Annotated in this window: 56 protein-coding genes and 2 tRNA genes (2 of these 58 only partly in view); 25 read left to right on the top strand and 33 right to left on the bottom strand. The window is 54.0% G+C overall.

Going from position 1 to position 56,548, the window contains the following annotated elements:
- The 8 genes from pnp to B3511_RS19060 form a co-directional block, all read right to left on the bottom strand.
- Positions 1–1,757: the 5' portion of a polyribonucleotide nucleotidyltransferase gene (pnp, locus tag B3511_RS19095; RefSeq protein WP_040073898.1), read on the bottom strand. It extends 379 nt beyond the left edge of the window; the window shows 1,757 of its 2,136 coding nt (coding positions 1–1,757); it begins with the start codon at positions 1,755–1,757; the stop codon falls past the left edge of the window.
- Positions 1,758–1,998: 241 nt separating this feature from the next.
- Complete coding sequence (gene rpsO / locus B3511_RS19090; protein WP_032614416.1) at positions 1,999–2,268, bottom strand: 30S ribosomal protein S15; 270 nt, start codon at positions 2,266–2,268, stop codon at positions 1,999–2,001.
- Between the two features lie 152 nt (positions 2,269–2,420).
- Positions 2,421–3,365 carry a tRNA pseudouridine(55) synthase TruB gene (truB, locus tag B3511_RS19085; protein WP_233800495.1) on the bottom strand — a complete coding sequence of 315 codons (945 nt, stop codon included), beginning with the start codon at positions 3,363–3,365 and terminating at the stop codon, positions 2,421–2,423.
- The gene (rbfA, locus tag B3511_RS19080) at positions 3,365–3,766 is read right to left on the bottom strand and encodes a 30S ribosome-binding factor RbfA (protein WP_040073896.1); all 402 of its coding nucleotides are present in this window, start codon (positions 3,764–3,766) and stop codon (positions 3,365–3,367) included. The genes truB and rbfA overlap by 1 nt, the downstream gene beginning before the upstream one ends.
- 146 nt (positions 3,767–3,912) lie before the next feature.
- A complete protein-coding gene (gene infB, locus B3511_RS19075; protein ID WP_207292468.1) occupies positions 3,913–6,603 on the bottom strand; it encodes a translation initiation factor IF-2 in 2,691 nt (896 codons plus the stop codon).
- A 24-nt stretch (positions 6,604–6,627) separates the two neighbouring features.
- The gene (gene nusA / locus B3511_RS19070) at positions 6,628–8,130 is read right to left on the bottom strand and encodes a transcription termination factor NusA (RefSeq protein WP_040073894.1); all 1,503 of its coding nucleotides are present in this window, start codon (positions 8,128–8,130) and stop codon (positions 6,628–6,630) included.
- 28 nt (positions 8,131–8,158) lie between these two features.
- Positions 8,159–8,611 carry a ribosome maturation factor RimP gene (rimP, locus tag B3511_RS19065; protein ID WP_040078388.1) on the bottom strand — a complete coding sequence of 151 codons (453 nt, stop codon included), beginning with the start codon at positions 8,609–8,611 and terminating at the stop codon, positions 8,159–8,161.
- 207 nt (positions 8,612–8,818) lie between these two features.
- Positions 8,819–8,895, bottom strand: a tRNA-Met gene (locus B3511_RS19060).
- A gap of 286 nt (positions 8,896–9,181) precedes the next feature.
- On the opposite strand from B3511_RS19060, the gene argG reads away from it, so the two are divergent.
- A complete protein-coding gene (gene argG / locus B3511_RS19055; protein ID WP_286790070.1) occupies positions 9,182–10,534 on the top strand; it encodes an argininosuccinate synthase in 1,353 nt (450 codons plus the stop codon).
- Positions 10,535–10,687: 153 nt separating this feature from the next.
- On the opposite strand, the gene B3511_RS19050 is transcribed toward argG, so the two are convergent.
- The 6 genes from B3511_RS19050 to rlmE form a co-directional block, all read right to left on the bottom strand.
- Positions 10,688–10,774 (bottom strand) — tRNA-Leu (locus B3511_RS19050).
- A 9-nt stretch (positions 10,775–10,783) separates the two neighbouring features.
- A complete protein-coding gene (gene secG, locus B3511_RS19045; protein WP_032614427.1) occupies positions 10,784–11,116 on the bottom strand; it encodes a preprotein translocase subunit SecG in 333 nt (110 codons plus the stop codon).
- A 224-nt stretch (positions 11,117–11,340) separates the two neighbouring features.
- Positions 11,341–12,678 (bottom strand): phosphoglucosamine mutase, encoded by a 1,338-nt coding sequence (gene glmM / locus B3511_RS19040; RefSeq protein WP_046885787.1) that lies wholly within the window; start codon positions 12,676–12,678, stop codon positions 11,341–11,343.
- Positions 12,671–13,519 carry a dihydropteroate synthase gene (folP, locus tag B3511_RS19035; RefSeq protein WP_046885786.1) on the bottom strand — a complete coding sequence of 283 codons (849 nt, stop codon included), beginning with the start codon at positions 13,517–13,519 and terminating at the stop codon, positions 12,671–12,673. The genes glmM and folP overlap by 8 nt, the downstream gene beginning before the upstream one ends.
- 100 nt (positions 13,520–13,619) lie before the next feature.
- The gene (gene ftsH, locus B3511_RS19030) at positions 13,620–15,554 is read right to left on the bottom strand and encodes an ATP-dependent zinc metalloprotease FtsH (RefSeq protein WP_046885785.1); all 1,935 of its coding nucleotides are present in this window, start codon (positions 15,552–15,554) and stop codon (positions 13,620–13,622) included.
- A gap of 102 nt (positions 15,555–15,656) precedes the next feature.
- Positions 15,657–16,283: a 23S rRNA (uridine(2552)-2'-O)-methyltransferase RlmE gene (rlmE, locus tag B3511_RS19025; protein WP_039031646.1), complete on the bottom strand. Its 627-nt coding sequence runs from the start codon at positions 16,281–16,283 to the stop codon at positions 15,657–15,659.
- 122 nt (positions 16,284–16,405) lie between these two features.
- Here rlmE and yhbY point away from each other — a divergent pair, with 122 nt between their 5' ends.
- Positions 16,406–16,699: a ribosome assembly RNA-binding protein YhbY gene (gene yhbY, locus B3511_RS19020; protein WP_040078387.1), complete on the top strand. Its 294-nt coding sequence runs from the start codon at positions 16,406–16,408 to the stop codon at positions 16,697–16,699.
- Between the two features lie 152 nt (positions 16,700–16,851).
- On the opposite strand, the gene greA is transcribed toward yhbY, so the two are convergent.
- Positions 16,852–17,328 (bottom strand): transcription elongation factor GreA, encoded by a 477-nt coding sequence (gene greA / locus B3511_RS19015; protein WP_046885784.1) that lies wholly within the window; start codon positions 17,326–17,328, stop codon positions 16,852–16,854.
- A 239-nt stretch (positions 17,329–17,567) separates the two neighbouring features.
- Here greA and dacB point away from each other — a divergent pair, with 239 nt between their 5' ends.
- The 3 genes from dacB to pmrB are packed head-to-tail and all read left to right on the top strand — an operon-like array spanning position 17,568 to position 20,706.
- Positions 17,568–19,001, top strand: a complete 1,434-nt coding sequence (gene dacB, locus B3511_RS19010) for a serine-type D-Ala-D-Ala carboxypeptidase (RefSeq protein WP_207292470.1) — start codon at positions 17,568–17,570, stop codon at positions 18,999–19,001.
- 2 nt (positions 19,002–19,003) lie between these two features.
- Positions 19,004–19,666, top strand: coding sequence for a two-component system response regulator PmrA (gene pmrA, locus B3511_RS19005; protein WP_046885782.1), 663 nt, complete (start codon positions 19,004–19,006; stop codon positions 19,664–19,666).
- Positions 19,663–20,706 carry a two-component system sensor histidine kinase PmrB gene (gene pmrB / locus B3511_RS19000; protein ID WP_040073886.1) on the top strand — a complete coding sequence of 348 codons (1,044 nt, stop codon included), beginning with the start codon at positions 19,663–19,665 and terminating at the stop codon, positions 20,704–20,706. Before pmrA ends, pmrB begins: the two co-directional genes overlap by 4 nt.
- A 35-nt stretch (positions 20,707–20,741) precedes the next feature.
- On the opposite strand, the gene cgtA is transcribed toward pmrB, so the two are convergent.
- The 4 genes from cgtA to rplU all read right to left on the bottom strand — a co-directional run bounded on the left by cgtA (position 20,742) and on the right by rplU (position 23,586).
- A complete protein-coding gene (gene cgtA, locus B3511_RS18995) occupies positions 20,742–21,920 on the bottom strand; it encodes an Obg family GTPase CgtA (protein WP_040073885.1) in 1,179 nt (392 codons plus the stop codon).
- A 15-nt stretch (positions 21,921–21,935) separates the two neighbouring features.
- A complete protein-coding gene (locus B3511_RS18990) occupies positions 21,936–22,901 on the bottom strand; it encodes a DMT family transporter (RefSeq protein WP_040073884.1) in 966 nt (321 codons plus the stop codon).
- A gap of 96 nt (positions 22,902–22,997) precedes the next feature.
- Entirely contained in the window at positions 22,998–23,255 is a 258-nt protein-coding gene (gene rpmA, locus B3511_RS18985) for a 50S ribosomal protein L27 (protein ID WP_007673187.1), read from the bottom strand.
- 19 nt (positions 23,256–23,274) lie between these two features.
- Positions 23,275–23,586, bottom strand: a complete 312-nt coding sequence (gene rplU, locus B3511_RS18980; protein WP_003025032.1) for a 50S ribosomal protein L21 — start codon at positions 23,584–23,586, stop codon at positions 23,275–23,277.
- Positions 23,587–23,842: 256 nt separating this feature from the next.
- Here rplU and ispB point away from each other — a divergent pair, with 256 nt between their 5' ends.
- Both ispB and sfsB read left to right on the top strand, forming a co-directional pair.
- Entirely contained in the window at positions 23,843–24,814 is a 972-nt protein-coding gene (ispB, locus tag B3511_RS18975; RefSeq protein ID WP_040073883.1) for an octaprenyl diphosphate synthase, read from the top strand.
- A gap of 228 nt (positions 24,815–25,042) precedes the next feature.
- The gene (gene sfsB / locus B3511_RS18970) at positions 25,043–25,330 is read left to right on the top strand and encodes a DNA-binding transcriptional regulator SfsB (protein ID WP_040073882.1); all 288 of its coding nucleotides are present in this window, start codon (positions 25,043–25,045) and stop codon (positions 25,328–25,330) included.
- A 60-nt stretch (positions 25,331–25,390) separates the two neighbouring features.
- On the opposite strand, the gene murA is transcribed toward sfsB, so the two are convergent.
- The 7 genes from murA to mlaF form a co-directional block, all read right to left on the bottom strand.
- Positions 25,391–26,650, bottom strand: a complete 1,260-nt coding sequence (gene murA, locus B3511_RS18965; protein ID WP_040073881.1) for a UDP-N-acetylglucosamine 1-carboxyvinyltransferase — start codon at positions 26,648–26,650, stop codon at positions 25,391–25,393.
- Between the two features lie 51 nt (positions 26,651–26,701).
- A complete protein-coding gene (gene ibaG, locus B3511_RS18960; protein ID WP_014071941.1) occupies positions 26,702–26,956 on the bottom strand; it encodes a BolA family iron metabolism protein IbaG in 255 nt (84 codons plus the stop codon).
- 126 nt (positions 26,957–27,082) lie between these two features.
- Positions 27,083–27,376: a lipid asymmetry maintenance protein MlaB gene (mlaB, locus tag B3511_RS18955; protein WP_040073880.1), complete on the bottom strand. Its 294-nt coding sequence runs from the start codon at positions 27,374–27,376 to the stop codon at positions 27,083–27,085.
- The gene (gene mlaC, locus B3511_RS18950; RefSeq protein ID WP_040073879.1) at positions 27,376–28,011 is read right to left on the bottom strand and encodes a phospholipid-binding protein MlaC; all 636 of its coding nucleotides are present in this window, start codon (positions 28,009–28,011) and stop codon (positions 27,376–27,378) included. The genes mlaB and mlaC overlap by 1 nt, the downstream gene beginning before the upstream one ends.
- Before the next feature lie 3 nt (positions 28,012–28,014).
- Positions 28,015–28,569 carry an outer membrane lipid asymmetry maintenance protein MlaD gene (mlaD, locus tag B3511_RS18945; RefSeq protein WP_040073878.1) on the bottom strand — a complete coding sequence of 185 codons (555 nt, stop codon included), beginning with the start codon at positions 28,567–28,569 and terminating at the stop codon, positions 28,015–28,017.
- 4 nt (positions 28,570–28,573) lie between these two features.
- Positions 28,574–29,356: a lipid asymmetry maintenance ABC transporter permease subunit MlaE gene (gene mlaE, locus B3511_RS18940; RefSeq protein WP_040073877.1), complete on the bottom strand. Its 783-nt coding sequence runs from the start codon at positions 29,354–29,356 to the stop codon at positions 28,574–28,576.
- Between the two features lie 7 nt (positions 29,357–29,363).
- Entirely contained in the window at positions 29,364–30,176 is an 813-nt protein-coding gene (gene mlaF, locus B3511_RS18935; RefSeq protein WP_040073876.1) for a phospholipid ABC transporter ATP-binding protein MlaF, read from the bottom strand.
- 227 nt (positions 30,177–30,403) lie between these two features.
- On the opposite strand from mlaF, the gene B3511_RS18930 reads away from it, so the two are divergent.
- From B3511_RS18930 to npr, 11 genes are all read left to right on the top strand, one after another.
- Complete coding sequence (locus tag B3511_RS18930) at positions 30,404–31,381, top strand: calcium/sodium antiporter (RefSeq protein WP_286790069.1); 978 nt, start codon at positions 30,404–30,406, stop codon at positions 31,379–31,381.
- 13 nt (positions 31,382–31,394) lie between these two features.
- Entirely contained in the window at positions 31,395–32,381 is a 987-nt protein-coding gene (kdsD, locus tag B3511_RS18925; RefSeq protein WP_046885778.1) for an arabinose-5-phosphate isomerase KdsD, read from the top strand.
- 14 nt (positions 32,382–32,395) lie between these two features.
- The gene (kdsC, locus tag B3511_RS18920; protein WP_040073873.1) at positions 32,396–32,962 is read left to right on the top strand and encodes a 3-deoxy-manno-octulosonate-8-phosphatase KdsC; all 567 of its coding nucleotides are present in this window, start codon (positions 32,396–32,398) and stop codon (positions 32,960–32,962) included.
- On the top strand, positions 32,959–33,534 hold the full coding sequence (lptC, locus tag B3511_RS18915; RefSeq protein ID WP_040073872.1) for an LPS export ABC transporter periplasmic protein LptC: 576 nt from the start codon (positions 32,959–32,961) through the stop codon (positions 33,532–33,534). Before kdsC ends, lptC begins: the two co-directional genes overlap by 4 nt.
- Positions 33,503–34,057 (top strand): lipopolysaccharide ABC transporter substrate-binding protein LptA, encoded by a 555-nt coding sequence (lptA, locus tag B3511_RS18910; protein ID WP_040073871.1) that lies wholly within the window; start codon positions 33,503–33,505, stop codon positions 34,055–34,057. Before lptC ends, lptA begins: the two co-directional genes overlap by 32 nt.
- A 6-nt stretch (positions 34,058–34,063) precedes the next feature.
- Positions 34,064–34,789: an LPS export ABC transporter ATP-binding protein gene (gene lptB, locus B3511_RS18905; protein ID WP_040073870.1), complete on the top strand. Its 726-nt coding sequence runs from the start codon at positions 34,064–34,066 to the stop codon at positions 34,787–34,789.
- Between the two features lie 48 nt (positions 34,790–34,837).
- Positions 34,838–36,271, top strand: a complete 1,434-nt coding sequence (gene rpoN, locus B3511_RS18900) for an RNA polymerase factor sigma-54 (protein ID WP_286790068.1) — start codon at positions 34,838–34,840, stop codon at positions 36,269–36,271.
- Positions 36,272–36,293: 22 nt separating this feature from the next.
- A complete protein-coding gene (gene hpf, locus B3511_RS18895; protein WP_010436063.1) occupies positions 36,294–36,581 on the top strand; it encodes a ribosome hibernation promoting factor in 288 nt (95 codons plus the stop codon).
- A gap of 82 nt (positions 36,582–36,663) precedes the next feature.
- Positions 36,664–37,155, top strand: coding sequence for a PTS IIA-like nitrogen regulatory protein PtsN (gene ptsN, locus B3511_RS18890; protein ID WP_040073868.1), 492 nt, complete (start codon positions 36,664–36,666; stop codon positions 37,153–37,155).
- 45 nt (positions 37,156–37,200) lie between these two features.
- The gene (rapZ, locus tag B3511_RS18885; RefSeq protein WP_040073867.1) at positions 37,201–38,055 is read left to right on the top strand and encodes an RNase adapter RapZ; all 855 of its coding nucleotides are present in this window, start codon (positions 37,201–37,203) and stop codon (positions 38,053–38,055) included.
- On the top strand, positions 38,052–38,324 hold the full coding sequence (gene npr / locus B3511_RS18880) for a PTS phosphocarrier protein NPr (RefSeq protein WP_040073866.1): 273 nt from the start codon (positions 38,052–38,054) through the stop codon (positions 38,322–38,324). The genes rapZ and npr overlap by 4 nt, the downstream gene beginning before the upstream one ends.
- Here the strand turns inward: npr and mtgA are convergent.
- The 5 genes from mtgA to lptF form a co-directional block, all read right to left on the bottom strand.
- Entirely contained in the window at positions 38,321–39,019 is a 699-nt protein-coding gene (gene mtgA / locus B3511_RS18875) for a monofunctional biosynthetic peptidoglycan transglycosylase (protein ID WP_414671884.1), read from the bottom strand. The two genes, npr and mtgA, sit on opposite strands and share 4 nt — an antisense overlap.
- A gap of 8 nt (positions 39,020–39,027) precedes the next feature.
- A complete protein-coding gene (gene elbB, locus B3511_RS18870; RefSeq protein ID WP_207293879.1) occupies positions 39,028–39,681 on the bottom strand; it encodes an isoprenoid biosynthesis glyoxalase ElbB in 654 nt (217 codons plus the stop codon).
- Positions 39,682–39,918: 237 nt separating this feature from the next.
- Entirely contained in the window at positions 39,919–42,252 is a 2,334-nt protein-coding gene (gene arcB / locus B3511_RS18865) for an aerobic respiration two-component sensor histidine kinase ArcB (protein ID WP_046885776.1), read from the bottom strand.
- Positions 42,253–42,387: 135 nt separating this feature from the next.
- On the bottom strand, positions 42,388–43,470 hold the full coding sequence (gene lptG, locus B3511_RS18860; RefSeq protein ID WP_046885775.1) for an LPS export ABC transporter permease LptG: 1,083 nt from the start codon (positions 43,468–43,470) through the stop codon (positions 42,388–42,390).
- The gene (gene lptF, locus B3511_RS18855; RefSeq protein ID WP_263616216.1) at positions 43,470–44,570 is read right to left on the bottom strand and encodes an LPS export ABC transporter permease LptF; all 1,101 of its coding nucleotides are present in this window, start codon (positions 44,568–44,570) and stop codon (positions 43,470–43,472) included. Before lptF ends, lptG begins: the two co-directional genes overlap by 1 nt.
- Positions 44,571–44,836: 266 nt before the next feature.
- Between lptF and pepA the strand changes: the two genes are divergently transcribed.
- The 5 genes from pepA to ahr all read left to right on the top strand — a co-directional run bounded on the left by pepA (position 44,837) and on the right by ahr (position 51,439).
- The gene (pepA, locus tag B3511_RS18850; protein ID WP_040073861.1) at positions 44,837–46,348 is read left to right on the top strand and encodes a leucyl aminopeptidase; all 1,512 of its coding nucleotides are present in this window, start codon (positions 44,837–44,839) and stop codon (positions 46,346–46,348) included.
- A 67-nt stretch (positions 46,349–46,415) separates the two neighbouring features.
- Positions 46,416–46,859, top strand: a complete 444-nt coding sequence (holC, locus tag B3511_RS18845; protein WP_040073860.1) for a DNA polymerase III subunit chi — start codon at positions 46,416–46,418, stop codon at positions 46,857–46,859.
- Positions 46,859–49,714 carry a valine--tRNA ligase gene (locus B3511_RS18840; protein ID WP_286790066.1) on the top strand — a complete coding sequence of 952 codons (2,856 nt, stop codon included), beginning with the start codon at positions 46,859–46,861 and terminating at the stop codon, positions 49,712–49,714. Before holC ends, B3511_RS18840 begins: the two co-directional genes overlap by 1 nt.
- Before the next feature lie 123 nt (positions 49,715–49,837).
- Positions 49,838–50,341: a GNAT family N-acetyltransferase gene (locus tag B3511_RS18835; RefSeq protein ID WP_046885773.1), complete on the top strand. Its 504-nt coding sequence runs from the start codon at positions 49,838–49,840 to the stop codon at positions 50,339–50,341.
- Positions 50,342–50,419: 78 nt separating this feature from the next.
- Positions 50,420–51,439, top strand: a complete 1,020-nt coding sequence (gene ahr / locus B3511_RS18830; protein WP_286790065.1) for an NADPH-dependent aldehyde reductase Ahr — start codon at positions 50,420–50,422, stop codon at positions 51,437–51,439.
- A gap of 46 nt (positions 51,440–51,485) precedes the next feature.
- On the opposite strand, the gene B3511_RS18825 is transcribed toward ahr, so the two are convergent.
- On the bottom strand, positions 51,486–53,123 hold the full coding sequence (locus B3511_RS18825; protein WP_286790064.1) for a glycerone kinase: 1,638 nt from the start codon (positions 53,121–53,123) through the stop codon (positions 51,486–51,488).
- 126 nt (positions 53,124–53,249) lie between these two features.
- On the opposite strand from B3511_RS18825, the gene B3511_RS18820 reads away from it, so the two are divergent.
- The gene (locus tag B3511_RS18820) at positions 53,250–54,752 is read left to right on the top strand and encodes a helicase HerA-like C-terminal domain-containing protein (RefSeq protein WP_286790063.1); all 1,503 of its coding nucleotides are present in this window, start codon (positions 53,250–53,252) and stop codon (positions 54,750–54,752) included.
- On the opposite strand, the gene B3511_RS18815 is transcribed toward B3511_RS18820, so the two are convergent.
- Positions 54,732–55,673, bottom strand: a complete 942-nt coding sequence (locus B3511_RS18815) for a TIGR01212 family radical SAM protein (RefSeq protein ID WP_212476783.1) — start codon at positions 55,671–55,673, stop codon at positions 54,732–54,734. The two genes, B3511_RS18820 and B3511_RS18815, sit on opposite strands and share 21 nt — an antisense overlap.
- Positions 55,674–56,360: 687 nt before the next feature.
- Between B3511_RS18815 and gltB the strand changes: the two genes are divergently transcribed.
- Positions 56,361–56,548 carry the beginning of a glutamate synthase large subunit gene (gene gltB / locus B3511_RS18810; RefSeq protein ID WP_286790062.1) on the top strand. The gene runs 4,273 nt beyond the window's last position, so only the first 188 of its 4,461 coding nucleotides appear in the window; its start codon is at positions 56,361–56,363; its stop codon lies beyond the right edge, outside the window.

The raw sequence follows: 56,548 nt of genomic DNA, 5'->3' as shown, positions 1-56,548 counted from the left end.
GTGGTGCCAGTCTCTTCGGTCAGAGCACGGATAACAGAACCGCCTTTACCGATAACGTCTTTGATCTTGTCCGGGCTGATCTTAATCGTGTGGATACGCGGAGCGAACTGAGAGATGTCGCCGCGCGGCGCGTTGATCGCCTGTTCCATCACGCCCAGGATGTGCAGACGCGCACCTTTAGCCTGGTTCAGCGCAACCTGCATGATCTCTTTGGTGATACCTTCAATTTTGATATCCATCTGCAGTGCAGAGATACCGTCGCGGGAACCCGCCACTTTGAAGTCCATATCGCCCAGGTGGTCTTCGTCGCCCAGGATGTCAGACAGAACAACGAAGTTGTCGCCTTCTTTCACCAGACCCATCGCAATACCCGCAACGGCGGCTTTGATTGGCACACCTGCGTCCATCAGCGCCAGGGATGCGCCACATACGGAAGCCATGGAGGAAGAACCGTTGGATTCGGTGATTTCAGAAACCACACGCACGGTGTACGGGAATTTGTCAGCTTCTGGCATAACCGCCAGCACGCCACGTTTCGCCAGACGACCGTGACCAATTTCACGACGCTTCGGCGAACCTACCATACCGGTCTCACCAACGGAGTACGGAGGGAAGTTGTAGTGGAACAGGAAGCTGTCAGTACGCTCGCCCATCAGTTCGTCGATGTTCTGCGCGTCACGTGCGGTACCCAGGGTCGCGGTAACCAGCGCCTGAGTTTCGCCACGGGTGAACAGTGCGGAACCGTGAGTACGTGGCAGAACGCCAGTACGTACATCCAGACCACGGATCATGTCTTTCTCACGGCCATCGATGCGCGGCTCGCCTGCCAGTACACGGCTACGAACAACGTTTTTCTCAATAGCGTGCAGGATTTCGCTCAGCTCGTTAGCATCCAGCGTTTCGTCTTCAGCCACCAGCGTCGCAACGGTTTCAGACTTGATCACGTCAACCTGAGCATAACGCTCTTGTTTGTCAGTGATACGGTAAGCATCGCTCAGGCGAGATTCTGCCAGAGCCGCTACGCGTGCGTTCAGCGCGTCGTTTGCCGCTTCTGGCTGCCAGTCCCAACGTGGTTTACCGGCTTCTTTCACCAGGTCGTTGATGTTCTGGATAACGATCTGCTGCTGGTCGTGGCCATATACCACAGCACCCAGCATCTGGTCTTCGCTCAGCAGTTCAGCTTCGGATTCAACCATCAGCACAGCCGCTTCAGTACCCGCAACTACCAGGTCCAGCTTACTCTCTTTCAGCTCTTCCTGAGTTGGGTTCAGTACATACTGGTCATTGATATAACCAACACGTGCAGCACCGATTGGGCCATTGAACGGAATACCAGACAGGGAGAGCGCAGCAGATGCGCCGATCATCGCAACGATGTCCGGGTTAACCTGTGGGTTAACAGAAACAACGGTGGCAATAACCTGTACTTCGTTAACGAAGCCTTCCGGGAACAGCGGGCGAACCGGGCGGTCAATCAGACGCGCGATCAGGGTTTCGCCTTCGCTTGGACGGCCTTCACGACGGAAGAAACCACCCGGGATTTTACCGGCAGCGTAGGTACGCTCCTGGTAGTTAACGGTCAGCGGGAAAAAGTCCTGACCTGGTTTAGCTTTTTTCTGGCCGACAACGGTCACGAATACAGCGGTGTCATCCATGCTTACCATTACGGCAGCAGTCGCCTGACGCGCCATCATGCCGGTTTCCAGCGTAACGGTGTGTTGACCGTACTGGAATTTACGAACGATCGGATTCAGCAAGATTCTGTCCTTTCTTAAATAAGTGTCCGCACACCCCTGGCGTGCTGACGATTTAACCGGATCTACTCTGCATCCTCGCGACTAATGACAACCGACGCCCTTATGGGTGAAGCCTCTCATTAGCCGCGCGAACCTCTGCAATGCAGATCATTTAAAGCAACAATACATTAGTTTCCAGTGAATTGCTGCGTCTGATTGAAAAAAGGGGCCATAAGGCCCCCTTTTCTGAAACTCGCAAGACTTAGCGACGCAGACCCAGACGCTCGATCAGCGCGGTGTAGCGTGCAACATCTTTACGTTTCAGGTAGTCGAGCAGTTTACGACGCTGAGAAACCATACGCAGCAGACCACGACGGCTGTGGTGATCTTTTTTGTGCTCTGCAAAGTGACCCTGCAGGTGGTTAATCTGTGCAGTCAGCAGTGCAACCTGAACTTCGGTAGAACCGCTGTCGTTAGCATCACGACCAAACTCAGAAACGATTTTAGCTTTAGCTTCAACGCTTAGAGACATTTTACAACTCCAAAGTATAAAGAATGAAAGGATGCCGATCTCTAATTCAGCTATCCCGAGTATAACGCCAGCCTATTGTTAAACAATTTGCGAGACGTTAAGCCGCAATATTCTACCCGCCTCCCCTGCTTATCGCAAGTTGAGGCGTGAGGTTATGCGGGATATTCGACCACCAGACGACGGGGTGCGACACGCCCTTCGTCATCCATTTCACCCATACCGATGAACTTACCTTCGTCACCTTCCGTGACGCGAACCAGGCCATCGGCCGGTGCGCCTGAGGTGCGAACAGGGTTGCCGTTTTTAAAGTAAACGGACGATGTTAACGGCAAATTCACGACCGGATAGTCCGCGGCCGGACTGTCCATAGGCATCAAAAGCGGGTCCAGCAGCTCGGCGGCAGAGAGACCCTGCTGTTCCGCCTGCTCCACCAGCGCACCAAGCTGCTCAAGCGTCACCATCCGCTCAGCGGGATAGTTGCTGACGGCAAGGCGACGCAGGTAGATGACGTGCGCGCCGCAACCCAGTTTTTCGCCCAGGTCGTCGATAATGGTGCGGATGTAAGTGCCCTTTGAACAGTGCACTTCCAGCTCCAGCTCGTCGCCTTCGTGGCGGATAAACAGCAGCTCGTAAACGGTGATCGGGCGAGCCTCACGCGGCACCTCGATACCCTGACGCGCATACTCGTAGAGTTTCTTGCCCTGGTATTTCAGCGCCGAATACATAGAGGGCACCTGCTGAGTCTCGCCACGGAAGCTCTCCAGCGCATCAGCAAGCTGATCTGCGCTAAAAGTGACAGGACGTTCTTCCACGACCTGACCATCAGCATCAGAGGTATCGGTACGCTGACCCAGCTTTGCGATGACGCGATAGCGCTTATCAGAATCCAGCAGATACTGAGAAAACTTTGTCGCTTCACCAAGACAGACTGGCAGCATGCCGGTCGCCAGGGGGTCCAGCGCACCGGTATGGCCGGCTCGGTTGGCGTTATATAGACGCTTTACCTTTTGCAGAACGTCGTTGCTGGATGCCCCTTGCGGTTTATCCAGTAACAGCACGCCATGCACGTCGCGACCGCGACGACGAGGACGACTCATCAGTCCTCCTTATTGTCGTCCGGGTTTACACGACGTTCGTCGTCGTGCTTAACCACGCTGGTCACCAGGTTGGACATGCGCATACCTTCTACCAGCGAGTTGTCATAGAAGAAGGTCAGCTCAGGCACGATACGCAGGCGCATTGCTTTGCCAAGCAGGGAACGGATGAAACCCGAAGCTTCCTGCAGCGCTTTAATGCCGTTTTTTACTGCCGCTTCGTCCTGATCGTTCAGGAAGGTCACGAACACTTTGGCATAGGCCAGGTCACGGGACATTTCAACGCCGGACACGGTGGTCATCATACCCACGCGTGGGTCTTTAATTTCGCGTTGCAGAATGAGCGCGATCTCTTTCTGCATTTCCTGCGCTACGCGCTGAGGGCGACCAAATTCTTTCGCCATAATAAATTCTCCAGACAAAAAAGGGGCTAAAAGCCCCTTTTGAAATTATTGCCGGGTGGCGCTTCGCTTACCCGGCCTACGCGAATTAATCATCTACGGATTTTGGTTTGCCGCCAACACAGTGGCGGCCCAAAAGTCGACGACGATTACGCGATGGTACGCTGAATTTCGATGATCTCGAACACTTCGATCATGTCGCCAACGCGAACATCGTTGTAGTTCTTCACGCCGATACCACATTCCATACCGTTACGGACTTCGTTAACGTCATCTTTGAAGCGGCGCAGAGATTCCAGCTCGCCTTCGTAGATAACCACGTTGTCACGCAGTACGCGGATTGGGTTGTGACGTTTGATGGTACCTTCAGTAACCATACAGCCCGCGATAGCACCAAACTTCGGTGATTTGAACACGTCACGGACTTCAGCCAGACCGATGATCTGCTGTTTCAGCTCAGGAGAGAGCATACCGCTCATCGCTGCTTTCACTTCGTCGATCAGATGATAGATGACGGAGTAGTAACGCAGATCCAGGCTTTCAGCATCGATAACTTTACGCGCGGACGCATCAGCACGAACGTTGAAGCCAACCAGGATAGCGTTGGAAGCAGCAGCCAGGGTCGCGTCGGTTTCGGTGATACCACCTACGCCAGAACCGATGATCTTCACTTTCACTTCGTCGGTAGACAGTTTCAGCAAGGAGTCGGAGATCGCTTCCACAGAACCCTGAACGTCGGCTTTCAGTACGATGTTCACTTCGTGAACTTCGCCTTCGGTCATGTTGGCGAACATGTTCTCGAGTTTAGATTTCTGCTGACGAGCCAGTTTAACTTCACGGAATTTGCCCTGACGATACAGCGCAACTTCACGTGCTTTCTTCTCGTCACGCACTACGGTCACTTCGTCACCCGCAGCCGGCACGCCGGACAGACCCAGGATTTCCACCGGAATGGACGGACCTGCTTCCATCACTTCCTGGCCCAGTTCGTCACGCATTGCACGAACACGGCCATACTCGAAGCCACACAGTACGATGTCACCTTTATTCAGGGTACCTTCGCGTACCAGTACGGTTGCAACCGGGCCACGACCTTTATCCAGGAAGGACTCGATAACCGCGCCGCTCGCCATACCTTTACGAACCGCTTTCAGCTCCAGAACTTCAGCCTGCAGCAGGATAGCGTTCAGCAGGTCGTCGATACCGGTACCCGCTTTTGCAGATACTGGGATGAACTGTGCTTCACCGCCCCACTCTTCCGGCATAACGCCGTACTGAGAGAGTTCGTTTTTAACACGGTCCATGTCAGCTTCTGGTTTGTCGATTTTGTTGACTGCAACAACCAGTGGCACCTGCGCCGCTTTCGCGTGCTGGATAGCTTCGATGGTCTGTGGCATCACGCCGTCGTCGGCTGCAACAACCAGTACCACGATATCCGTTGCCTGCGCACCACGAGCACGCATTGAGGTAAAGGCGGCGTGGCCCGGGGTATCCAGGAAGGTGATCATGCCGTTATCGGTTTCTACGTGGTAAGCACCGATGTGCTGGGTAATACCACCCGCTTCGCCGGAGGCAACCTTAGTAGAACGAATGTAGTCGAGCAGAGAGGTTTTACCGTGGTCAACGTGACCCATGATGGTCACAACCGGTGCACGCGGTTCAGCCGCAGCGCCAGTGTCACGGTCGCTCATTACTGCTTCTTCCAGCTCGTTTTCACGACGCAGGATAACTTTGTGGCCCATCTCTTCGGCAACCAGCTGTGCGGTTTCCTGATCGATAACCTGGTTGATGGTCGCCATCGCGCCCAGCTTCATCATCGCTTTGATGACCTGAGAGCCTTTCACGGCCATCTTGTTCGCCAGATCGCCAACGGTGATGGTTTCGCCAATGATAACGTCACGGTTAACGGCCTGCGCTGGCTTCTGGAAGCCCTGCTGCAGAGCGGAACCTTTACGCTTACCGCCTTTCCCACCGCGACCCGCTGCACGCGCTTCTTCGCGATCGGCTTTGGATTCAGCGTGCTTGTTGCCTTTCTTCTGAGGACGGGCAGTCTTAGACGCAGTGCGGGTACGGCCACGACCACCTTCAACTTCACGGTCGTTTTCGTCTTCTGCCTGGCGTGCATGCTGGGAAGTGGTTACGTGGTAATCGCTGGTGTCTTCAGTCTGTTCAGCGGTATTCACGCCGTTTTTCTCGTTTTCTTCTGCCATACGGCGCGCTTCTTCAGCAACACGACGTGCGTCTTCTTCCAGCTTACGGCGAGCTTCTTCTTCCGCTTTACGCTTCAGTTCAGCTGCTTCATTTTCACGACGGGCTTTTTCCGTCTGGGCTGTTTTGGTCATTTCGTCAGTCTGTTGATTGCTCACTTTGTCTTTTTCCGCAGCTTCACGCTTCGCTTTATCACTGGCGTCGCGTTTCGCTTTTTCTGCGGCCTCACGTTCAGCTTTTAATTCTGCTTCACGTTTGGCAGTTGCTTCTGCCTCACGCTGAGCTTGTTCTTCCGCTTCACGCTGTGCCTGCTCTTCCGCAGCAAGGCGCTCTGCCTCTTGCGGATCACGTTTTACAAAGGTGCGCGTCTTGCGGACTTCGATTTGTACCGATTTGCTTTTACCACCGGTACCAGGGATATTCAACGTACTGCGCGTTTTGCGCTGCAACGTTAACTTGTCAGGCGTAGAACCATGTTCACGGTTCAGGTGCGCTAACAAGGTTTGTTTCTCTTGCGCGGTTACCGAATCATCAGCGGACTTCGGGATCCCTGCATCAGCAAATTGCTGTACCAGGCGATCCACGGAGGTCTGAATCTCGGCAGCCAGCGTTTTTACAGTTACATCAGTCATGCTGTTCCTTCCTGCTACAGTTTATTACGCTTCGTCGCCAAACCAGCAAATATTACGTGCGGCCATGATGAGTTCGCCGGCTTTCTCGTCGGTTAAACCTTCGATATCGGCCAGGTCATCAACGCCTTGTTCAGCGAGATCTTCCAGCGTACAAACACCACGGGCAGCCAGCTTGAACGCAATCGCACGATCAAGACCTTCCAGATTCAGCAGGTCATCAGCCGGCTTCTTATCACCAAGGCTTTCTTCCTGAGCCAGTGCCAGGGTGGTCAGTGCGTTTTTAGCGCGTTCACGCAGGGCTTCAACGGTTGGCTCATCCAGACCGTCAATTTCCAGCAGCTCTTTCATTGGCACATAGGCCAGTTCTTCCAGCGTAGAGAAGCCTTCTTCAACCAGTACAGTGGCGAAATCTTCGTCAATGTCCAGGTACTTAGTGAAGGTATCGATCGCCGCGTGGGCTTCAGCCTGATGCTTAGCCTGCAGGTCATCAACGGTCATTACGTTGAGTTCCCAGCCGCTCAGCTGAGACGCCAGACGCACGTTTTGACCGTTACGGCCAATCGCCTGCGCCAGGTTACCCGCTTCAACAGCGATATCCATGGTGTGCTTATCTTCGTCCACAACAATGGAAGCTACGTCAGCCGGCGCCATCGCGTTGATCACGAATTGCGCCGGGTTGTCGTCCCACAGAACGATATCGATACGTTCGCCGCCCAGTTCGGTCGAGACCGCCTGCACGCGAGCACCACGCATACCTACGCATGCGCCAACCGGATCGATACGCTTGTCGTTGGTTTTTACCGCGATTTTCGCACGGGAACCAGGATCGCGAGCGGCCGCTTTGATTTCGATAACTTCTTCGCCGATTTCCGGCACTTCAATGCGGAACAGTTCAACCAGCATTTCTGGTTTAGAACGTGTCACGAACAGCTGGGCACCGCGTGCTTCTGGACGCACAGCGTAAAGTACGCCACGGATACGGTCACCCGGACGGAAGTTTTCACGCGGGAGCATGTCTTCACGCAGGATGACGGCTTCAGCGTTACCCGCCATGCCTTCAGATTTGATTTCCAGGGAAATGTTGTCGCGGTTAACTTTCTTCACCACGCCAGTAACGATTTCACCTTCCTGATCGCGGAACTGATCAACCACCATAGCGCGCTCGGCTTCACGTACTTTCTGCACGATAACCTGCTTCGCCGTCTGGGTGGTGATACGGTCGAAGGTCACAGATTCAATCTGATCTTCAACATACTCGCCAACATTCAGGCTTTCGTCTTCAAAACGTGCTGCTTCCAGCGTGATCTCTTTAGTCGGCTGAGTCACTTCTTCCACGATCACCCAACGGCGGAACGTGTCGAAGTCACCGCTTCTGCGATCGATTTCAACGCGAACATCGATCTCTTGCTCGTATTTTTTCTTGGTTGCTGTAGCCAGTGCACTTTCCAGCGCTTCGAAAATCTTCTCACGCGGCAGCGCTTTCTCATTGGAAACGGCTTCAACAACAGCCAAAATTTCTTTGTTCATCGCGGGCTTTTCACCTCAATCCAGACTGTTAAAAGTGGGGAACCAGGTTCGCCTTCTGGATATTACTCAGCGCGAACACTTCATCTTTGCCTTCGACTGTCACCGTGATCATTTCACCATCAACGGCTTTGATAACGCCCTGCCATTTACGGCGGTTCTGTACAGCCATACGCAGAACGAGAGCCACTTCTTCACCGGTAAAACGCACATAGTGCTCGGCCGTGAACATTGGACGATCGAGGCCAGGTGAGGAAACTTCCAGGTTGTATGCAACAGTAATCGGGTCTTCAACGTCAAGAACCGCACTCACCTGGTGGCTGACATCAGCACAATCGTCAACATTGATGCCATCTTCACTATCAATATAGATGCGCAGCGTCGATGTACGGCCGCGAACGAATTCGATGCCGACCAGTTCGTAGCCCAGTGCTTCGACCGGTGCTGTAATCATCTCTGTTAATTTTTGCTCTAATGTGGACAAGCCCACCCCCAAGACATAAAAAAAGGGCATAAAGCCCAGTTATTCTGTAGTCAGATAACAAAAAACCCCGATAAATCGGGGCTTTAGATAACTGAACCCTATAGCCGCAACTGCGGCCTGGAGCACTCTCCGAAAGAATTCTTTCAAATCCAGCTACGAAGGCTCTGAGTCTTCACAGTATATTTGAAAAAGAACTTAATGGGAAAGTGGTTGCGGGGGCCGGATTTGAACCGACGACCTTCGGGTTATGAGCCCGACGAGCTACCAGGCTGCTCCACCCCGCGCCTGAAACGTGGCAAATTCTACTCGTTTTGGGTAAAAAATGCAAATAATGCTGGGATTTGGTACCGAGGACGGGACGTAAAATCGGCGTTTAGTATATTGATAGTATGGGTTGGCTGTCAACCCTGTAACCGACAGTGGAAAGGCTAAGATATTTTTACAAAAAGTACACGAATGTCTTCCGGTCATCGTCAAAAGATGATTAAATGAAAACTCACTTATTTTGCATAAAAATGCAATTTAGGTGAAAAGGATAACTCATCAGTCAATCAAGCAGGGTTTTATTTTATGACGACGATTCTCAAGCATCTTCCGCAAGGACAACGTATTGGCATCGCTTTTTCGGGCGGCCTGGATACCAGCGCTGCACTGCTGTGGATGCGCCAAAAGGGAGCGGTTCCTTATGCATATACTGCGAACCTGGGTCAGCCGGATGAGGACGATTATGAAGCCATCCCGCGTCGCGCCATGGAGTATGGTGCAGAGAACGCCCGTCTGATTGACTGCCGTAAGCAACTGGTTGCTGAAGGTATCGCAGCCATTCAGTGTGGCGCGTTTCATAACACTACCGGCGGTCTGACTTACTTCAATACCACGCCTCTGGGTCGCGCCGTGACCGGTACTATGCTGGTTGCTGCGATGAAAGAAGATGGTGTGAACATCTGGGGTGACGGCAGCACCTATAAAGGCAACGACATTGAGCGTTTCTATCGCTATGGCCTGCTGACCAACGCTGAACTGCAGATCTACAAACCCTGGCTGGATACCGATTTCATCGATGAGCTGGGTGGTCGTCATGAAATGTCTGAATTTATGATTGCCTGCGGCTTCGATTATAAGATGTCCGTCGAGAAAGCTTACTCAACTGACTCCAACATGCTGGGTGCGACGCACGAAGCGAAAGACCTGGAGTACCTGAACTCCAGCGTGAAGATCGTTAACCCGATCATGGGCGTTAAGTTCTGGGACGAAAACGTCAAAATCCAGGCCGAAGAAGTGACAGTACGTTTCGAGCGCGGCCATCCGGTTGCCCTGAACGGCAAAACCTTCTCTGACGATGTCGAGCTGATGATGGAAGCGAACCGTATCGGCGGACGTCACGGTCTGGGCATGAGCGACCAGATTGAGAACCGTATTATCGAAGCGAAAAGCCGTGGCATCTATGAAGCTCCGGGGATGGCGCTGCTGCACATTGCCTATGAACGTCTGCTGACCGGTATTCACAACGAAGATACCATCGAGCAGTATCACTCTCATGGTCGTCAGTTAGGTAAACTTCTGTATCAGGGCCGCTGGTTCGACCCGCAGGCACTGATGTTGCGTGATGCGTTGCAGCGCTGGGTGGCAAGCGCCATCACGGGCGAAGTGACGCTGGAGCTGCGTCGCGGTAATGACTACTCCATCCTTAACACGGTCTCTGACAACCTGACCTACCAGGCAGAACGTCTGACCATGGAGAAAGGCGATTCAGTCTTCTCTCCGGACGATCGTATCGGCCAGCTGACTATGCGTAATCTGGATATCACCGATACCCGTGCCAAGCTGTTCACCTATACTGAGAACGGTCTGCTCTCGGTATCCGGTGGAAATGGTTTGCCGCAGGTTGAGAATCAGGATCAGGATCATAACGATAAGCCGTAATCGTTAATCCGAAAGACAAAAAGCGCCTGCCAGGCGCTTTTTTTTGCCCTTTAACGGGGCGTGTCGATAGTATCTAACCCATTATCGTCACTGTCAGGTGATAAAGGACAGACGAAAAAAAAGACGCTTTTCAGCGTCTTTCTTTCGGAATATTGGTACCGAGGATGGGACTCGAACCCACAAGCCCGTTAGGGCACTACCACCTCAAGGTAGCGTGTCTACCAATTCCACCACCTCGGTACGGAATACTTACTGCGGGATATCGCTGGTCGGCTTAGCCGGTGCAGCTGGCTGAGTCTGCTCGGATTTCGCCGGCGCGCTCAGGTTTTCCCACTCACTTCCCTTACTGGTCTTGTTGCTGTTGATATTGCCAAGCGCCAGGCTGATGATGAAAAACAGCGTCGCCAGAATCGCCGTTGCGCGGGTCATGAAGTTACCAGAACCACTTGAACCGAACAGCGTACCGGAAGCGCCTGCTCCGAAGGAGGCTCCCATGTCAGCGCCTTTACCTTGCTGCAGCATAATCAGCGCAACGAGTGCGATGGCCACAATAAGGAAAACAACCAAAAGAGCTTCGTACATAATCAACCTGTTCCTTGCGGATTTGCCGCATACCAATGCTTCGACCAATAAGCAGGAATTTCTCTTTCCCACTGAAGCGGGTGTGAATACTAACCAAAGCGAATGACCTTCGCAAGGGCAATTTCAGCGCATTGTATCAAGTGCGGAAAAAAACAGCAAAAGCCGCACATCTGCGCAATTTAAAGGCGGCAATCGCCGCCTTTTTAAACACTTAACCTGAATGATTATGCCGCTTTTACCGCATCGGCGATACGGTGAGCAAATTCAGTCACCTGAGCTTCGTCTTCACCCTCTACCATCACGCGGATCAGCGGTTCAGTACCAGATTTACGCAGCAATACACGGCCACGTGAGCCCAGCGCGGCTTCAACCTCAGCCATGACGGCTTTCACGTTCTCATTTTCCAGCGGATCGCCGCTACCTGCAGAGAAACGTACGTTGACCAAAATCTGCGGGAACATTTTCATGCCGCTGCAGAGGTCGTGCAGGGACATATGATTACGTACCATCGCCGCCACAACCTGCAGGCCCGCCACGATGCCATCGCCCGTGGTGGTTTTATCCAGCAGAATAACGTGACCGGAGTTTTCAGCCCCAATGCGCCACCCTTTCTCCTGCAGTTTTTCCAGTACATAGCGGTCGCCCACTTTTGCGCGGACAAACGGAATGCCGAGCTGTTTCAGCGCCAGTTCCAGACCCATGTTACTCATCAGCGTACCAACAGCACCGCCGCGCAGTTGTCCCTGGCGCAGCCCTTCACGCGCAATGATATACAAGATCTGGTCGCCATCGACCTTGTGACCCTCATGGTCGACCATGATGACGCGGTCGCCGTCGCCGTCCAGCGCAATCCCCAGATCGGCTTTTTCTGCCAGCACACGGGCCTGCAGTGCCCGGACGTCGGTTGCCCCAACGCCTTCGTTGATGTTCACGCCATCCGGTTCACAGCCGATAGTAATCACTTTCGCGCCCAGTTCGCGGAACACATTCGGTGCAATGTGGTAGGTCGCGCCGTTCGCACAGTCGACAACAATTTTGAGATGGCTAAGGCTCAGCTCGTTAGGGAAGGTACCTTTGCAGAATTCAATGTAGCGGCCCGCAGCATCCACAATGCGGCTCGCTTTACCCAGCTCAGCAGAATCTACGCAGGTAATCTCTTTTTCCATCTCCGCTTCAATGGCTTCCTCTACTTCATCTGGCAGTTTGGTACCGTCGATGGAGAAGAATTTGATGCCGTTGTCATAAAACGGGTTATGGGAAGCAGAGATAACAATACCCGCTTCCGCGCGGAAGGTGCGGGTGAGATAAGCCACTGCAGGGGTCGGCATCGGTCCTGTAAAGGAGGCAGAAAGCCCCGCAGCGGCCAGCCCAGCCTCTAATGCCGATTCCAGCATATAACCGGAGATACGCGTATCTTTGCCAATGATGATTTTGCGTGAGCCGTGACGCGCCAGCACTTTACCAGCTGCCCAGCCCAGCTTCAGGACAAAATCAGGGGTGATTGGTGCATCGCCTACGCGTCCACGGATGCCATCGGTACCAAAATATTTACGTTCACTCATAGCGTTTGTTTTCCTTCGCTGCCAGTGTAGCTTCCACTACACGCATGGCTTCAACAGTCTCTTTTACGTCATGGACGCGAATAATATGAGCTCCCTGCATCGCTGCAATAACGGCGCAAGCCAGGCTGCCGCTCAGGCGCTCGGAAGGGCCCACGTTCAGCAACTGTCCTATCATTGATTTTCTCGACATCCCAACCAGCAGCGGCAGGCCAAAATGGTGAAACTCAGATAAGCGCGCAAGAAGTTCGTAGTTATGGGAGAGATTCTTACCGAAACCGAATCCCGGGTCGAGTAGCAATTTCTCTTTTGGGATGCCTGCACGCTCACAGCGTGCGATATGCTCAATAAAGAAGCGATTAACATCGGCAAAGACATCTGCATACTTAGGCGCTTCCTGCATCGTTTTCGGCTGCCCCTGCATGTGCATCAGGCACACCGGTAGCCCGGTTTCTGCTGCCGCCTCAAGCGCGCCCGGCTCGGTCAGTGAGCGAATGTCATTGATAATGTGAGCACCTACTCTCGCCACTTCGCGAATCACTTCAGGCTTAGAGGTGTCGACGGAAATCCACACTTCAAAACGTTGAGCAATCGCCTCTACCACCGGAACGACGCGCGCTAACTCTTCGTCTACCGAAACATCCGCCGCCCCCGGGCGCGTGGACTCCCCGCCGACATCAATAATGGTGGCACCCGCGTTGATCATCAAATTCGCGTGTCTCACCGCCTCGATAAGCGTGTTGTGCGTCCCGCCGTCGGAGAAGGAGTCAGGGGTAACGTTCAGGATACCCATCACATGAGGATGTGAGAGTTCAAGATGCGAATCCTGGGCGAAAAGTTTCATGGCAAAAATCCCTGGTAACTATATGGTTTAGCGGAAAAGAAAAACCCCGGAGCAAGCTCCAGGGTTTTGAAGTTAAGACAAACGCATCAACAGCAGTGACTTATTTGTCGCCCAACTGTTCTGACATGGTGTTACCCGGGTTTGGCGTACGCGGTTCATCGACCGGACGCGGTGCACGCGGAGTGCCATTGTTGTCAGAATTGTTGGAAGCGCCTGGGTCTTCCCAGCCTGCTGGCGGACGCACATCACGGCGAGCCATCAGGTCGTCGATCTGCGGCGCATCGATGGTTTCATATTTCATGAGCGCATCTTTCATCGCATGCAGGATGTCCATATTGTCATTCAGGATTTGACGAGCACGAGCATAGTTACGCTCGATAAGCGATTTCACTTCCTGATCGATGATACGTGCTGTTTCATCGGACATATGTTTGGCTTTCGCTACAGAACGGCCCAGGAAAACCTCACCCTCTTCTTCCGCATACAGCAGAGGACCGAGTTTGTCAGAGAAGCCCCATTGGGTCACCATGTTACGCGCCAGGTTAGTCGCAACTTTAATGTCGTTGGACGCACCGGTAGAAACATGTTCCGCACCGTAGATGATCTCTTCTGCCAGACGACCACCGTAGAGGGTCGAAATCTGACTTTCCAGCTTCTGACGGCTGGCGCTGATCGCGTCGCCCTCTGGCAGGAAGAAGGTCACACCCAGCGCACGACCGCGCGGAATAATCGTCACTTTGTGTACCGGATCATGTTCCGGTACCAGACGACCAATAATGGCGTGGCCCGCTTCGTGATAAGCGGTGGACTCTTTCTGCGCTTCCGTCATCACCATGGAGCGACGTTCCGCACCCATCATGATTTTGTCTTTCGCTTTCTCGAACTCCACCATGGAAACCACGCGCTTGTTACCACGAGCCGCAAACAGAGCCGCTTCGTTCACCAGGTTAGCCAGATCAGCACCGGAGAAGCCCGGCGTACCGCGCGCAATGATTGCCGCATCGATATCTGGCGCCAGCGGAACGCGACGCATGTGTACTTTCAGAATCTGTTCACGACCACGCACATCCGGCAGACCGACCACAACCTGACGGTCGAAACGGCCTGGACGCAGCAGTGCTGGGTCAAGTACGTCCGGACGGTTAGTCGCCGCGATAACGATAATACCTTCGTTACCTTCGAAGCCATCCATCTCAACCAGCATCTGGTTAAGGGTCTGTTCACGTTCATCGTGACCACCGCCCAGGCCTGCGCCACGCTGGCGGCCTACGGCGTCGATTTCATCGATGAAGATGATGCACGGTGCCGCTTTCTTGGCCTGTTCGAACATGTCGCGCACACGAGATGCACCCACACCCACGAACATTTCCACGAAGTCGGAACCAGAAATGGTAAAGAACGGCACCTTCGCTTCACCCGCAATGGCTTTCGCCAGCAGGGTTTTACCGGTACCTGGAGGGCCGACCATCAGAACGCCTTTCGGGATCTTACCGCCCAGTTTCTGGAAACGGCTCGGCTCACGCAGATATTCAACCAGCTCACCCACCTCTTCTTTTGCTTCGTCACAACCTGCGACGTCGGCAAAAGTGGTTTTGATCTGGTCTTCCGTCAGCATGCGCGCCTTACTCTTACCGAACGACATGGCGCCTTTGCCACCGCCGCCCTGCATCTGGCGCATAAAGAAGATCCAGACGCCGATAAGCAGCAGCATCGGGAACCACGAAATGAAGATAGAAGCCAGCAGGCTTGGTTCTTCCGGCGGCTCACCGACCACCTTGACGTTTTTAGTCAGAAGGTTATCAAGCAGCTTAGGATCGTTCACCGGGATGTAAGTCGTGTAACGGTTACTATCTTTCTTGGTAACGTTGATCTCACGTCCGTTGATACGCGCTTCGCGAACCTGATCCTGGTTGACCTCTTGCAGGAAGGTAGAATAATCCACCTTGCGGCCATTAGACTCGCTGGGCCCAAAGCTCTGGAATACTGACATCAGCACAACGGCAATGACCAGCCAGAGTATTAGGTTTTTCGCCATGTCACTCAAGGGATTAACCTCTTATTACAACTGTGTTAAAAACAGCGTCAGGATACTCTGTATCCGATTTATTTCAAACTTTCGTCTGAAACTCACCGACTATCATTTTCGCCCGGTCGCTACAATATACACTTCACGTGAACGCGCACGAGAAGAGTCCGGCTTACGAACTTTGACCTTCGTAAACAGGGAGCGAATTTCCTTTAGATACTCCTCGAAACCTTCGCCCTGGAACACCTTCACTAAAAAACTACCACCTGGCGCCAATACATCACGACACATTTCTAACGCCAGTTCTACCAGATACATGGAGCGAGGAATATCCACCGCCGGTGTTCCGCACATATTTGGCGCCATATCAGACATGACAACCTGTACTTTACTGTCACCTACACGCTCAAGTAACGCTTTCAGCACTAATTCATCACGAAAGTCGCCCTGAAGGAAGTCAACACCAACGATAGGATCCATTGGTAAAAGATCGCATGCAATGATTCGGCCCGTTCCGCCGATTTGCGTCACCGCATACTGAGACCATCCGCCTGGTGCTGCACCGAGATCGACAATCGTCATTCCCGGTTTAAAAAGTTTGTCACTTTGCTGTATTTCATCAAGTTTAAACCAGGCACGGGAACGTAACCCCTTTTTCTGTGCCTGTTGAACATATTTATCGCTAAAGTGTTCCTGGAGCCAGCGGCTCGAGCTAGCAGAACGCTTTTTACCTGTCATTTAACATTCCGTCCTGGTTCATCGTCGCCAGTGGTGTAAATTTCCACATAGCAATTTGGCGATATATGGGAGATGGCGGTAGAATGAACCGTTTTCAATCCCAACGTAAGCAAAAATATACGATGAATCTGAGTACTAAACAAAAACAGCACCTTAAAGGTCTGGCACATCCGCTCAAGCCTGTAGTTATGCTTGGCAATAATGGTTTGACCGAAGGGGTACTGGCCGAGATTGAACAAGCGCTGGAGCACCACGAGCTGATCAAGGTGAAAATCGCCTCTGAAGACAGAGAGACCAAAAACTTGATCGTGGAAGCCATCGTGCGCGAAACCGGCGCCTGTAATGTACAGGTCATCGGTAAAACGCTGGTGCTCTACCGCCCATCTAAAGAGCGTAAAATCTCGCTGCCACGCTAAGATTATCCTGAATTGAACACAGTTTCTGTGTAAAACGAGGGGTTTTCCTTTAGCAGGTGAGCAAAATGCCATGCTCCTTGAGTTGATAAAAGGCCGCTATGCGGCCTTTTTCCTTTCTTTACAATGTATCAACATCTTGCGGGAGATGCGAATTACAGGTAATCAACCTTCGTAATTTCATACTCCACTTCGCCACCCGGGGTACGGATGGTGACCACATCGTCCTGCTCTTTACCGACCAGTCCACGCGCAATCGGCGAATTCACGGAGATCAGATTTTGCTTAAAATCAGCTTCGTCATCGCCCACGATGCGATAAGTCTGCTCTTCGTCCGTATCGAGATTAATCACTGTCACGGTTGAACCGAAAATCACGCGGCCGTTATTAGGCATTTTTGTGATATCAATCACCTGCGCGTTAGACAGTTTTGCTTCGATATCCTTGATGCGACCTTCACAGAAGCCCTGCTGTTCACGCGCGGCATGATACTCAGCATTCTCTTTCAGGTCGCCGTGCTCGCGGGCATCCGCGATGGCAGCGATGATTTCAGGGCGGCGAACAGATTTCAGGAAATCCAGTTCTTCACGCAGTTTTTCGGCACCACGTAAGGTCATCGGAATAGCTTGCATTTGTTATACCTCTTAAACATTCCTGTTGGGGGCAGCGTCACCTGCTCCGGCCCCTGCCACCCTGACGTTCAGCGGGGCAGAAGCAAAAGAAAACTGACCCGGAAACGAAGTTCCAGGTCAGCGGCAATTTTTCAGTTTGATACGTATTTTACCCTGAAGTTCACTATGGGTCATCGTTTACTTTGCAGGGCGTTGCGCCTTAGTATGACGGCTTCTTTCCAGCTTGTTAGCGCGAGATTATGCGATTTTCCAGATTTGTCATCGGATTGACCACCAGTATAGCGTTTACTGCCCAGGCTGCTAATGTCGATGAGTACGTTAACCAGCTCCCTGCCGGCGCCAACCTTGCCCTTATGGTGCAGAAGGTCGGTGCCCAGACTCCTGAGATAGAGTATCACAGCCAACAGATGGCGTTGCCCGCCAGTACCCAAAAGGTCATCACCGGGCTAGCGGCGCTACTGCAACTTGGCCCTGATTTTCGCTTTACCACTACGCTGGAAAGCAAGGGTAACATTGATGGCGGTGTACTAAAAGGTGACCTTACGGCGCGATTTGGCGGCGATCCTACGTTAAAGCGTCAGGATATTCGCAATATGGTTGCGGTGATGAAAAAAGCCGGGGTCCAGCGAATCGAAGGCAATGTACTGATAGATACCTCGATTTTTGCCAGTCATGATAAAGCCCCGGGTTGGCCCTGGAATGACATGACTCAGTGCTTCAGCGCCCCTCCTGCCGCCGCGATTGTTGATCGCAACTGTTTCTCTGTCTCGCTGTATAGCGCGCCTAAAGCCAATGACCTCGCGTTTATACGCGTCGCCTCTTATTACCCAGTCAATATGTTCAGCCAGGTGCGCACCTTAGCGAAAGGCTCCTCAGAAGCCCAGTATTGCGAACTGGACGTGGTGCCCGGTGATTTAAATCGCTTTACGCTTACAGGGTGTCTAACTCAGCGCGCCGATCCGCTGCCGCTGGCGTTTGCCATTCAGGACGGCGCCAGCTACGCCGGGGCCATTCTGAAAGATGAGCTGAAACAAGCGAACATAAGCTATTCCGGAACACTGCTGCGCCAGACGCTGACTAACGAACCGGGAACCGTCCTGGCCAGCAAACAGTCGGCGCCCCTGCATGATCTGCTGAAGATTATGCTGAAAAAGTCAGACAACATGATTGCCGATACCGTATTCCGCATGATTGGCCATGCCCGCTTCGGCGTGCCCGGCACCTGGCGCGCGGGCTCCGATGCGGTACGTCAGATTTTGCGTCAGCAGGCGGGTATCGATCTGGGTAATACCATTGCGGTGGATGGCTCAGGCCTGTCACGCCATAACCTCATCTCCCCCGCCACGATGATGCAGGTGCTTCAATACATTGCCCAGCACGACACTGAGCTAAACTTCATTTCAATGCTGCCGCTGGCAGGTTATGACGGTTCACTGCAATATCGCGCTGGCCTGCACGCGGCTGGTGTCGATGGCAAAGTCTCCGCCAAGACCGGTTCGCTGCAGGGGGTATATAACCTTGCCGGGTTTATTACCACCGCCAGCGGCCAACGCATGGCGTTTGTACAATATCTGTCAGGTTATGCTGTCGAGCCCGCGGATCAACGTAATCGCCGTATTCCACTGGTGCGCTTCGAAAGCCGCCTTTATAAAGACATCTATCAGAATAATTAACGATGAAACTGCTTATTGTTGAAGATGATATGTTGTTACAGGAAGGGCTGGCGCTAGCCCTTACTGCTGAGGGCTATACTCTTGACTGCGCGGCTACAGCGGCAGAAGCGGATGGCTTGATCCAGAGTGGTGAGTACAGCCTGGTGATCCTTGACCTTGGTCTGCCGGATAAAGACGGGGCAACGCTACTTAGCCAGTGGCGTCGTCGGGGCATCTCTAATCCCGTACTGATCCTCACCGCACGCGATGCGCTGGCGGATCGCATCAATGGGCTTGATTCAGGCGCTGATGACTACCTGGTTAAGCCTTTTGCCCTGGCAGAGCTGCAAGCTCGCGTTCGGGCGCTGATTCGTCGCTATCAGGGACACAGCGATAATTTGCTGAGCGATGGCGATCTCACCCTCAATTTGCAAACGCAGCAGGTATTGCAGCAGACGCTACCGGTTGAGGTGACGCCGAAGGAGTTTGCCCTGCTCACTCGCCTCATTATGCGCAGCGGGCAAACCGTGCACCGAGAAACCCTCCAGCAGGATATCTACTCCTGGCAGGATGATCCCGGATCTAACACTCTTGAAGTTCATATCCATAATTTGCGACGCAAACTCGGTAAAGATCGTATTAAAACCGTCCGCGGCGTCGGCTATCGACTGGAAAGCCAAAAATGAACAGTATGCGCCGTCGGCTGATGGTGTTGCTTGCTATTATTTTACTCTTTTTTCAACTCATTAGCGTCGTCTGGCTCTGGCATGAAAGCCGGGAGCAGATCGGCTTTTTAGTCAATGAAACCTTGTCAGCGAAATCGCGAAACCAGCACGTTGAGAAGGAGATCCATGAAGCGATCGCTTCTTTGCTGGTTCCCTCGCTGGTGATGATTGGCTTTACCCTGCTTTTCTCGTTCTGGGCAATCACCTGGATTACCCGTCCACTCAATCAGTTGCGTACCAGCCTGGCAAACCGTTCTGCCGACAATCTCACGCCGCTGCCAGTCTATTCCGACATGCTGGAGATCAGTGCCGTAACCCGCACGCTAAACCAGCTGCTGGCCCGTCTTGACCATACTCTGCAGCAGGAGCGCTTATTCACCGCTGACGCCGCACACGAGCTGCGAACGCCGCTGGCTGGCATTCGTCTGCATCTGGAGTTAATGGCGAAGTCTGGCACGCCTCAGGCGGAGCCATTGATTACACGTATTGACCAGTTGATGCACACGGTAGAGCAGCTTTTAATGCTGGCCCGTGCGGGACAGGCGATGGCGAGTGGTCACTATCAGACGCTGAACTGGAGCGACACGATATTCGCGCCTCTGGCGCTGGAACATGACGCTAAAGAGCACAGGCTTATCTGGCCTCCGCAAAGTTCTCTCGTGGCCGAGGGCGATGCCATCCTGCTGCGCCTGATGCTGCGTAATCTGCTGGAGAACGCCGTTCGTTACAGCCCTAAAGGCACCGTAATCGAGGTGAAATTAGAAGAGACGGAGGACGGGACGAAAGTCAGCGTACTTGATCAGGGGCCGGGTATAGATGAGGCACATCGACAGTCTATTACTGAGCCGTTCCGCCGTATTGATCAACGTTATGGCGGCAGTGGTCTGGGGCTGAGTATCGTTCAACGTATCCTGCAACTGCATCGCGGCACCCTGCATCTGGAGAATCGTCCTGAAGGCGGGCTAATAGTGAGCTGCTGGCTCCCTGCAAAACTAAGATAAAAAAAACCCCCTTGATAAGGGGGTCACAGACGGTCTTAACGTTTGTAGATGAATTCGACGCCTTCTTCATCATCTTCATCCCAGTCGTCATCCCAGTCTTCGTCATCTTCGATATCTTCTTGCTGCTCTTCGAGCTGCTGACGATGATAATCGTCCCACATGAACTCGACTTTCTCTGGCTGTTTCGCCTCTTCTGCCTGAGCGATCGGGTTCTCGATGATAAAGGTCATCACATCCCAGCAGAGATCCTTAACACCAACCTGGCTTGCCGCAGAAATCAGATAGTATTTATCTTCCCAGCCCATCGCGTCGGCAATCGCTTTCGCCTTCGCTTCGGCCTCGGCTTTGTCCATCAGGTCGATCTTGTTAAAGACCAGCCAGCGCGGTTTCGCCGCCAGCTTGTCGCTGTATTTTTCCAGCTCACCGATAATGATACGGGCGTTTTCAACCGGATCAGAACCGTCGATAGGATCGATATCGATCAGGTGCAGCAGGACACGGCAACGCTCGAGATGCTTCAGGAAGCGAATACCCAGACCCGCACCTTCGGCAGCACCTTCGATCAGGCCAGGAATATCAGCCACAACGAAGCTCTTTTCGTTATCCATACGAACCACACCCAGGCTTGGCACCAGCGTGGTAAACGGATAATCAGCTACTTTCGGCTTGGCAGCAGAGACGGCGCGGATAAAGGTCGATTTACCGGCGTTCGGCATACCCAGCATCCCCACGTCGGCCAGCAGCATCAGCTCCAGCTGTAGATCGCGCTTATCGCCTGGCGTCCCCATCGTTTTCTGACGAGGTGTACGGTTCACAGAGGATTTGAAGCGGGTGTTGCCCAGGCCGTGCCAGCCACCTTTAGCGACCATCAGGCGCTGACCATGCTTCGTCATGTCGCCCATGGTTTCGCCGGTGCCCTGATCGATGACGCGCGTCCCTACCGGCACTTTAATGCTTACGTCTTTACCGCGTTTACCGGTGCAATCACGGCTCTGGCCATTCTGGCCACGTTCCGCGCGGAAAGATTTCTCGAAACGGTAGTCGATCAGCGTGTTGAGGTTTTCATCCGCCTCCAGCCACACATCGCCGCCATCCCCGCCATCGCCGCCGTCCGGGCCGCCGCGTGGAATGTATTTTTCACGGCGGAAGCTTACGCAACCATTACCGCCATCACCTGCAACAACCAGGATCGTTGCTTCATCAACAAACTTCATTTTACTCTCCGTAACTCATTCGCCTGAGCGGGGCATGACTACAACCGCTTCATTTTTGCGCCAACGTCCCCAAAGACGATGACCAATGGCGGAATACATCGCGCCCGCAACCACGACAAACGCACCGAGATACCCCAGAAGGTTTAACATCGGTTTGACGAAGAAATCGGGCCAGGCCACTGATAACAAATCTGAAAATAATAGCGTAAACAGCGGGGTAAGCGTGATTAAAGCGCTCACCTGTGCTGCTTGCCAGCGCGCCATCGCCTCAGCGAGCGCACCATAACCCACTAACGTGTTCAGACCACAAAAGATCAGACACGCCAGTTGCCAGTCGCTCAACTGAGCAATGACGCCCGGCTTCGCAAGTGGCAGCAATGCAATAGTACATAAAGTGTACAGCAAAAAGAGGATCTGCTGTGACGCCAGACGCCGCAATAACACCTTTTGCGCGACGCCATAACTCACCCAGACCATCGCTGCACCTACCCCAAAAATCACACCCCAGGTGTAATCCGTCAGGCGGGTGAAAATCTCAACCAGACTGGTGTTAAAGAACATCACCAGCCCACACAACAGCATACATGCCCCAATAATTTGGGTGCCACGCATCTTCTCTTTGAGAATAAACACGCTGGCTACCATCATGCCCACAGGGGAAAGCTGACCAATCACCTGCGATGCCGTAGGGCTTAAATATTGCAGGGAAGAGCTGAACAGGATGAAGTTACCGAATAACCCCCCCGTCGCGATAGCCAGTAACACCAGCCAGCGCGGGCTACGGAAGAGCCGTAGTGGTGGGAGCTTGCCTCTTATCGCGAGGATCGCACCAAGGCCAATACTTGCCATCAGGAAGCGATAAAACACCACGGTGGGCGGCTCCATCACCTCCAGAACCTGCTTCATTGCGATTGGCAGTGCACCCCAGCACATTGCGGTAGTGAGCGCCAAAAGAATACCAATGCCGGCCTGCTGCTTCATGCCCGTTTTCCCTACAGAAAAAATTGCCGGGTTTCCAATGTAAAAAGCCCCGCAACAGGTTGCGGGGCTTTAATCCGTTACCGGACCGAGAAAACCTTACTCAGCAACGATGCTGATGTATTTACGGTTGTTCGGGCCTTTAACTTCAAATTTCACTTTACCGTCTGCTTTAGCAAACAGAGTGTGGTCACGACCGCAACCTACGTTGTTACCAGCGTGGAATTTGGTGCCACGCTGACGAACGATGATGCTACCCGCCAGTACAGTTTCGCCACCGAAACGCTTAACGCCCAGGCGTTTAGCTTCTGAATCGCGACCGTTACGTGTGGAGCCGCCAGCCTTTTTATGTGCCATTTAAATCTCTCCTCAGGTCTTAGGCGCTGATGCCAGTAATTTTCACATCAGTGAACCACTGACGGTGGCCCTGCTGCTTACGGTAGTGTTTACGACGACGAAACTTAACGATTTTAACTTTCTCGCCACGACCGTGTGCAACAACTTCAGCTTTGATAACGCCGCCATCAACGAAAGGAACGCCGATTTTGACTTCTTCACCGTTTGCGATCATCAGAACTTCTGCGAACTCAACAGATTCGCCAGTTGCGATGTCCAGCTTTTCCAGGCGAACGGTCTGACCTTCGCTTACTCGGTGTTGTTTACCACCACTTTGGAAAACCGCGTACATATAAACTCCGCTTCCGCGCACATCCTCGTATGATTCAGAGTGCGCTATAAATATTCACAATAGGGCGCGAATATTACGCAAAACGCGAGCCTTTGACAAGTGCTACCGTCAATACATGAAGAAAAAAAACACAACACGTACGGCAACGTTTATCTGAGGCGTTTTTTCAGTACAATCGGCGCTACTATTGATTAACCGAACCCTTTGTTAACCCATTTAAAATGGGGCCTACAGGACTAAAAGCCCGGCTTTTACGATGAATTTAGAAAAAATCAATGAGTTAACCGCGCAGGATATGGCGGGTGTGAATGCAGCAATCCTGGAACAGCTCAACTCTGATGTTCAGCTTATCAATCAGTTGGGTTACTACATCGTCAGCGGAGGCGGGAAACGCATCCGTCCAATGATCGCTGTGCTTGCCGCGCGCGCGGTGGGCTATCAGGAAAATGCGCACGTTACGATTGCAGCCCTGATCGAATTTATCCATACCGCAACGTTGCTCCACGACGATGTGGTAGATGAATCGGACATGCGCCGGGGTAAAGCCACCGCGAACGCCGCGTTTGGCAATGCCGCCAGCGTTCTGGTCGGCGATTTTATTTACACACGTGCGTTCCAGATGATGACGAGCCTGGGATCCTTAAAGATCCTGGAGGTGATGTCTAAAGCCGTTAACGTCATCGCCGAAGGTGAAGTGTTGCAGCTGATGAACGTCAACGATCCGGACATCACCGAAGAGAACTACATGCGCGTCATCTACAGCAAGACGGCGCGTCTGTTCGAAGCGGCGGCTCAGTGCTCGGGTATTCTTGGCGGCTGCTCTGAGGCGCAAGAAAAGGGTCTGCAAGACTACGGGCGTTACCTGGGTACGGCTTTCCAGCTGATTGACGATCTGCTCGACTACAGCGCCGATGGCGAAACGCTGGGTAAAAACGTGGGTGATGATCTGAACGAAGGCAAACCGACACTACCCTTGCTGCATGCCATGCGTAACGGTACGCCTGAACAAGCGAAGCAGATCCGTGATGCGATCGAACAGGGTAATGGCCGACACCTTCTGGAACCCGTGCTGGAAACAATGGCAGCTTGCGGCTCTCTGGAATGGACGCGTCAGCGCGCCGAAGAGGAAGCGGACAAAGCGATCGCTGCCCTTCAGGTTCTGCCTGAAAGCCCTTGGCGTGAGGCGCTTATTGGCCTGGCGCACATTGCGGTACAACGCGATCGTTGATCTGAATAAGAACTCTCGATTCGGAAAAAGAGAGTTCTTATAAGCTCCAATTTTATCCATAACGTTGTTAATGAATTCGCTTACAACCCGCATGAATAAAGGATTGGCATAATCTGAATGTCACTCCGCATGCCGCGAACTTTTTAGAACCGCTGTTCGAAGAAGGTATAGTAACAACGTCATTTAACTCGAAATGACGTGGACGCACCTGAACAGAGGGACAGCAACATGGATAAGAAATTTATCGACTGGCATCCGGCCGATATTATTGCCGCGCTGCGTAAAAAAGGAACTTCACTGGCTGCGGAGTCTCGCCGTAATGGTCTTAGCTCATCCACTTTAGCTAACGCGTTAACGCGCTCATGGCCGAAAGGTGAGTTGATCATTGCCACTGCACTGGGCACCGATCCCTGGGTGATATGGCCATCGCGTTATCACGATCCCATAACCCACGAATTTGTTGACAGAACGCGGTTGATGCGGCGGAAAAGAGAAGAGAGAAAGCGCCAGGAGTGACGCTTTTTTAGCAGGAATAGCAACCCCCCGGTCTTAAAGGCAGGGGGCTGCCAGGCACGATTACTCGCCCTTCACACGCTCGATATTGGCACCCAGCGCGCGCAGTTTATCTTCGATACGTTCGTAACCGCGATCGATGTGATAAATACGATCGACAATCGTTGTACCTTCGGCAATACAACCCGCCAGCACAAGGCTCGCTGACGCGCGCAGATCGGTCGCCATCACCTGTGCGCCAGACAGTGTTTCAACGCCATGGCAAATAACGGTATTGCTCTCAATCTCCGCGTGTGCGCCCATACGGATAAGTTCCGGTACGTGCATGAAGCGGTTCTCAAAGATGGTTTCAGTGATAAAGCCGGTTCCTTCCGCCACGAGGTTCAGCAGAGTGAACTGTGCCTGCATATCGGTCGGGAATGCCGGATGAGGCGCGGTACGGACGTTTACCGCTTTTGGACGGTTGCCGTGCATATCCAGGCTGATCCAGTCTTCACCGATCTCGATATCGGCCCCTGCGTCACGCAGTTTAGCCAGTACGGCATCCAGGGTATCAGGCTGTGCATTGCGGCAGACAATTTTGCCGCCTGAAATCGCGGCAGCAATCAGGAAAGTACCGGTTTCGATACGGTCAGGCAGTACGCGGTAGACGCCGCCACCCAGACGCTCAACGCCTTCGATGGTGATACGATCGGTACCCTGGCCGGTGATCTTCGCGCCAAGCGCGACCAGGAAGTTTGCGGTATCCACAATTTCCGGCTCGCGTGCGGCGTTCTCGATAACCGTGGTGCCTTCTGCCAGCGTGGCGGCAGACATAATGGTTACCGTGGCGCCAACGCTCACTTTGTCCATGACAATGTGCGCGCCTTTCAGACGGCCATTAACAGAGGCTTTTACGTAACCCTCTTCCAGTTTGATATCCGCGCCCAGTTTTTCCAGGCCGTAGATGTGCAGATCAACCGGACGCGCGCCGATAGCACAGCCGCCAGGCAGTGAGACCTGCCCCTGACCAAAACGCGCCACCAGTGGACCCAGGGCCCAGATAGAGGCACGCATGGTTTTCACCAGATCGTAAGGCGCAGAGAAGTTGTTCACGTTGCTGGCATCGATCCACACGGATCCGTTGCGCTCCACCTTCGTACCGAGCTGAGTCAGCAGCTTCATGGTGGTATCGATGTCTTTCAATTTTGGTACGTTCTGGATCTCTACCGGCTCTTCCGCAAGCAGTGCGGCGAAGAGGATTGGCAGCGCGGCGTTTTTGGCGCCGGAGATTGTCACTTCGCCCTGGAGACGCGTCGGCCCCTGTACACGAAATTTGTCCATTATTTGCTCTCTGTATGAATTCAACCGTGCTGCTGGCTAATCGCCCTCAGCTCAAAAACCGTTTAGTTTGCGATCGCGAGCCCACTCTTGTGGGGTAAACGCCTTAATCGACAGGGCATGGATACGATTATCCGCGATATATTCCATCAGCGGCGCATAAACAGCCTGCTGTTTCTTCACGCGGCTCATGCCGTCAAAAATCTCACCCACAGCAATAACCTGGAAGTGACTGCCATCGCCGGAGACGTGGGCTTCCTGAAGGGAGAGTGCATTCATCAGCACTGCCTGGATTTCATTATTTTCCATGGGTTCTATATCATCTGGTAGTGAAAACAAGCCCAACATCTTAGAGCAAAGTGGCGCTGTCTTAAACAAGCAAAAAGCCCCGACAATGAAACTGTCGAGGCTTTTGATAGTAACGTACTGAAAAAATTAGCGAGGCAAAACGTCTTGCGGCAGATTATAGAGCTGAGCCAACGTGATGACGTTATCGCTGATGCCTGCCAGAGAGACCTGTAGCCCCTGCTTCTTACCGGCAGCGACAAGATGTGCCAGCAGTGCGACGCCGGCCGTATCCACGCGAGAGATCCCGCCAAGATCGATGCAGGTCACCCCTTGCATCGCCTGGTCGCGCGCATCCCACAGAGGATTCAGATAATCCTGATCCAGCTCGCCTGATAGCAACAGCTTTTCGCCATCACGGATCCAGCTGAGTGGCTGCGTCATTATTTTTTCTCGTCCAGGGTAATTTTCTGGCGAGAGATGGATTGCAGCTGAGCGGTCAGGCCGTCAATACCTTTGGTACGCAGCAGGTCGCTCCACTCGTTCTGCTTGGTGGTAATCATGCTAACGCCTTCAGCGATCATGTCATAGGCCTGCCAGTTGCCCGTCTGGCTATTTTTACGCCACTGGAAATCCAGGCGTACCGGCGGACGGCCGTTCGGATCGATAATGGTTACGCGAATCGGCACGATAGTGGCATCACCCAGCGGCTGCTCAGGGGCGATCTGATAAGTCTGGCCGTGATACATCGCCAATGCCTGACCGTATGCCTGCTTCAGATATTCACGAAACGCAGCAAAGTAGGCGTCACGCTGCGCTGGGGTGGCGTCTTTGTAGTAGCGGCCCAGAACCAGCGCACCGGCATACTTAATCTGTACGTATGGCAGCAGTTCTTGATCGACGATATCACGCAGATAATCCGGGTTAGAGCGAATTTTAGGTTGTTCGTTTTTAAGGCGATCGAAGGTTTTCTTGGCCGCCTCATTCATCTGTTGGTAAGGGTTAGCCTGACCGGCCGCATTTGCCGCTGTGAGTGGGGCAATCATCAGCATGGCAACCATTAACAGTCGTTTAATCATGAATTACTTCTCCTGAGATGAATTCGTCGTGCCAGCAGGTGGCGTGACATCTGATTCTGCGGGCGCTTCAGCAGATTTGTTCTCGTCACCTCCCTTACTGTTGTAAAGGAACTGACCAATCATATCCTCAAGTACCATGGCTGACTTGGTATCCTGAATAACGCCGCCATCTTTAAGAATAGTCGTTCCCAGTTCAGGGTCTTCAAAACCGACATTCAGCGCCAGATATTGCTCGCCGAGCAGGCCAGAGGTACGAATAGAGAGCGAGCTGGTATCCGGAATGTGGTTATAGCGCTCTTCGATATCCAGCGCCACGCGAGGCAGATAGGTTTTCTCGTCCAGCGAGATATCCGCTACCCGCCCAATCACCACGCCGCCGATGCGCACCGGCGAACGTGCTTTCAGGCCGCCAATATTATCGAAGGTGGCATAAATTCGGTACGTAGGCTCGGTACGAACAGAGGTGATATCTGCCGCTCTCAGGCAGATAAACAAGGCCGCCAGCAGCGCCAGCAAAACAAAGATACCAACCCAAATTTCACTTTTTCTCGTTTGCATGAACTCAATTCCCAAACATCAGTGCGGTGAGCACAAAATCCAGACCCAATACGGCCAGCGACGAATGCACGACAGTACGTGTTGTTGCGCGGCTGATCCCTGCAGACGTCGGGATAGCATCGTAACCGTTAAATAAGGCAATCCAGGTAACGGTGATGGCAAACACAATGCTTTTTATCAGGCAGTTCACCAAATCCATTCGCAGATCGATAGCATCCTGCATAGCAGACCAGAAGAAGCCGGCATCGATGCCCTTCCACTGCACGCCCACCAGCGAACCACCCCAAATGCCCACCGCGACGAAGAGAATGGTCAGCAGCGGCAGAGAGATCACCCCAGCCCAGAAGCGCGGTGAAATCACCCGACGCAGAGGGTCGACCGCCATCATCTCCATACTGGAAAGCTGCTCGGTCGCGCGCATCAAACCAATCTCCGCCGTGAGCGCAGAACCCGCCCGCCCCGCAAAGAGCAGCGCGGCCACTACTGGCCCAAGTTCACGCAGCAATGAAAGCGACACCAGCATACCGAGGCTGGTTTCTGCACTATAGGTGGTCAGGACCAGATATCCCTGCAACCCCAGCACCATTCCGATGAACACTCCCGAAACGATGATGATAACCATCGACAGTACGCCAACATTATAGAGCTGACGTATCAGTAGCGGGGTGTGTTTACGGAACTCCGGTTTGCCGACCAGCGCATTGAATAACATCAATCCGGCACGCCCGAACGTCCTGACGGTTTTTATGCCGTGGTGTCCTAAAGCGGCCAACGCATTTAACAGCATGAGCGGCTTAACTCCCTATTCCTAATAAATCTTGATGATAATCATCCGCCGGATAACGGAACGGAACCGGCCCATCAGCAATACCGTAGAGGAACTGGCGCACGCGCGCGTCGTCGTTCTCCTTCAGGGACTGCGCACTGCCGTGAGCGACGATCTTTTTATCGGCCACGATATAGGCATAGTCAGCGATGCTCAGTACTTCCGGAACATCGTGCGACACCACAATACAGGTCACGCCGAGCGCACTGTTCAGTTCCGAGATCAGTTTAACCAGCACTCCCATGGTGATGGGATCCTGCCCGACAAAAGGTTCGTCGAACATAATCAGATCCGGTTCAAGGGCAATGGCACGGGCAAGCGCTGCCCTGCGCGCCATCCCGCCAGAGAGCTCAGAAGGCATTAACTTTGCCGCCCCACGTAGCCCCACGGCCTCGAGTTTCATCATTACCGTGCTTTTCAGCAGCGGCGCGGGCAGACGTGTGTGTTCACGCAGCGGATAAGCCACGTTATCGAAGACGTTAAGATCGGTAAAAAGCGCCCCCGACTGGAAAAGCATGCTCATGCGTTTACGCACGGTATAGAGGCGTGAACGTGACATGGCTGAAACGTTTTCGCCATCGAAAAGGATCTCGCCGCTGTCTGGGGGGATCTGGCCGCCGATCAGGCGCAGCAGCGTGGTTTTACCAATGCCAGAAGGCCCCATGATGGCGGTGATCTTGCCGCGCGGCACGGTCAGAGAAATATTGTCAAAAATGACCCGGTCGCTGCGCGTAAAACTTACGCCGCGAACATCGACTAAATTCGCCCCGTTCAGGCTCATGTATATTTCCTTTCTATTGCCGGCTCAGGATAAGCATGATGCTTGATTCAGCTCCAAACCCAGCATTTTTACAGAATATTTCACACTGAGGTAAGCGAAAGCTGGCATTTGTTTTACTTTTACGGCGCATAAAGTCAAAATTAAGAATTCGTTACGTCTACAGACTGTATGCAGCCAGAGATTTTCTCTCAGTGGACCGGCGAGTATACCTGAAGAAAGGACTTTTGATGCTTCTCGCAACAGCACTGTTAATAATTGGTTTACTTTTGGTCGTCTACAGTGCCGATCGTCTGGTGTTTTCAGCATCAATACTCTGTCGTCTCTTTGGCATTCCCCCTTTGATTATTGGCATGACGGTGGTCAGCGTTGGCACCTCCCTTCCTGAGATCATCGTGTCGGTCGCCGCTTCGATGCACGACCAGTTGGATCTCGCCGTCGGTACCGCCATTGGCTCCAATATCGTCAATATATTATTGATATTAGGGCTTGCCGCACTGTTGCACCCATTTCGCGTGCATTCTGATGTTCTGCGCCGCGAATTGCCGCTAATGTTGATCGTAAGTCTGTTGGCAGGCTGCGTATTGTACGACGGGCAGTTGACGATAAGCGATGGCATATTCCTGCTGGCGCTGGCGACGGTCTGGCTGCTTTACATTGTTAAGCTCGCCCGCGCCGCAGAAAAACAGGGCAATGATAGCCTGACCCGAGAACAGATGGCGGAGCTGCCGCGCGAAGGCACGCTGCCCGTGGCGCTACTCTGGCTGGGGATCGCTTTGATCATCATGCCCATGGCGACGCGGATGATCGTCGATAACGCCACGGTATTGGCAAACTACTTTGCCATGAGCGAGCTCACCATCGGCCTGACGGTTATCGCCATTGGTACCAGTCTGCCCGAGCTGGCAACCGCCATCGCGGGAGCGCGTAAAGGCGAGGACGATATCGCCATTGGTAACATTATCGGTTCGAACATTTTTAATATCGCGATTGTGCTCGGCCTGCCAGCGTTGCTCTCACCTGGCGTATTCAACCCGCTGGCGTTCTCGCGAGATTACGGGGTGATGGTGCTGGTCAGCGCCATCTTTGCCCTACTCTGCTGGCGCCGCAAACGGCAGATTGGTAAAGGCGCAGGTGCGCTACTGACCGCGGGTTTTATCGTATGGATGGCGATGCTGTACTGGCTCTCGCCTCTTCTCTCTGGGTAAACGGATACGGATTATGTCGCACATAGAATTGCAGCCGGACTTTGACTTTCAGAAAGCAGGAAAAGCGGTTCTGGAGATTGAACGTGAAGGTCTGGCGCAGTTAGACCAATACATTAATCAGGATTTTACGCTGGCGTGCGAAATGCTGTTTCGCTGTAGCGGCAAAGTCGTGGTAATGGGGATGGGTAAATCAGGTCATATCGGCCGCAAGATGGCGGCAACCTTTGCCAGCACCGGGACAACGGCCTTTTTCGTCCACCCAGGCGAAGCCGCTCACGGCGATCTCGGTATGGTCACACCGCAGGATGTGGTTATTGCCTTATCCAACTCAGGTGAATCTAACGAAATTCTGGCGCTGATCCCGGTCCTAAAGCGGCTGCAGGTTAAGCTTATCTGCGTTACCAGCCGCCCCGAGAGCAGCATGGCGCGCGCCGCAGATGTGCACCTGTGCGTGAAAGTCCCTAAAGAGGCCTGCCCGCTGGGTCTGGCTCCCACATCCAGCACCACCGCGGTACTGGTGATGGGCGACGCCCTTGCCGTCGCGCTGCTTGAGGCCCGCGGTTTTACGGCAGAAGATTTCGCCCTCTCCCACCCTGGCGGTGCGCTTGGACGCAAATTGCTGTTACGCGTCAACGACATCATGCATACTGGCGAGGAAATTCCGCACGTCAGTAAAGACGCTCCCTTACGTGATGCGTTACTGGAAATCACCCGTAAAAACCTGGGCATGACGGTCATCTGTGATGAGACGATGAAGATCGAAGGTATCTTCACCGACGGGGACCTGCGCCGGGTATTTGATATGGGCGTCGATGTACGTACGCTGGGTATCGCCGATGTGATGACCAGCGGCGGAATTCGCGTGCGTCCGGGGACGCTGGCGGTAGATGCGCTCAACCTGATGCAGTCCCGCCATATTACCGCGGTCATGGTTGCCGATGGCGACCAGTTGCTGGGTGTGGTACATATGCATGATCTTCTGCGCGCAGGCGTAGTGTAATGAAGGATAAGACAATGAGTAATGCGGGTGCTTCGCTTGCAACCTGTTACGGCCCGGTCAGTTCACAAATGATGGCGCAAGCGGAAAAGATTCGTTTGCTGATTCTGGACGTGGACGGCGTCCTCTCCGACGGCCTGATCTATATGGGCAATAACGGCGAGGAGCTTAAGGCCTTTAATGTGCGTGATGGCTACGGCATTCGCTGCGCACTGACTTCTGGCATAGAAGTTGCCATTATCACCGGCCGGAAGGCTAAACTAGTAGAAGACCGTTGCGACACGCTGGGCATCACCCATCTTTATCAGGGACAATCCGATAAGAGGGTCGCTTTCAGGGATTTGCTGGATAAACTGGCTATTGCCCCAGAAAACGTAGCCTATGTAGGCGACGATCTGATTGACTGGCCAGTAATGGCTGAAGTGGGGCTGAGCATTGCCGTTGCCGATGCGCATCCGCTTTTACTCCCCCGCGCTGACTATGTCACCCGGATCAACGGTGGCCGGGGCGCGGTTCGTGAGGTGTGCGATCTCCTGTTACTGGCGCAAGGCAAGCTTGATGAGGCCAAAGGGCAATCGATATGAGTAAAACCAGACGTTGGGTTATTATTCTGCTTTCGCTGTTGGCACTGGTACTGATTGGCGTGAATCTTGCCGATCGGGATGACACCGAGGCGCCGACGGTAAACACGAGCGATCCAACCTATAAAAGCGATCAAAGCAATACCGTGGTTTATAGCCCGGAAGGCGCACTGAATTATCGCCTTATCGCCCAGCACGTTGAATATTTCTCTGAGCAGGGTGATTCGTGGTTTACCCAGCCGGTGCTGACCACGTTTGACAAAGATAAAGTTCAGACATGGTCCATCAAATCAGATCGGGCAAAACTGACGAATGACCGTATGCTTTATCTTTATGGCCATGTGGAAGTGAATGCGCTGACTCCTGATGCGCAATTGCGCAAAATCACCACTGACAACGCACAGATCAACCTGGTCACCCAGGATGTCACATCCCAGGATCTGGTCACTTTATACGGCACAACATTTAATTCCAGCGGCCTCAGAATGCGCGGGAACTTACGCAGCAAGAACGCAGAGCTGATTGAAAAGGTTAGAACCTCCTATGAAATTCAAAACAAACAAACTCAGCCTTAATTTCGTCATCGCCAGCGCACTGCTGGCCGCCAGTCTGCCTGCGCTTGCTGTGACAGGTGATACCGAGCAGCCGATTCATATCGAGTCAGACACCCAGTCTCTTGATATGCAGGGCAATGTGGTGACGTTCACTGGCAATGTGGTGGTGACTCAGGGCACCATCAAAATCAATGCAGACAAAGTCGTCGTGACCCGTCCGGGTGGCGAAGATGGTAAAGAGATTATCGATGGTTACGGCAATCCGGCCACCTTCTACCAGATGCAGGACAATGGCAAACCGGTAAAAGGCCACGCGTCGCACATGCACTATGAGCTGGCAAAAGATTTTGTCGTGCTCACTGGCAACGCGTTCCTGGAGCAGCTGGACAGTAATATCACCGGCGACAAGATCACCTACCTGGTGAAAGAGCAGAAAATGCAGGCCTTCAGTGAAAAAGGCAAACGCGTCACCACCGTACTTGTTCCGTCGCAGCTGCAGGACAAAAACAGCAATCAGGCTCCGGCACAGAAAAAGAGTAACTAATTCGTTATGGCAACATTAACTGCAAAGAATCTTGCGAAGGCCTATAAGGGCCGCCGCGTCGTGGAAGATGTCAGTCTGACCGTAAACTCTGGTGAGATCGTCGGGCTTCTGGGGCCGAACGGTGCGGGTAAAACTACCACGTTCTACATGGTGGTCGGTATTGTGCCGCGCGATGCGGGCAACATCATTATCGATGATGAAGACATCAGTCTGCTGCCACTGCACGCTCGTGCCCGTCGTGGTATCGGCTATCTGCCGCAGGAAGCGTCCATCTTCCGTCGCCTGAGCGTCTTCGACAACCTGATGGCCGTCTTGCAGATCCGTGACGATCTTACCGCCGAGCAGCGTGAAGATCGCGCTAACGAGCTGATGGAAGAGTTCCACATTGAACATCTGCGTGACAGCCTCGGTCAGGCGCTCTCGGGCGGCGAACGTCGTCGCGTTGAGATTGCCCGAGCGCTGGCTGCCAACCCAAAATTCATTCTTCTTGATGAACCCTTTGCGGGCGTTGACCCCATTTCCGTAATTGATATCAAACGCATTATCGAGCATCTGCGCGACAGCGGCCTCGGTGTATTGATCACGGACCATAACGTGCGTGAAACGCTGGCCGTCTGCGAACGCGCATACATTGTGAGCCAGGGGCATCTGATTGCTCATGGCACGCCGCAGGCGATCCTGGAAGACGAGCATGTTAAGCGCGTGTATCTTGGGGAAGACTTCAGACTCTGATAGGGTAAGAGGTACAACAACGCGTAACCGGAGAAAAATGCTCTGAATATGAAGCAAGGTTTGCAATTAAGGCTCAGCCAGCAGCTGGCAATGACGCCACAATTACAGCAGGCAATCCGCCTGTTGCAATTGTCTACGCTTGAACTGCAGCAGGAGCTCCAGCAAGCGCTGGAGAGCAATCCTCTGCTTGAGCAAACCGATCTTCACGATGAGGTAGAAACCCAGCAGTCCCAGGACACCGAGGCACTTGATACCGCCGATGCCCTTGAGCAGAAAGAGATGCCCGACGAGCTGCCGCTGGATGCCAGCTGGGATGAGATCTACACCGCCGGCACCCCTTCCGGTAACCGCGTGGATTACCAGGACGATGAACTGCCGGTTTATCAGGGGGAGACAACCCAGTCACTGCAGGATTATCTAATGTGGCAGGTGGAGCTGACCCCGTTCTCCGATACCGATCGCGCCATCGCCACCTCTATCGTCGATGCTGTTGATGACACCGGTTATCTCACCGTAACGCTGGAAGATATTCTTGAAAGCATTGGCGATGCCGATATCGATCTGGAAGAGGTCGAAGCGGTTCTGAAGCGAGTTCAGCGCTTTGATCCCATTGGCGTAGCGGCGAGAGATTTACGTGACTGCCTGCTTATACAGCTGTCGCAGTTTGTGAAAGAGACGCCCTGGATCGAAGAGGCCAGACTGATCGTCAGCGATCATCTGGATCTGCTGGCAAATCATGACTTCCGGGCCTTAATGCGGGTGACGCGGCTAAAAGAAGATGTGCTCAAGGCCGCCGTGAATCTGATTCAGTCACTGGATCCCCGTCCGGGTCAGTCGATCCAGACCAGCGAGCCCGAGTATGTTATCCCCGACGTGCTGGTGCGAAAACATAACGGTCTGTGGACCGTAGAACTTAACTCCGACAGCATTCCCCGCCTGCAAATTAACCAGCAATACGCCTCAATGTGCACCAGCTCGCGCAACGACTCCGATAACCAGTTTATTCGCAGTAATCTGCAGGAAGCGCGCTGGCTGATTAAAAGCCTTGAGAGCCGTAACGATACCCTGCTGCGCGTCAGCCGCTGTATCGTCGAGCAACAGCAGGCCTTTTTCGAACGGGGCGAAGAGTACATGAAACCGATGGTGCTGGCGGATATCGCCCAGGCCGTCGAAATGCACGAATCCACGATTTCCCGCGTCACTACGCAGAAATATCTGCATAGCCCACGCGGTATTTTTGAGCTTAAGTATTTCTTCTCTAGCCATGTTAATACCGAAGGCGGCGGCGAAGCATCGTCGACAGCCATCCGTGCGCTGGTGAAGAAATTGATCGCCGCGGAAAACCCCGCGAAACCACTGAGTGACAGTAAGTTAACCACCATGCTGTCGGATCAAGGTATCATGGTGGCTCGCCGCACTGTTGCGAAGTATCGAGAGTCTTTATCCATTCCGCCGTCTAACCAGCGTAAACAGCTGGTCTGACACAACCGATAAGGAAGACACTATGCAGCTCAACATCACTGGACATAACGTCGAAATTACCGAGGCGCTGCGCGAATTTTTGAATACAAAATTTGCCAAACTTGAACAGTATTTCGAGAGGATCAACCAGGTCTACATTGTGTTGAAAGTGGAGAAAGTGACTCATATCTCGGACGCCACCCTGCATGTTAACGGTGGCGAGCTCCATGCCAGTGCGGAAGGGCAGGACATGTATGCGGCTATCGACGGCTTGATTGATAAGCTGGCCCGACAGCTAAATAAACATAAAGATAAACTGAAACAACACTAATTGTCCGGGCAGTTAACGGATGCAGGCCGGCCTGTTGTGAAACACATCAGGCCCTTTGTATCGTTAGCGCTTAGGTGAAATTATGATAAATAACGATTCCGCTCTTCAACTGAGCAATGTCCTTAACCAGGAATGTACCCGCAGTGCCGTTCATTGCCAGAGCAAAAAACGTGCGCTGGAGATCATCAGCGAACTGGCGGCTAAACAGCTGGGCTTAGCGCCGCAAGTGGTGTTTGAAGCCATCCTGACCCGTGAGAAAATGGGCAGTACCGGTATCGGTAACGGCATCGCCATTCCGCATGGCAAGCTGGAAGAGGACACCCTGCGCGCCGTGGGCGTCTTTGTGCAGCTGGAAACGCCGATCGCCTTTGATGCCATCGACAATCAGCCTGTCGACCTGCTGTTTGCGCTGCTGGTTCCTGCCGATCAAACGAAAACCCATCTGCATACGCTGTCGCTGGTCGCCAGACGCCTGGCAGACAAAACCATTTGTCGCCGCCTGCGCGCTGCGCAGAGTGACGAAGAGCTTTATCAAATTATCACGGAAGCGGAAGGCAACCAGGATGATGCGTAATCGGGTAATGGCTATGACATTTGCTGTCCTGAGGAGAAAAGTTTCATGGTGCTGATGATCGTCAGCGGACGTTCCGGGTCGGGTAAATCCGTCGCCCTGCGTGCGCTGGAAGATATGGGCTTTTACTGCGTAGATAACCTGCCGGTGGTGCTGTTGCCCGACCTGGCACGAACGCTGGCAGACAGACAAATCTCGGCGGCCGTCAGTATCGACGTACGAAATATGCCGGAATCCCCGGAGATCTTCGAACAGGCGATGAGCAGCCTGCCGGAAGCGTTTTCCCCGCAGCTGCTCTTCCTTGATGCCGACCGCAATACGTTAATCCGTCGTTATAGCGACACCCGTCGTCTGCACCCCCTTTCCAGTAAGAATCTGTCGCTGGAAAGCGCTATTGATGAAGAGAGCGATCTACTGGAGCCGCTGCGTTCCCGCGCGGATCTGATCGTAGATACCTCTGAGATGTCAGTGCATGAGCTGGCCGAGATGCTGCGTACCCGCCTACTGGGTAAACGCGAACGTGAGCTGACCATGGTGTTTGAGTCCTTTGGCTTCAAGCACGGTATCCCTATCGATGCCGACTACGTCTTTGACGTACGCTTCCTGCCAAACCCACACTGGGATCCTAAACTGCGCCCAATGACGGGTCTGGATAAGCCGGTAGCGGCCTTCCTTGATCGGCATACTGAAGTCCATAACTTTATCTACCAGACTCGTAGCTATCTTGAGCTATGGTTACCTATGCTGGAGACCAATAACCGCAGCTATCTGACTGTGGCGATTGGCTGTACGGGCGGTAAACACCGTTCGGTCTACATTGCCGAGCAACTGGCTGACTATTTCCGCTCTCGCGGTAAAAACGTTCAGTCGCGTCATCGCACGCTGGAAAAACGTAAAACATGACCGTAAAGCAGACCGTGGAAGTCACCAATAAGCTGGGAATGCACGCCCGCCCGGCCATGAAGCTATTTGAGCTGATGCAGGGCTTCGACGCAGAGGTTCTGCTACGTAACGACGAAGGTACTGAAGCGGAAGCGAACAGCGTGATTGCACTGCTGATGCTCGATTCCGCTAAGGGCCGCCAGATTGAAATTGAAGCGACGGGGCCTCAGGAAGAAGAGGCGCTGGCCGCGGTCATTGCGCTGTTTAACGCCGGGTTCGACGAAGATTAGTAGAGCTTGTGCGCCTGCATAAAGCCTTCGCCGCCTAACTGCCGCATCTGCCGCAGGATCCACGCCTGGCGGCTACGCATGTAACCCGTCGGTGCGCTGGCCTTAAAGCGAATTGGGTTTGGCAGAACGGCTGCGAGAAGCGCGGCTTCAGCGGGGCTTAGCTTACTGGCAGGTTTATGGAAATAGCGTTGAGACGCAGCCTCCACACCAAATACCCCCTCACCAAACTCGGCGATGTTGAGATACACCGTCAGGATCCGCTTCTTACTCCAGACGGTCTCCATACCTAACGTCAGCCCGGCTTCCAGCCCTTTTCTCACCCAGCTACGTCCATCCCACAAAAAGAGGTTTTTGACCGTTTGCTGGGAAAGCGTCGATGCACCACGAATCCGGTTCTCATTGCGTTCGTTATGCGCCAACGCTTTTTCAATGGCGCCCATGTCAAACCCCCAGTGCTCCGGGAATTTCTGATCTTCAGCGGCTATCACTGCCAGCCCCATCCAGGGGGAGATCTCATCCATGCTCACCCAGTCGGAATGCGCCACATAGCTGAAGTTTCCCGCGAACCAGGCACTAAGCTGACGCTCTATCATTACCGCAGAAAATGGCACCGGTAGAATATTGAACAGCGCAATGCCGCCGCCCCAGAATACCGCCAGCACCAACACAATCCGCAGCAGCCAGCGCTTGAACATCTTCACAATCATTCCGTCAGCACCAGTACGCGTGCGACCAGTTTATCAATGCCCGCAGCGGCTTCGGCGATAGTCTGTGCCAACATATACGCAGGTGTGGTGACGATTTTGTTATCTTCATCGACAACGATATCTTCCACCGGGCAGGGAACATGTTCACCGCCCATCTCCTCGATCACCTCGGCAGTATCGATATCGGTGCCGATGGTCAGGCGCAGCGGGAAATCAAAAATCTTTGGCAGCAAGGCCGGTGCAATGCAGATAAAACCCAGGGGTTTGCCCTGCTGGTGCATCTGCTGCGCCAGCGCTTTCAGATCGTCATCAACTTCACACTGGCTTCCCTGCGCAGCAAAGTTGCTCAGGTTTTTTGCCGCACCGAATCCGCCCGGTACGATCAGCGCATCCAGCGCCTCTGCCTTCGCCATATTGAGCGGATGGATATCTCCACGGGCGATGCGCGCCGCTTCGATCAGCACGTTACGGCTGTCGGCCATCGCTTCGCCAGTCAGATGATTAATGACGTCGGACTGGACTTTATCGGGGGCAAAACAGATTGCCTGCGCACCTCCCCGGGACAACGCCAGGAGCGTAAGGACGGACTCGGTAATTTCAGCCCCGTCATAAACACCACAACCGCTAAGCACTACGCCAACTTTTTTCATCATGCCGATTCCTTATAGCAAGTGACTGAAGCTTATTAATAATTCTGATTAAAACGCTATGCTTCACATATTTCACTGATTCATGTAACAAAGTATTTAAGATTTGCTATCTTAACTGCGTGCGGCCTAAATTTTGAGGCGGCGTCTGGTTCCAAAATGATAACAATGTTCTCTACAGGCGCAGCCAAGATTTCCCTGGTGTTGGCGCAGTATTCGCGCACCCCGGTTTAGCCGGGGTCATTTTTTTCTGCTTTCTACCCACGCTTTCAATACCGCCACATCGTTCTGCCACTCTTGCTTCATCTCTTCGACCCATTCACCGACATTATCGGACCAGGCAGGAAGATCGGGGCTCTGGATCTGCTGACCAAGCTGTTGCAGATGACGCAAACCTACCGATCCCGCTGCGCCTTTAATTTTATGCCCCTCTTCCACGATGCCTTTCTGATCGCGCGCGGTCAGGTTCGACTCCAGCACCGCTAAATAGCCAGGCATCATCTTCTCGAAGACCGCCAGCCCATCGGTAATCAGCTTCGGGCCAACCAGTTCGATGTATTGTTCAAGCATGGCGATATCCAGCAAGGTATGCGCTTTATCGGTATCAACCTTCGTCATGGTGCTCTCCTCTTCGTCACAGGTATCCCAGTACTTCTTAATCATGGCAGTGAGAGCAGGTACGGACAGCGGCTTGCTCAGCACATCGTCCATCCCGGCCTCCAGATACTCTTTTTTATCCTTCAGCACGTTCGCGGTCAGCGCCACCAGCGGCGGCAGCTCGTCACGGCTGTAGCGACGCGTGAGCTCACGCGAAATATCCAGCCCGGTCATATCCGGCAACTGGATATCAAGCAACAGCAGGTCATATTCGCCTGGCGTGAACATTTCCAGCGCGGCAGTCCCGGTCATGGCGACATCCACGCTACTGCCCAGCTTTTCCAGCACCGAGCGCGCCACAATGACGTTAAGTTCAATATCTTCTACCAGCAAGACGTGCAGCGCGGGCAGCGGTAAATCATCGTGAGCGAAGGTATCTTCCACCTCTTCTGCCACCGCCGGAGCATGCACGCTCAGAGCAAACAGCGAGCCCTTACCCGGGTTGCTGGAGACGGTGATATCGCCGCCCATGCTTTTCGCCAGACGACGCGATACTGCCAGACCTATACCGGTGCCGGTGGCAGGCTTACCGCCCTGGCTATCTTTCACCTGATAGTACATGGCAAAGATCTTATCCTGCTCTTCCTGTGGAATGCCGATCCCTGAGTCTTCAACCTCGAAATGCAGCATCTCCCCTTCGCCGTAGCGAACCCGCACCGACACCTGCCCGGCCTGCGTAAACTTGACGGCGTTACTGATCAGATTCCACAGAATCTGGCGCAGACGTGTACCATCGGTGACCACTTTATGGGGCAACGGCAAGGTGGGCTCCAGCACAAAGCGTAGACCTTTCTGCTGCGCTTGCAGGCCTGACAGATTTTCCAGGTCGGCCAGGAAGCTGGTGAAGTCTACCGGCTGGTTATCCAGCTGAACTTTACGCCGCTCCATCTTATCCATGTCGATAATATCGTTGAAAATATTCCCCAACGTCACGGCTGAAACATGGATAGTCTTAAGGTATTTCTCCTGCTCGGCAGACAGCTCGGTATCAAGCAGAATACGGCTTAGCCCGACGATACCGTTTAGAGGCGTACGCAGCTCATGGCTGATGGTCGAGATAAAGGTGGTCTTATCCCGGCTGGCGCGCTCCAGCGCATCCTGATAGCGCTTACGTTCGGTAATATCACGGCCAAAGCCCATCAGGCCATGGCGTTTACCCACGCGGTCGTAATAGGGAACTTTGCGGATCTCAAAGCAGGCTTTGCGCCCATCCGGATAATCCAGCCACTGTTCGTAGGTGAGAGAGACGTTGTGACGGAAGACTTTTTCATCCGTTTCAATGACTTTTGCCGCCGCCTCTTCGGAATAGACGTCCTGCGGTTTGAGGCTAACCAGCTGTTTTTCACTTTTGCCGGTCAGCAGTTCCATTGCCCGGTTGCAGCCGGAGAACTCTTTATCCTCATTACGGTAGAAGACCAGATCCGGTGAAGCATCAAGAAACGAACGCAGGAAAGAGGATTGCTGTTCGAGCTGGATCTGCGTCTCTTCACGCTCTTTCATCTCGACCTTCAGTTGCTCCAGCGTTACGCGGCGCTCTGCTTCGGCTTTTTCACGATCTGAAATTTCCTGATTAAGCTGTGCAATGTTGTCCTTCAACTGAACATTGAGCTTCAGATCGCGCTCGCGCATCTCCTCCAGTTTCTCCACCAGCCGGGAGAGGCGCTGACGCGACTCCTCGAGCTGCTCGACCACCACCGACAGGAAGTAGACCGCCCAGGGGGTAATCAACAGACCGAAGAAAATAGAGCGGATGACGTCGATACTTTCGACCTGCCCATGCAGCACCATGGTCACCGCCATCTGTACCACAATCGCCAGCACTACCAGCGCCAGGGCGAGCAACATGGAGAAGCGTACCAGGCCAAGCTTCATCATGAGATCGACGTAGTACTGCGCCAGCATTCGAATTTGCTTCATAGAGGATTCCTTCACGGCTTCATCGCACAATCATACTCAAATTTCAGGCAAGACGTTGAAGGTTGTGCGAAAAAGTGCGGGGTAGAGCGGGAGATACCCCTCGCTCCCATAACCGGGAGAGAGGGGTAAAGCAGGTCAGGAGCGTTTTAGCATCAGCCAGAGGCTGATAACGAAGAAAGATGCGCTTGGCAGCAGGGCACCTATCACCGGCGGTATGCCATACACCAGGGTCAGCGGACCGAAGATCTGGTCCAGCACGTAGAAGACAAAGCCGAAGCTAATCCCGGTGACGACGCGCACGCCCATGGCTACGCTACGCAGCGGCCCGAAGATAAAGGAGAGAGCCATCAACATCATGACCGCCACGGAGAGAGGCTGGAAGATTTTGCTCCACATATTGAGCTGATAACGACCGGCATCCTGGCCACTCGACTTCAGATACTTCACATAGTTGTGAAGGCCACTGATAGAGAGCGCGTCCGGATCCAGCGCCACCACGCCGAGCTTGTCCGGCGTCAGGTTGGTTTTCCAGGTGCCACTGACGGTTTGCGAGCCCGTGATCTGTTTTGGATCCTGCAGGTTAGACTCGTCAACCTGCGACAGACGCCAAAGTTTATTGTCTGCATCAAAGGTCGCCGATGCCGCATAACGTACCGCCTGCAGGCGGCGCTGATCGTTAAAGCTATAAATGCTTACGCCGCCAAGGGAGTTGTCGCCCTTCACGCGTTCGATATAGACAAAGTTATTTCCGTCTTTCGCCCACAGCCCCTGCTGGGTTGAGAGCAGCGAGCCGCCGTACATGGCCTGCGCACGGTAGTTACGCGCCATCTGCTCGCCCTGCGGTGCCACCCATTCGCCGATGGCCATGGTCAGCAGCACCAGTGGAATGGCGGTTTTCATGACCGACAGCGCCACCTGCATACGGGTGAAGCCAGAGGCCTGCATGACAACCAGTTCACTGCGCTGTGCCAACATCCCCAGCCCCAGCAGGGCACCTAACAACGCCGCCATCGGGAAGAAGATCTGCACATCTTTTGGCATGCTGAGCAGGGTATACATACCTGCACCCAGAGCATCGTAACTCCCCTGCCCGGCCTTTTTCAGCTGATCAACAAACTTGATGATGCCGGAGAGGGAGACCAGCATGAATAACGTCATCATGATGGTGGTAAAAATGGTTTTACCGATATAGCGGTCTAAGACGCGAAAAGCCTGCATTACACCGCTCCTTTACGCATAAAACGGGATCTGAAACGGCGCATCGGCACGGTATCCCAAAGGTTAAGCGCGATGGCCAGCAACAGATACAGCACGTTAACCGCCCAGGTCCAGATAACCGGGTCGATTTTGCCTTTCCCACCGTTCGATTTTATGGAGGTCTGCAGCAGGAAGAACACCAGATAGAGCAGCATCGCCGGCAGCATTGACAGCACACGTCCCTGACGCGGGTTGACCACGCTCAGCGGAACCACCATCAGTGCCATCATAAACACGGTGAATACCAGCGTAATACGCCAGTGCAACTCTGCCCGGGCGCGATCGGTATCGGTGCTGAAGAGCGTACGCATGTTCATCTGATCCGTATCGCTCGGGTCCAGCGCGACCGCCTGGTGACCAATGATCGCCTGGTAGTTCTGGAAGTCGGTAATACGGAAATCGCGCAACATGGCAGTGCCTTCAAAGCGGGTGCCTTTGTTCAGCGTGACGACCTGAGACCCATCTTTAGTCTGAGAAAGCTGACCTGAATCAGCCACCACCACGGAGGGACGGGCATTGCCTTTCGGTCGAATTTGCGCGAGGAAAACGTCGTTGAACCGGCTACCGTCAACGCTTTCGATAAACAGGACCGAGTTGCCGTCGCTGGCTTGCTGGAACTGTCCCTGGGCCAGGGCAGCCATGCCGGGGTTGGCTTTCGCTTCAGCCAGCACTTCATCCTGATGGCGCGATGACCAGGGGCCTGCCCACATCACGTTGACGGCGGCAACGATACCGGTAAACAACGCCAGTACCATGGCGGCTTTTACCAGTACCGCTTTGCTCAGTCCACAGGCGTGCATGACGGTAATTTCACTTTCGGTATAGAGTTTACCGAGCGTCATCAGCAATCCGAGGAAAAGGCTCAACGGCAGGATCAGCTGCGCCATTTCAGGCACGCCTAACCCGAGGAGGGAAAGCACCAGATTTGTAGGAATTTCGCCATCGACCGCTGCACCGAGGATCCTCACCAGTTTCTGACAGAAAAAAATCAGAAGCAGGATGAAGAGTATTGCCAGCTGGCTTTTGAGCGTCTCCCGCACCAGATATCTTATGATTATCACATTAAATACGCCCGTAAAAACCCGTCTTTTTGCTGGAAAATCGCTTGTTTCATGGCTTAAACGTCATTTATTCTCTTGAGTCGTCGAAATCATCGCTAAGATTAGAACACCCGACGGATTCGCGCTTCAGAAGATGTAATGATGTGTCGAAACCGTAATAACGTAAGATTAACACGAAGTCACCGCAACAGCGGGCATGAGTTACGAAAGGTTTCAATTCTATCCGTAGCGGCCGCTGTTGTCTTTAAGATTCAGGAGCGTAGTGCATGGAGTTCAGTGTAAAAAGCGGCAGCCCGGAGAAACAGCGGAGCGCCTGTATCGTTGTGGGTGTCTTTGAGCCCCGCCGCCTCTCCCCCATCGCCGAGCAACTCGACAAAATCAGCGACGGCTATATTAGTGCCCTGCTGCGCCGTGGCGAACTGGAAGGCAAACCGGGACAGACCTTATTACTGCATCATGTTCCGAACGTGCTGTCCGAGCGTATTCTTCTGATCGGCTGCGGCAAAGAACGTGAGCTGGATGAGCGCCAGTACAAACAGGTTATTCAGAAAACTATCAATACGCTGAATGATACTGGCTCAATGGAAGCGGTCTGCTTCCTCACCGAGCTGCACGTTAAAGGCCGTAACACTTACTGGAAAGTACGTCAGGCCGTTGAGACGGCAAAAGAGTCGCTGTACAGCTTTGATCAGCTGAAAACCAATAAAAGCGAACCCCGTCGTCCGCTGCGTAAAATGGTCTTTAACGTGCCTACCCGCCGCGAACTGACCAGCGGTGAACGTGCGATTCAGCATGGCCTGGCCATCGCGGCCGGTATCAAAGCCGCGAAAGATCTGGGTAATATGCCACCAAACATCTGTAACGCCGGCTATCTGGCCTCGCAGGCGCGTCAGTTGGCCGACTCTTATAGCAAAAACGTCATCACCCGCGTGATTGGCGAGCAGCAGATGAAAGAGCTGGGCATGCACTCCTACCTCGCGGTGGGAAATGGTTCCCAGAACGAATCCCTGATGTCGGTCATTGAATACAAGGGCAATCCATCGGAAGACGCACGCCCTATCGTGCTGGTGGGTAAAGGCCTGACCTTTGACTCCGGCGGTATCTCCATCAAACCTGCCGAAGGCATGGATGAGATGAAGTACGACATGTGCGGTGCGGCGGCCGTGTACGGTGTCATGCGTATGGTGGCGGAGCTGCAACTGCCGCTTAACGTCATCGGCGTACTGGCCGGCTGTGAAAACATGCCGGGTGGCCGCGCATACCGCCCAGGCGACGTGCTGACCACCATGTCCGGTCAGACCGTTGAAGTGCTGAACACCGATGCCGAAGGCCGCCTGGTGCTGTGCGACGTCCTGACCTACGTTGAGCGCTTCGAACCTGAAGCGGTTATCGATGTGGCAACCCTGACCGGGGCCTGCGTCATTGCGCTGGGCCACCACATCACCGGCCTGATGTCGAACCACAATCCGCTGGCGCATGAGTTGATTGGCGCGTCCGAGCAGGCTGGCGACCGCGCATGGCGACTGCCGCTGGCCGACGAGTTCCAGGATCAGCTGGAGTCGAATTTCGCGGATATGGCGAATATCGGCGGCCGTCCGGGGGGTGCCATCACCGCGGGCTGTTTCCTGTCGCGTTTCACCCGTAAGTACAACTGGGCACACCTCGACATCGCGGGTACCGCATGGCGCTCCGGCAAAGCCAAAGGCGCCACCGGTCGTCCGGTTGCGCTGCTGTCGCAGTTCCTGCTCAACCGCGCCGGCTTTAACGGCGAAGAGTAAACCCGAAAGCCGGGTGGCAGATGCCACCCGGTTTCGCATTTAAAATCATCACAAGAAGCCCCATATCATGAAAAACGCAACGTTCTATATTCTGGACAACGATACACAACAGGATGGCCTGAGCGCCGTTGAACAACTGGTGTGTGACATTGCCGCAGAACGTTGGCGCAGCGGCAAGCGCGTGCTCATCGCCTGTGAAGATGAGCAGCAAGCCATTCGTCTTGATGAGGCGCTATGGGCGCGACCTGCCGAGAGTTTTGTCCCGCACAATCTGTCGGGTGAAGGGCCGCGTGGCGGTGCCCCGGTGGAGATAGCCTGGCCACAAAAACGTAACAGCAGCGCGCGCGATATCCTGATAAGCCTGCGTACTGGCTTTGCAGATTTTGCCACCGCTTTCACAGAAGTGGTAGACTTTGTCCCCTACGAAGATTCCCTGAAACAACTGGCGCGCGAACGCTATAAAGCGTACCGCCTGGCTGGTTTTAACCTGAATACGGCAACCTGGAAATAATGGAAAAGACATATAACCCACGCGATATCGAACAGCCGCTTTACGAGCACTGGGAACAGCAGGGCTATTTCAAGCCTAACGGCGATGAAAGCAAAGAGTCCTTCTGCATCATGATCCCGCCGCCGAACGTCACCGGCAGTTTGCATATGGGTCATGCTTTCCAGCAGACCATCATGGACACCATGATCCGCTACCAGCGCATGCAGGGTAAAAACACCCTGTGGCAGGCGGGGACTGACCACGCGGGTATCGCGACCCAGATGGTCGTTGAGCGTAAAATTGCCGCTGAAGAGGGTAAAACCCGCCACGACTACGGTCGCGACGCGTTCATCGACAAAATCTGGCAGTGGAAGGCAGAATCTGGCGGCACCATTACCCGCCAGATGCGTCGTCTTGGCAACTCCGTGGACTGGGAGCGCGAGCGCTTCACCATGGACGAAGGCCTTTCCAACGCGGTGAAAGAAGTGTTTGTCCGTCTGTATAAAGAGGACCTGATTTACCGTGGCAAGCGCCTGGTAAACTGGGATCCGAAACTGCGCACCGCCATCTCTGACCTGGAAGTGGAAAACCGCGAGTCAAAAGGCTCGATGTGGCACATCCGCTATCCGCTGGCCGACGGCGCAAAAACCGCAGACGGTAAAGATTACCTGGTGGTTGCTACCACCCGTCCGGAAACCCTGCTGGGCGATACCGGTGTGGCCGTTAACCCGGAAGATCCACGCTACAAAGATCTGATCGGCAAATTTGTGGTCCTGCCGCTGGTTAACCGCCGTATTCCGATTGTGGGCGACGAACACGCCGACATGGAAAAAGGCACCGGCTGCGTGAAAATCACCCCGGCCCACGACTTCAACGACTACGAAGTCGGTCGTCGTCATCAGTTGCCGATGATCAACATTCTGACCTTCGACGGCGATATCCGTGAAAGCGCAGAAGTGTACGACACGAAAGGCAACGAGTCTGATGTTTACGCAAGCGACATCCCGGCCGAGTTCCAGAAGCTGGAACGCTTCGCCGCGCGTAAAGCGATCGTCGCTGCCGTAGATGCGCTGGGCCTGCTGGAAGAGATCAAGCCTCACGATCTGACCGTGCCATACGGCGACCGTGGCGGTGTGGTTATCGAGCCAATGTTAACCGACCAGTGGTATGTGCGTGCCGACGTGCTGGCTAAACCTGCTGTTGAAGCGGTTGAAAACGGCAGCATCCAGTTCGTGCCGAAGCAGTATGAAAACATGTACTTCTCCTGGATGCGTGACATTCAGGACTGGTGTATCTCCCGTCAGCTGTGGTGGGGCCACCGTATTCCGGCGTGGTATGACAACGAAGGCAACGTCTACGTTGGCCGCACCGAAGACGAAGTGCGTCAGGAAAACAACCTGGGCGCTGACGTTGCCCTGCGTCAGGACGAAGACGTGCTGGATACCTGGTTCTCCTCCGCACTCTGGACCTTCTCTACCCTCGGCTGGCCGGAAAATACAGATGCCCTGCGTCAGTTCCACCCAACCAGCGTGATGGTTTCCGGCTTCGACATCATCTTCTTCTGGATCGCCCGCATGATCATGATGACCATGCACTTTATTAAAGATGAAGACGGCAAACCGCAGATCCCGTTTAAGACGATCTACATGACTGGCCTTATCCGCGACGACGAAGGTCAGAAGATGTCTAAATCCAAGGGTAACGTTATTGACCCGCTGGATATGGTCGACGGTATTTCGCTGGAAGAGCTGCTGGAAAAACGTACCGGCAACATGATGCAGCCGCAGCTGGCCGAGAAAATCCGCAAGCGTACCGAGAAGCAGTTCCCGAACGGGATTGAGTCTCACGGTACCGACGCCCTGCGCTTCACCCTGGCGGCGCTGGCCTCTACCGGCCGCGACATCAACTGGGACATGAAGCGTCTGGAAGGTTACCGTAACTTCTGTAACAAGCTGTGGAACGCCAGCCGTTTCGTGCTGATGAATACCGAAGACCAGGATTGTGGCTTCAACGGCGGCGAGATGACGCTGTCGCTGGCAGACCGCTGGATCCTGGCGGAATTCAACCAGACGGTGAAAGCCTTCCGTGACGCACTGGACAGCTTCCGCTTCGACATCGCGGCAGGCATCCTGTACGAATTCACCTGGAACCAGTTCTGCGACTGGTATCTGGAGCTGGCGAAGCCGGTGATGAACGGTGGTTCTGAAGCCGAGCTGCGCGGTACGCGTAATACGCTGATCACCGTGCTGGAAGGTCTGCTGCGCCTGGCGCACCCGGTCATTCCGTTCATTACTGAAACCATCTGGCAGCGCGTGAAGGTGATTGCCGGTATCAACGCCGACACCATCATGCTGCAGCCGTTCCCGGAGTTTGATGCCGCTAAAGTAGATGAAGCCGCATCAGCTGATACCGAATGGCTGAAACAGGCGATTGTTGCTGTGCGTAACGTTCGTGCAGAAATGAACATCGCCCCGAGCAAGCCGCTGGAACTGCTGCTGCGCGGTTGCAGCGAGGCTGCCGTTCGTCGTGTGAATGAGAACAGCACCTTCCTGAAAACCATGGCGCGTCTGGAGAGCATCACCGTGCTGCCTGCCGATGACAAAGGTCCGGTTTCTGTGACCAAAATCATCGACGGCGCCGAGCTGCTGATCCCAATGGCGGGTCTGATCGACAAAGATGCCGAGCTGGCGCGTCTGGCGAAGGAAGTGGCGAAAGTCGACCTGGAAATTGGCAAAATCGAAAGCAAACTGGCGAACGAAGGCTTTGTCGCCCGCGCGCCGGAAGCGGTCATCGCCAAAGAGCGCGAGCGTCTGGTTGCTTTCGCCGATGCAAAAACCAAACTGATTGAGCAGCAGGCGGTTATCGCAGCCCTGTAATGCTTTTACCCCTTACGCTTCAGGGCGTAAGGGGTTTCCTCCCTGAAAACTCCTCGCTTGCACTCCCTTTGCTCCAGTGCTATTAACAGCAGCTGTGTGTCAATTTTTGTCATGAGTAATGCTATGAGCGTGATTGCCCCCGTCGCGACGACGATGCGTCGTATCACTGAACAGGACAACCCGGCTATCGCCGCCGTTATCCGCACCGTTTCCGCCGAATATGGCCTCACGGCCGATAAAGGCTACACCGTAGCCGATCCAAACCTCGATGAGCTGTTCCAGCTATACAGCCAGCCGGGCCACGCCTACTGGATCATTGAGCAGGCAGGCAAGGTTGTGGGCGGTGGCGGCGTGGCGCCTTTGACCTGCAGCGAGCCCGATATCTGTGAACTGCAGAAGATGTACTTTCTGCCCGCCATTCGCGGCCAGGGGCTGGCGAAAAAGCTGGCGCTGGTAGCGCTTGAACACGCGCGCGCTGAGGGCTTCACCCGCTGTTATCTCGAAACCACCGCGTTCCTCAAAGAGGCCATTGGCCTGTATGAACACCTGGGCTTCGAACATATCGACGCGCCGCTGGGCTGCACTGGCCACGTCGACTGCGAAGTGCGGATGCTAAAGACCCTCTGATACTGCCCCCATTCTGTTAAGCGGCTGTAAACTGAATGCTCTACACTCTCAGTTCAACACCATAAAGGGGGAATAAAGATGTCGATGATAAAAAGCTATGCCGCGCCGCAGGCGGGTGCAGAACTTGAGCTGTACGAGTACGATGCGGGTGAGCTAAAAGCAGAAGACGTCGAAGTTCAGGTAGATTATTGCGGCATTTGCCACTCGGATCTGTCGATGATCGACAACGAATGGGGCTTTTCAAATTATCCCCTGGTTGCCGGGCATGAGGTAATCGGCCGTGTGGTTGCGCTGGGCACTGCCGCGCAGGACAAAGGGCTGAAAGTTGGCCAGCGCGTGGGCATTGGCTGGACGGCACGCAGCTGTGGACATTGTGATGCCTGTATCAGCGGCAACCAGATTAACTGTCTGGAAGGCACGGTACCTACCATTCTCAATAAGGGCGGGTTTGCCGACAAACTGCGCGCCGACTGGCAGTGGGTGATCCCGCTACCGGATAGCATTGATATCGAATCTGCAGGCCCGCTGCTGTGCGGCGGTATTACGGTATTTAAACCGCTGCTGATGCACCATATCACCGCCACCAGCCGCGTGGGCATAATTGGTATTGGCGGACTGGGCCACATCGCCATTAAGTTACTACACGCCATGGGCTGCGAAGTGACGGCGTTCAGCTCTAACCCGGCGAAAGAGCAGGAAGTGCTGGCGATGGGCGCCGATAAAGTGGTGAACAGCCGCGATCCGGAAGCCCTGAAAGCGCTGGCGGGTCAGTTCGATCTGATCATCAACACCGTGAACGTCGATCTCGACTGGCAGCCGTACTTTGAAGCGCTGGCCTACGGCGGTAACTTCCATACCGTTGGGGCAGTGCTGAAGCCGCTGCCGGTTCCGGCATTTACCCTGATTGGTGGCGATCGCAGCGTATCTGGCTCTGCAACCGGCACACCGTTTGAGTTGCGCAAACTGATGAAGTTTGCCGGACGCACCAAAGTGTCCCCAACCACCGAACTGTATCCGATGTCGAAAATCAATGAGGCTATCCAGCACGTGCGCGACGGCAAGGCCCGTTACCGCGTGGTGTTAAAAGCCGATTTCTGATGTGACTACGCCGGGTGGCGGCATCGCCCCACCCGGCTTTTCTTCGCTACTTCGCCAGCGCTTTAAACACCTCCGCCACCGCCACCGCACCCGGATCGGTCACCCCTTGAAGATTCTCTTTATTGACATAGGATGAACGCCCCGCACCGGCTTTGTGCATGCTGGCCGTCGCCTCTGCACCCTGCTGAGCGGCCTGTGCAGCAGCCTGAATATCCCCTTGCTGCAAAGCTTCCAGCGCGGGCTGGAGCGCATCGATCAGGGTGCGATCCCCAGGCGCGGCCCCACCGTAATGCTTCATTTGCGCCAACCCGCTCAACAACGACTCTGGCACGGTTTTACCCTCCAGCAACGACTGCCCGGCGGCGGTAAAGAAGATCGACATCAATACGCCGCTCGAGCCGCCCATCACCGTCGCCAGTCTTTCACCCACCAGCAATAACAACTTCGCGGGATCATTTAGCGGCAACTGCTTTTGCGCAAGGCGTTGGGCTATCTCCTTCGCACCTTGCGCAAAGGTAGATCCGGTATCGCCATCGCCTACTTTCGCATCCAGCGCGTTGAGCCGGTTTTCCAGATCCAGCAGCGTCTGCGTCGCTGCGCCCACCCACGCGGCAATTTGCGCATTATCGGAGGGGGTAAATTCCACTTTGTCGCGCACAACCTCGTGCGATACCGTACGCATTGGCGCAAAGGCGACGGTTTTTTGCCAGCCCAGGGTCTCCACCGGCGCATTGAGTGCCTGCTCAAAGGTGTCGTTCAGCTTCAAACACGAGAGCGAAAAGCCTTTCATATCCAGCGAACTGACCAGCGTCGCCGGGCCGATGAGCCAGTCAATCTGGTCTTTTACCGCTGAGTGCGCCAGCTCTTTGGTAAGCTGCGCCATCTCCAGCGCAGATACGCCGCCGAGGTTATTGATCAGAACCGCCAGCCGCCCGGCGCCAGCCTGCTCCTGCAGCGGTTTCACCAGGGTGTCGATGATTGTTTTACTGTTCTGGGTATCGACAATCGACGCACCCGGCTCACCGTGGATCCCGAGACCCAGCTCGACTTGCCCCTGCTGGATACGTCCCTCCTCTTCATCGCTGCCGGGCAGACTGCATGTGCGCATCGCCACACCGAGGCTCCAGAGGTTATCGCAGGCCTGCTGGGCGAGATCCCGAACCTCACGGAGCGATTTCCCCTGCTCGGCAGCGTAACCGGCTATCTTATGCACCAGTACCGTACCCGCAATGCCTCGCGGCTGCTTGTTATCAGGCAGAGCAATGTCGTCGGCCACGATCACCATTTCGACGTTCAGCCCGTAGCCCTTGGCCTTTTCCGCCGCGAGGCCAAAGTTCAGACGATCGCCGGTATAGTTTTTGACGATCAACAGGCAGCCATGCTCGCCCGTTACCGCCACGATCGCATTTAACACCGCGTCAACGCTCGGCGAAGCAAAAAGATCGCCGCACACCGCTGCGGTGAGCATCCCCTTGCCCACAAACCCGGCATGGGCGGGTTCATGACCCGAACCACCGCCGGAAATAACCGCCACGCGGCTTTTATCCCAGTCAGCACGGGCGACAACGCGAATAGCCGGGTCGATATCAAGCCTGGCGAGATTAGCGTGTGGTGTAGAAATCAGCATGCCTTCAATGGCGTCGTTGACCAGCTGTTCGCGGTCGTTAAAAAAGAATCTGGACATAATTTCCCAAAAAGTTGATAACCGTATGGAAAAGCATAGTCCGCACTGGGTAATGCGCAGTAAACAAAGGAATTTGCGCATAAGGTTGCCTATACTCCACCCAGTGCCCAGAAAAGGAATTGGATCATGAGTACTCCTCTGCTAATTGCTCGTACGCTGGATCACGAGCTGTTTCTCCTTCCTGCAATGGCAAACCGACACGGGCTCATTACCGGTGCCACCGGCACGGGCAAAACCGTCACCCTACAAAAGCTGGCTGAATCATTCTCAAGCTGTGGCGTACCGGTATTTATGGCCGATGTGAAGGGCGATTTGACCGGCATTGCGCAGGAGGGCGTTGGCTCAGAGAAGCTGCTCGCCAGACTGAAAAACATCGGTGTGACCGACTGGCAACCGCAGGGTAACCCGGTCGTCTTGTGGGATATCTTCGGCGAAAAAGGCCACCCGGTACGTGCCACCGTTTCCGATCTGGGCCCGCTGCTGCTGGCGCGGCTGCTCAATCTGAACGAGGTGCAGTCTGGCGTGCTGAATATCATCTTTAGTATTGCCGACGAACAGGGATTACTGCTGCTGGATTTCAAAGATCTTCGCGCTATCACCCACTATATTGGCGATAACGCCAAATCTTTCCAGACCCAGTATGGCAACATCAGTTCCGCCTCGATTGGCGCTATTCAGCGTGGATTGCTCACGCTTGAGCAGCAAGGCGCCGGGCACTTCTTCGGCGAACCGATGCTGGATATTAAGGACTGGATGCGCACCGACAGTAACGGTAAGGGCATCATTAACATTCTGAGCGCGGAAAAGCTCTATCAGATGCCCAAACTGTACGCCGCCAGTCTGCTATGGATGCTCTCTGAAATATATGAACAACTCCCTGAAGCGGGCGATTTGGAAAAACCCAAACTGGTGTTCTTCTTTGACGAAGCACATCTGCTGTTCAGCGATGCCCCGCAGGTCTTACTCGACAAGATTGAACAAGTGATCCGTTTGATCCGCTCGAAAGGGGTCGGCGTCTGGTTTGTTTCGCAAAATCCGTCCGATATCCCTGACAACGTACTGGGTCAGTTAGGTAACCGCGTACAGCACGCCCTGCGCGCCTTCACGCCAAAAGATCAAAAGGCAGTTAAAGCGGCCGCAGAGACCATGCGCGCCAATCCAGCGTTCAGTACGGAAGAGGCAATTCAGGCGCTGGGCACCGGTGAAGCCTTGATCTCCTTCCTGGATGTCAAAGGCAGCCCCTCAGTGGTAGAGCGCGCAATGGTGATCGCACCCAACTCACGTATGGGGCCCGTCACTGACGATGAACGTAACGGGCTAATTAACCACTCTCCGGTTTACGGCAAATACGAAGACGAGATCGATCGGGAATCGGCTTTTGAAAAGTTACAGGCGGGGATAGAGGCGAGCCCGCAGCAGCAGAGTGCTCCCACTGCGAAAGGCGATGCAGCGGCCACGGACGATGGCATTCTGGGCGGGCTCAAAGATATTCTGTTTGGCAGCACCGGGCCGCGCGGGGGTAAGCGCGACGGCGTGGTACAAACTATGGCGAAAAGCGCAGCACGCCAGGTCACCAATCAGATCGTACGCGGCATGCTGGGCAGCTTGTTAGGCGGACGTAGACGCTAAAGGTGATACCCACGGGCGCCCCAGGGCACTCCCCTGGACCCCGTGCTCATTGAGGTATTTATCGATTTCCACCATCCCCGTCCAGCGGTTCTCGCACCAGAGCGGTGCCAGCAGCGTTGGACGGCGGGCGCTGGCGGATATACGGTGGTAAACCACTTCTGGCGGCGTATGGCGGATCATCTCCCCCGCCGTCACGGTGTACTCTTCGAGTGTAATTCCGTTTACCCTTCCCGCTTCCCAGGCCTTTGCCATAATACTGCCGGTCACGATATGTAGCGGATGCAGCTTGATGCCATCCACGCCGGTTTCGACCACGTTTTCCAGCGTCTCGAGTCCCTGCTGGAGCCCCTCTCCGGGCAAGCCTACAATCAGGTGCGAACACACTTTAAGCCCCCGTTCACGCGCCAGCCGCGTAGTGCGCTGGTAGCAGGCAAAGTCATGGCCGCGATTAATACGGTGCAGCGTTTTGTCGTGCGCGCTCTGTAACCCCAGCTCCAGCCAGACTTCATAGCCCTGCGCGTGGTATTCGCTCAGCAGGTCTAATACGGCATCGGGGACACAATCCGGACGCGTGCCGACACAGAGCCCGACGATATTTGCCTGGCTTACGGCCTGCTGATACATGGCGCGCAGTACCTGCACCTCTGCCCAGGTGCTGGTATAAGCCTGGAAGTAGGCCAGATAATGTCTGGCGCGATTGACCCGGCTCGCCTGATGCGCCAACTGTTCAGCGATGGAGTGCTGCTGTTGTGTTTCATCGGCGAAAGAGGCCACGTTGCAGAAGGTACAGCCGCCACGGCCAATAGTTCCATCGCGGTTGGGGCAGCTGAAACCACCGTGCAGCGTCAGCTTATGGACCTTTTCGCCATAACGACGTAAAAGATCCCCACCAAACATATTGACTAATTTCTGTAACTGCATAATCTGATAGACCGCCCCGCTGAAAGGGGCCTAGCCTGCCATTTTTAGCCACAGTCGGCGATGACCTGGATCAATCGCCCTGGACGGCTATTATTCATTTGAATAAAAAATCAAGATTACTGCAATTTCATTCAAGCATTCGCCAATTACTTTTCCTTATGTTCAGCCGCTTTTTTTCATTTATAGCGTCACTGCTGAAAAACAGTGTGATTATGCGGGTTTGATCGCCACCCCAGAGTAATATCCTGCCAAAAACAAGCTTTTCAGCATCCCACGTGGATAATACCGCTTTCAGATAGTGAGTCAGATCACACTACCCCGCTCCCTCCCTTGGCCTTTTGTGGTTGTAAAATTCGTTAAATACCTTTTTATTTCAATCAATTAAACATGCTTTAGCACATTTTCGTATAAATAAGATTGCCATTTGACCTGATAACCGATTCCCGATAAGTTGGAAATCCGCTGGAAGCTTTCTGGATGAGCAGTCTGCTCATCATATTTATGCAGTAATTGAGATTCCCTCTGAAGCAAGTCCTCAAACTTGTTTACCTGCGCGAAAGGATGAAAAAGAGGGCGAATGCGAGGTACGCGTATGAAACGCAAACCCCGTCGCCATGCTCTTTCTGTGCCTGTGCGCCACGGTTAAGTTCAGTGGGAAGCCCGACGAGCCTGGGGAGGTTCACTGATATGTTGTACGATAAATCCCTTGAGAAGGATAACTGTGGTTTCGGCCTGATCGCCCACATAGAAGGCGAACCTAGCCACAAGGTAGTGCGTACTGCCATTCACGCACTGGCCCGCATGCAGCACCGTGGTGCCATCCTTGCCGATGGTAAAACCGGCGACGGTTGCGGTCTGCTGCTGCAAAAACCGGA

This window comes from Leclercia sp. UBA1284 (genome assembly GCF_002308415.1).
GTDB classification, from domain to species: domain Bacteria; phylum Pseudomonadota; class Gammaproteobacteria; order Enterobacterales; family Enterobacteriaceae; genus Enterobacter; species Enterobacter pneumoniae.
This window is presented reverse-complemented; position numbering and strand designations above follow the sequence as displayed.

What these genes read in the sequence shown, in the direction of transcription:
- rpsO (WP_032614416.1), bottom strand. Translation starts at nt 2,268, where the DNA reads ATGTCTCTAAGCGTTGAAGCTAAAGCTAAAATCGTTTCTGAGTTTGGT.
- truB (WP_233800495.1), bottom strand. Translation starts at nt 3,365, where the DNA reads ATGAGTCGTCCTCGTCGTCGCGGTCGCGACGTGCATGGCGTGCTGTTA.
- rbfA (WP_040073896.1), bottom strand. Translation starts at nt 3,766, where the DNA reads ATGGCGAAAGAATTTGGTCGCCCTCAGCGCGTAGCGCAGGAAATGCAG.
- infB (WP_207292468.1), bottom strand. Translation starts at nt 6,603, where the DNA reads ATGACTGATGTAACTGTAAAAACGCTGGCTGCCGAGATTCAGACCTCC.
- nusA (WP_040073894.1), bottom strand. Translation starts at nt 8,130, where the DNA reads ATGAACAAAGAAATTTTGGCTGTTGTTGAAGCCGTTTCCAATGAGAAA.
- argG (WP_286790070.1), top strand. Translation starts at nt 9,182, where the DNA reads ATGACGACGATTCTCAAGCATCTTCCGCAAGGACAACGTATTGGCATC.
- secG (WP_032614427.1), bottom strand. Translation starts at nt 11,116, where the DNA reads ATGTACGAAGCTCTTTTGGTTGTTTTCCTTATTGTGGCCATCGCACTC.
- glmM (WP_046885787.1), bottom strand. Translation starts at nt 12,678, where the DNA reads ATGAGTGAACGTAAATATTTTGGTACCGATGGCATCCGTGGACGCGTA.
- folP (WP_046885786.1), bottom strand. Translation starts at nt 13,519, where the DNA reads ATGAAACTTTTCGCCCAGGATTCGCATCTTGAACTCTCACATCCTCAT.
- ftsH (WP_046885785.1), bottom strand. Translation starts at nt 15,554, where the DNA reads ATGGCGAAAAACCTAATACTCTGGCTGGTCATTGCCGTTGTGCTGATG.
- rlmE (WP_039031646.1), bottom strand. Translation starts at nt 16,283, where the DNA reads ATGACAGGTAAAAAGCGTTCTGCTAGCTCGAGCCGCTGGCTCCAGGAA.
- yhbY (WP_040078387.1), top strand. Translation starts at nt 16,406, where the DNA reads ATGAATCTGAGTACTAAACAAAAACAGCACCTTAAAGGTCTGGCACAT.
- greA (WP_046885784.1), bottom strand. Translation starts at nt 17,328, where the DNA reads ATGCAAGCTATTCCGATGACCTTACGTGGTGCCGAAAAACTGCGTGAA.
- dacB (WP_207292470.1), top strand. Translation starts at nt 17,568, where the DNA reads ATGCGATTTTCCAGATTTGTCATCGGATTGACCACCAGTATAGCGTTT.
- pmrA (WP_046885782.1), top strand. Translation starts at nt 19,004, where the DNA reads ATGAAACTGCTTATTGTTGAAGATGATATGTTGTTACAGGAAGGGCTG.
- pmrB (WP_040073886.1), top strand. Translation starts at nt 19,663, where the DNA reads ATGAACAGTATGCGCCGTCGGCTGATGGTGTTGCTTGCTATTATTTTA.
- cgtA (WP_040073885.1), bottom strand. Translation starts at nt 21,920, where the DNA reads ATGAAGTTTGTTGATGAAGCAACGATCCTGGTTGTTGCAGGTGATGGC.
- B3511_RS18990 (WP_040073884.1), bottom strand. Translation starts at nt 22,901, where the DNA reads ATGAAGCAGCAGGCCGGCATTGGTATTCTTTTGGCGCTCACTACCGCA.
- rpmA (WP_007673187.1), bottom strand. Translation starts at nt 23,255, where the DNA reads ATGGCACATAAAAAGGCTGGCGGCTCCACACGTAACGGTCGCGATTCA.
- rplU (WP_003025032.1), bottom strand. Translation starts at nt 23,586, where the DNA reads ATGTACGCGGTTTTCCAAAGTGGTGGTAAACAACACCGAGTAAGCGAA.
- ispB (WP_040073883.1), top strand. Translation starts at nt 23,843, where the DNA reads ATGAATTTAGAAAAAATCAATGAGTTAACCGCGCAGGATATGGCGGGT.
- sfsB (WP_040073882.1), top strand. Translation starts at nt 25,043, where the DNA reads ATGGATAAGAAATTTATCGACTGGCATCCGGCCGATATTATTGCCGCG.
- murA (WP_040073881.1), bottom strand. Translation starts at nt 26,650, where the DNA reads ATGGACAAATTTCGTGTACAGGGGCCGACGCGTCTCCAGGGCGAAGTG.
- ibaG (WP_014071941.1), bottom strand. Translation starts at nt 26,956, where the DNA reads ATGGAAAATAATGAAATCCAGGCAGTGCTGATGAATGCACTCTCCCTT.
- mlaB (WP_040073880.1), bottom strand. Translation starts at nt 27,376, where the DNA reads ATGACGCAGCCACTCAGCTGGATCCGTGATGGCGAAAAGCTGTTGCTA.
- mlaC (WP_040073879.1), bottom strand. Translation starts at nt 28,011, where the DNA reads ATGATTAAACGACTGTTAATGGTTGCCATGCTGATGATTGCCCCACTC.
- mlaD (WP_040073878.1), bottom strand. Translation starts at nt 28,569, where the DNA reads ATGCAAACGAGAAAAAGTGAAATTTGGGTTGGTATCTTTGTTTTGCTG.
- mlaE (WP_040073877.1), bottom strand. Translation starts at nt 29,356, where the DNA reads ATGCTGTTAAATGCGTTGGCCGCTTTAGGACACCACGGCATAAAAACC.
- mlaF (WP_040073876.1), bottom strand. Translation starts at nt 30,176, where the DNA reads ATGAGCCTGAACGGGGCGAATTTAGTCGATGTTCGCGGCGTAAGTTTT.
- B3511_RS18930 (WP_286790069.1), top strand. Translation starts at nt 30,404, where the DNA reads ATGCTTCTCGCAACAGCACTGTTAATAATTGGTTTACTTTTGGTCGTC.
- kdsD (WP_046885778.1), top strand. Translation starts at nt 31,395, where the DNA reads ATGTCGCACATAGAATTGCAGCCGGACTTTGACTTTCAGAAAGCAGGA.
- kdsC (WP_040073873.1), top strand. Translation starts at nt 32,396, where the DNA reads ATGAGTAATGCGGGTGCTTCGCTTGCAACCTGTTACGGCCCGGTCAGT.
- lptC (WP_040073872.1), top strand. Translation starts at nt 32,959, where the DNA reads ATGAGTAAAACCAGACGTTGGGTTATTATTCTGCTTTCGCTGTTGGCA.
- lptA (WP_040073871.1), top strand. Translation starts at nt 33,503, where the DNA reads ATGAAATTCAAAACAAACAAACTCAGCCTTAATTTCGTCATCGCCAGC.
- lptB (WP_040073870.1), top strand. Translation starts at nt 34,064, where the DNA reads ATGGCAACATTAACTGCAAAGAATCTTGCGAAGGCCTATAAGGGCCGC.
- rpoN (WP_286790068.1), top strand. Translation starts at nt 34,838, where the DNA reads ATGAAGCAAGGTTTGCAATTAAGGCTCAGCCAGCAGCTGGCAATGACG.
- hpf (WP_010436063.1), top strand. Translation starts at nt 36,294, where the DNA reads ATGCAGCTCAACATCACTGGACATAACGTCGAAATTACCGAGGCGCTG.
- ptsN (WP_040073868.1), top strand. Translation starts at nt 36,664, where the DNA reads ATGATAAATAACGATTCCGCTCTTCAACTGAGCAATGTCCTTAACCAG.
- rapZ (WP_040073867.1), top strand. Translation starts at nt 37,201, where the DNA reads ATGGTGCTGATGATCGTCAGCGGACGTTCCGGGTCGGGTAAATCCGTC.
- npr (WP_040073866.1), top strand. Translation starts at nt 38,052, where the DNA reads ATGACCGTAAAGCAGACCGTGGAAGTCACCAATAAGCTGGGAATGCAC.
- mtgA (WP_414671884.1), bottom strand. Translation starts at nt 39,019, where the DNA reads ATGTTCAAGCGCTGGCTGCTGCGGATTGTGTTGGTGCTGGCGGTATTC.
- elbB (WP_207293879.1), bottom strand. Translation starts at nt 39,681, where the DNA reads ATGAAAAAAGTTGGCGTAGTGCTTAGCGGTTGTGGTGTTTATGACGGG.
- arcB (WP_046885776.1), bottom strand. Translation starts at nt 42,252, where the DNA reads ATGAAGCAAATTCGAATGCTGGCGCAGTACTACGTCGATCTCATGATG.
- lptG (WP_046885775.1), bottom strand. Translation starts at nt 43,470, where the DNA reads ATGCAGGCTTTTCGCGTCTTAGACCGCTATATCGGTAAAACCATTTTT.
- pepA (WP_040073861.1), top strand. Translation starts at nt 44,837, where the DNA reads ATGGAGTTCAGTGTAAAAAGCGGCAGCCCGGAGAAACAGCGGAGCGCC.
- holC (WP_040073860.1), top strand. Translation starts at nt 46,416, where the DNA reads ATGAAAAACGCAACGTTCTATATTCTGGACAACGATACACAACAGGAT.
- B3511_RS18840 (WP_286790066.1), top strand. Translation starts at nt 46,859, where the DNA reads ATGGAAAAGACATATAACCCACGCGATATCGAACAGCCGCTTTACGAG.
- B3511_RS18835 (WP_046885773.1), top strand. Translation starts at nt 49,838, where the DNA reads ATGAGCGTGATTGCCCCCGTCGCGACGACGATGCGTCGTATCACTGAA.
- ahr (WP_286790065.1), top strand. Translation starts at nt 50,420, where the DNA reads ATGTCGATGATAAAAAGCTATGCCGCGCCGCAGGCGGGTGCAGAACTT.
- B3511_RS18825 (WP_286790064.1), bottom strand. Translation starts at nt 53,123, where the DNA reads ATGTCCAGATTCTTTTTTAACGACCGCGAACAGCTGGTCAACGACGCC.
- B3511_RS18820 (WP_286790063.1), top strand. Translation starts at nt 53,250, where the DNA reads ATGAGTACTCCTCTGCTAATTGCTCGTACGCTGGATCACGAGCTGTTT.
- B3511_RS18815 (WP_212476783.1), bottom strand. Translation starts at nt 55,673, where the DNA reads ATGCAGTTACAGAAATTAGTCAATATGTTTGGTGGGGATCTTTTACGT.